54 protein-coding genes and 3 pseudogenes are annotated in these 57,671 nt (G+C 34.4%); 33 read left to right on the top strand and 24 right to left on the bottom strand.

Translation table 11 applies throughout. The features are described 5' to 3' along the window. Positions 1-103 precede the first annotated feature (103 nt). Both Q9B79_RS01205 and Q9B79_RS01210 read right to left on the bottom strand, forming a co-directional pair. Complete coding sequence (locus tag Q9B79_RS01205) at positions 104-1,195, bottom strand: DUF3900 domain-containing protein (RefSeq protein ID WP_306182310.1); 1,092 nt, start codon at positions 1,193-1,195, stop codon at positions 104-106. 116 nt (positions 1,196-1,311) lie between these two features. Then, positions 1,312-1,653 (bottom strand): hypothetical protein, encoded by a 342-nt coding sequence (locus Q9B79_RS01210; protein WP_001997954.1) that lies wholly within the window; start codon positions 1,651-1,653, stop codon positions 1,312-1,314. Positions 1,654-2,006: 353 nt separating this feature from the next. Between Q9B79_RS01210 and Q9B79_RS01215 the strand changes: the two genes are divergently transcribed. Beyond that, the gene (locus Q9B79_RS01215) at positions 2,007-2,918 is read left to right on the top strand and encodes a VanW family protein (RefSeq protein ID WP_306182311.1); all 912 of its coding nucleotides are present in this window, start codon (positions 2,007-2,009) and stop codon (positions 2,916-2,918) included. Positions 2,919-3,092: 174 nt separating this feature from the next. After that, the gene (locus tag Q9B79_RS01220) at positions 3,093-4,001 is read left to right on the top strand and encodes a VOC family protein (RefSeq protein WP_306182312.1); all 909 of its coding nucleotides are present in this window, start codon (positions 3,093-3,095) and stop codon (positions 3,999-4,001) included. A gap of 21 nt (positions 4,002-4,022) precedes the next feature. Here Q9B79_RS01220 and Q9B79_RS01225 read toward each other — a convergent pair. Together Q9B79_RS01225 and Q9B79_RS01230 are read right to left on the bottom strand one after the other, a co-directional pair. After that, positions 4,023-4,136: pseudogene (locus tag Q9B79_RS01225) on the bottom strand (GNAT family acetyltransferase); the annotation flags it as partial. 79 nt (positions 4,137-4,215) lie between these two features. Then, a complete protein-coding gene (locus Q9B79_RS01230) occupies positions 4,216-4,734 on the bottom strand; it encodes a GNAT family N-acetyltransferase (RefSeq protein WP_306182313.1) in 519 nt (172 codons plus the stop codon). 304 nt (positions 4,735-5,038) lie between these two features. On the opposite strand from Q9B79_RS01230, the gene Q9B79_RS01235 reads away from it, so the two are divergent. Both Q9B79_RS01235 and colA read left to right on the top strand, forming a co-directional pair. After that, complete coding sequence (locus Q9B79_RS01235; protein WP_306182314.1) at positions 5,039-5,716, top strand: MgtC/SapB family protein; 678 nt, start codon at positions 5,039-5,041, stop codon at positions 5,714-5,716. Between the two features lie 202 nt (positions 5,717-5,918). Next, positions 5,919-8,834: a collagenase ColA gene (colA, locus tag Q9B79_RS01240; RefSeq protein WP_306182315.1), complete on the top strand. Its 2,916-nt coding sequence runs from the start codon at positions 5,919-5,921 to the stop codon at positions 8,832-8,834. 421 nt (positions 8,835-9,255) lie between these two features. Here the strand turns inward: colA and Q9B79_RS01245 are convergent, their stop codons facing one another. Further along, a complete protein-coding gene (locus Q9B79_RS01245; protein WP_306182316.1) occupies positions 9,256-10,509 on the bottom strand; it encodes an ATP-binding protein in 1,254 nt (417 codons plus the stop codon). Between the two features lie 732 nt (positions 10,510-11,241). Between Q9B79_RS01245 and Q9B79_RS01250 the strand changes: the two genes are divergently transcribed. Continuing rightward, the gene (locus Q9B79_RS01250) at positions 11,242-11,682 is read left to right on the top strand and encodes a hypothetical protein (RefSeq protein WP_306182317.1); all 441 of its coding nucleotides are present in this window, start codon (positions 11,242-11,244) and stop codon (positions 11,680-11,682) included. A gap of 434 nt (positions 11,683-12,116) precedes the next feature. Continuing rightward, positions 12,117-12,410 carry an ArsR/SmtB family transcription factor gene (locus Q9B79_RS01255; protein WP_306182318.1) on the top strand — a complete coding sequence of 98 codons (294 nt, stop codon included), beginning with the start codon at positions 12,117-12,119 and terminating at the stop codon, positions 12,408-12,410. A 323-nt stretch (positions 12,411-12,733) separates the two neighbouring features. Here the strand turns inward: Q9B79_RS01255 and Q9B79_RS01260 are convergent, their stop codons facing one another. Next, positions 12,734-14,212, bottom strand: coding sequence for an Lsa family ABC-F type ribosomal protection protein (locus Q9B79_RS01260; RefSeq protein WP_306182319.1), 1,479 nt, complete (start codon positions 14,210-14,212; stop codon positions 12,734-12,736). Positions 14,213-15,072: 860 nt separating this feature from the next. After that, positions 15,073-15,576 carry a GNAT family N-acetyltransferase gene (locus Q9B79_RS01265; protein WP_306182320.1) on the bottom strand — a complete coding sequence of 168 codons (504 nt, stop codon included), beginning with the start codon at positions 15,574-15,576 and terminating at the stop codon, positions 15,073-15,075. Between the two features lie 408 nt (positions 15,577-15,984). Here Q9B79_RS01265 and Q9B79_RS01270 point away from each other — a divergent pair, with 408 nt between their 5' ends. The 6 genes from Q9B79_RS01270 (at position 15,985) to Q9B79_RS01295 (ending at position 20,555) form a co-directional block, all read left to right on the top strand. After that, positions 15,985-16,383, top strand: coding sequence for a DUF2871 family protein (locus Q9B79_RS01270; RefSeq protein WP_306182321.1), 399 nt, complete (start codon positions 15,985-15,987; stop codon positions 16,381-16,383). 171 nt (positions 16,384-16,554) lie between these two features. Continuing rightward, a complete protein-coding gene (locus tag Q9B79_RS01275; RefSeq protein WP_306182322.1) occupies positions 16,555-17,946 on the top strand; it encodes an FAD-binding oxidoreductase in 1,392 nt (463 codons plus the stop codon). Between the two features lie 4 nt (positions 17,947-17,950). Then, positions 17,951-18,919: a bile acid:sodium symporter family protein gene (locus Q9B79_RS01280; RefSeq protein ID WP_306182323.1), complete on the top strand. Its 969-nt coding sequence runs from the start codon at positions 17,951-17,953 to the stop codon at positions 18,917-18,919. Between the two features lie 12 nt (positions 18,920-18,931). Next, positions 18,932-19,279 carry a DUF4260 domain-containing protein gene (locus tag Q9B79_RS01285; RefSeq protein WP_306182324.1) on the top strand — a complete coding sequence of 116 codons (348 nt, stop codon included), beginning with the start codon at positions 18,932-18,934 and terminating at the stop codon, positions 19,277-19,279. A 99-nt stretch (positions 19,280-19,378) separates the two neighbouring features. Next, a complete protein-coding gene (locus Q9B79_RS01290) occupies positions 19,379-19,822 on the top strand; it encodes a GrpB family protein (protein WP_306182325.1) in 444 nt (147 codons plus the stop codon). A gap of 133 nt (positions 19,823-19,955) precedes the next feature. After that, a complete protein-coding gene (locus tag Q9B79_RS01295; RefSeq protein WP_306182326.1) occupies positions 19,956-20,555 on the top strand; it encodes an FMN-binding negative transcriptional regulator in 600 nt (199 codons plus the stop codon). A gap of 73 nt (positions 20,556-20,628) precedes the next feature. Here the strand turns inward: Q9B79_RS01295 and Q9B79_RS01300 are convergent, their stop codons facing one another. The 5 genes from Q9B79_RS01300 to Q9B79_RS01320 form a co-directional block, all read right to left on the bottom strand. Beyond that, positions 20,629-20,817, bottom strand: a complete 189-nt coding sequence (locus Q9B79_RS01300; RefSeq protein ID WP_000592016.1) for a Phr family secreted Rap phosphatase inhibitor — start codon at positions 20,815-20,817, stop codon at positions 20,629-20,631. Beyond that, positions 20,814-21,908, bottom strand: a complete 1,095-nt coding sequence (locus Q9B79_RS01305) for a response regulator aspartate phosphatase (protein ID WP_098946508.1) — start codon at positions 21,906-21,908, stop codon at positions 20,814-20,816. The genes Q9B79_RS01300 and Q9B79_RS01305 overlap by 4 nt, the downstream gene beginning before the upstream one ends. Positions 21,909-22,162: 254 nt before the next feature. Then, positions 22,163-23,629: a protein adenylyltransferase SelO gene (locus Q9B79_RS01310; RefSeq protein ID WP_306182327.1), complete on the bottom strand. Its 1,467-nt coding sequence runs from the start codon at positions 23,627-23,629 to the stop codon at positions 22,163-22,165. A 177-nt stretch (positions 23,630-23,806) separates the two neighbouring features. After that, the gene (locus tag Q9B79_RS01315; protein WP_306182328.1) at positions 23,807-24,805 is read right to left on the bottom strand and encodes an NADP-dependent oxidoreductase; all 999 of its coding nucleotides are present in this window, start codon (positions 24,803-24,805) and stop codon (positions 23,807-23,809) included. An 18-nt stretch (positions 24,806-24,823) separates the two neighbouring features. After that, positions 24,824-25,168 (bottom strand): ArsR/SmtB family transcription factor, encoded by a 345-nt coding sequence (locus Q9B79_RS01320; RefSeq protein ID WP_306182329.1) that lies wholly within the window; start codon positions 25,166-25,168, stop codon positions 24,824-24,826. Positions 25,169-25,639: 471 nt separating this feature from the next. Here Q9B79_RS01320 and Q9B79_RS01325 point away from each other — a divergent pair, with 471 nt between their 5' ends. Together Q9B79_RS01325 and Q9B79_RS01330 are read left to right on the top strand one after the other, a co-directional pair. Continuing rightward, positions 25,640-27,259, top strand: a complete 1,620-nt coding sequence (locus Q9B79_RS01325) for an FAD-dependent oxidoreductase (RefSeq protein ID WP_306182330.1) — start codon at positions 25,640-25,642, stop codon at positions 27,257-27,259. 380 nt (positions 27,260-27,639) lie between these two features. Next, positions 27,640-28,584: a glycerophosphodiester phosphodiesterase gene (locus Q9B79_RS01330; protein ID WP_306182331.1), complete on the top strand. Its 945-nt coding sequence runs from the start codon at positions 27,640-27,642 to the stop codon at positions 28,582-28,584. Between the two features lie 48 nt (positions 28,585-28,632). Here Q9B79_RS01330 and Q9B79_RS01335 read toward each other — a convergent pair whose 3' ends face one another. From Q9B79_RS01335 to Q9B79_RS01345, 3 genes are all read right to left on the bottom strand, one after another. Continuing rightward, the gene (locus tag Q9B79_RS01335) at positions 28,633-29,310 is read right to left on the bottom strand and encodes a YdcF family protein (protein WP_306182332.1); all 678 of its coding nucleotides are present in this window, start codon (positions 29,308-29,310) and stop codon (positions 28,633-28,635) included. 93 nt (positions 29,311-29,403) lie between these two features. Beyond that, a complete protein-coding gene (locus tag Q9B79_RS01340; RefSeq protein WP_306182333.1) occupies positions 29,404-29,913 on the bottom strand; it encodes a DUF3916 domain-containing protein in 510 nt (169 codons plus the stop codon). 2 nt (positions 29,914-29,915) lie between these two features. Next, positions 29,916-30,758: a LysR family transcriptional regulator gene (locus Q9B79_RS01345; protein ID WP_306182334.1), complete on the bottom strand. Its 843-nt coding sequence runs from the start codon at positions 30,756-30,758 to the stop codon at positions 29,916-29,918. A gap of 85 nt (positions 30,759-30,843) precedes the next feature. On the opposite strand from Q9B79_RS01345, the gene Q9B79_RS01350 reads away from it, so the two are divergent. Next, the gene (locus Q9B79_RS01350; RefSeq protein WP_306182335.1) at positions 30,844-32,076 is read left to right on the top strand and encodes an MFS transporter; all 1,233 of its coding nucleotides are present in this window, start codon (positions 30,844-30,846) and stop codon (positions 32,074-32,076) included. A 109-nt stretch (positions 32,077-32,185) separates the two neighbouring features. Here the strand turns inward: Q9B79_RS01350 and Q9B79_RS01355 are convergent. Beyond that, positions 32,186-32,376, bottom strand: a pseudogene (locus Q9B79_RS01355) (hypothetical protein). Positions 32,377-32,668: 292 nt separating this feature from the next. Here Q9B79_RS01355 and Q9B79_RS01360 point away from each other — a divergent pair. Further along, complete coding sequence (locus Q9B79_RS01360) at positions 32,669-33,802, top strand: serine hydrolase domain-containing protein (RefSeq protein ID WP_306182336.1); 1,134 nt, start codon at positions 32,669-32,671, stop codon at positions 33,800-33,802. Positions 33,803-33,837: 35 nt separating this feature from the next. Here Q9B79_RS01360 and pepF read toward each other — a convergent pair whose 3' ends face one another. Both pepF and Q9B79_RS01370 read right to left on the bottom strand, forming a co-directional pair. Beyond that, entirely contained in the window at positions 33,838-35,625 is a 1,788-nt protein-coding gene (gene pepF / locus Q9B79_RS01365; protein ID WP_306182337.1) for an oligoendopeptidase F, read from the bottom strand. A gap of 117 nt (positions 35,626-35,742) precedes the next feature. Next, positions 35,743-36,534 (bottom strand): arylamine N-acetyltransferase family protein, encoded by a 792-nt coding sequence (locus Q9B79_RS01370; RefSeq protein WP_306182338.1) that lies wholly within the window; start codon positions 36,532-36,534, stop codon positions 35,743-35,745. Between the two features lie 538 nt (positions 36,535-37,072). On the opposite strand from Q9B79_RS01370, the gene Q9B79_RS01375 reads away from it, so the two are divergent. The 4 genes from Q9B79_RS01375 to Q9B79_RS01390 all read left to right on the top strand — a co-directional run bounded on the left by Q9B79_RS01375 (position 37,073) and on the right by Q9B79_RS01390 (position 41,438). Continuing rightward, positions 37,073-38,974 carry an endonuclease MutS2 gene (locus Q9B79_RS01375; RefSeq protein WP_306182339.1) on the top strand — a complete coding sequence of 634 codons (1,902 nt, stop codon included), beginning with the start codon at positions 37,073-37,075 and terminating at the stop codon, positions 38,972-38,974. 6 nt (positions 38,975-38,980) lie between these two features. Further along, positions 38,981-39,505: a GNAT family N-acetyltransferase gene (locus tag Q9B79_RS01380; RefSeq protein WP_306182340.1), complete on the top strand. Its 525-nt coding sequence runs from the start codon at positions 38,981-38,983 to the stop codon at positions 39,503-39,505. A 160-nt stretch (positions 39,506-39,665) separates the two neighbouring features. Continuing rightward, on the top strand, positions 39,666-40,376 hold the full coding sequence (locus Q9B79_RS01385) for a histidine phosphatase family protein (protein WP_306182341.1): 711 nt from the start codon (positions 39,666-39,668) through the stop codon (positions 40,374-40,376). Between the two features lie 279 nt (positions 40,377-40,655). Beyond that, positions 40,656-41,438: a putative protein N(5)-glutamine methyltransferase gene (locus Q9B79_RS01390; protein WP_306182342.1), complete on the top strand. Its 783-nt coding sequence runs from the start codon at positions 40,656-40,658 to the stop codon at positions 41,436-41,438. A gap of 216 nt (positions 41,439-41,654) precedes the next feature. On the opposite strand, the gene Q9B79_RS01395 is transcribed toward Q9B79_RS01390, so the two are convergent. Beyond that, a complete protein-coding gene (locus tag Q9B79_RS01395; protein WP_306182343.1) occupies positions 41,655-42,620 on the bottom strand; it encodes a quinone oxidoreductase family protein in 966 nt (321 codons plus the stop codon). Positions 42,621-42,743: 123 nt separating this feature from the next. On the opposite strand from Q9B79_RS01395, the gene Q9B79_RS01400 reads away from it, so the two are divergent. The 3 genes from Q9B79_RS01400 (at position 42,744) to Q9B79_RS01410 (ending at position 44,945) form a co-directional block, all read left to right on the top strand. Further along, positions 42,744-43,637, top strand: coding sequence for a LysR family transcriptional regulator (locus Q9B79_RS01400; protein ID WP_306182344.1), 894 nt, complete (start codon positions 42,744-42,746; stop codon positions 43,635-43,637). Between the two features lie 301 nt (positions 43,638-43,938). Further along, the gene (locus tag Q9B79_RS01405) at positions 43,939-44,451 is read left to right on the top strand and encodes a DUF2690 domain-containing protein (protein WP_306182345.1); all 513 of its coding nucleotides are present in this window, start codon (positions 43,939-43,941) and stop codon (positions 44,449-44,451) included. 17 nt (positions 44,452-44,468) lie between these two features. Continuing rightward, positions 44,469-44,945, top strand: a complete 477-nt coding sequence (locus tag Q9B79_RS01410) for a DUF2690 domain-containing protein (RefSeq protein WP_306182346.1) — start codon at positions 44,469-44,471, stop codon at positions 44,943-44,945. A 96-nt stretch (positions 44,946-45,041) separates the two neighbouring features. Here Q9B79_RS01410 and Q9B79_RS01415 read toward each other — a convergent pair whose 3' ends face one another. Beyond that, a complete protein-coding gene (locus Q9B79_RS01415) occupies positions 45,042-45,530 on the bottom strand; it encodes a DinB family protein (protein ID WP_306182347.1) in 489 nt (162 codons plus the stop codon). Between the two features lie 184 nt (positions 45,531-45,714). On the opposite strand from Q9B79_RS01415, the gene Q9B79_RS01420 reads away from it, so the two are divergent. Further along, positions 45,715-46,191: a DinB family protein gene (locus tag Q9B79_RS01420; protein WP_306182348.1), complete on the top strand. Its 477-nt coding sequence runs from the start codon at positions 45,715-45,717 to the stop codon at positions 46,189-46,191. Positions 46,192-46,405: 214 nt separating this feature from the next. Next, positions 46,406-47,443, top strand: a complete 1,038-nt coding sequence (locus Q9B79_RS01425; RefSeq protein WP_306182349.1) for a DUF4003 domain-containing protein — start codon at positions 46,406-46,408, stop codon at positions 47,441-47,443. A 123-nt stretch (positions 47,444-47,566) separates the two neighbouring features. Here the strand turns inward: Q9B79_RS01425 and Q9B79_RS01430 are convergent, their stop codons facing one another. Next, positions 47,567-48,331 carry a DUF817 domain-containing protein gene (locus Q9B79_RS01430; protein WP_306182350.1) on the bottom strand — a complete coding sequence of 255 codons (765 nt, stop codon included), beginning with the start codon at positions 48,329-48,331 and terminating at the stop codon, positions 47,567-47,569. Positions 48,332-48,606: 275 nt separating this feature from the next. Here Q9B79_RS01430 and Q9B79_RS01435 point away from each other — a divergent pair, with 275 nt between their 5' ends. From Q9B79_RS01435 to Q9B79_RS01455, 5 genes and pseudogenes are all read left to right on the top strand, one after another. After that, positions 48,607-49,641, top strand: coding sequence for a FecCD family ABC transporter permease (locus Q9B79_RS01435; RefSeq protein ID WP_306182351.1), 1,035 nt, complete (start codon positions 48,607-48,609; stop codon positions 49,639-49,641). Then, entirely contained in the window at positions 49,642-50,658 is a 1,017-nt protein-coding gene (locus Q9B79_RS01440) for a FecCD family ABC transporter permease (protein WP_306182352.1), read from the top strand. Positions 50,659-50,679: 21 nt separating this feature from the next. Then, a complete protein-coding gene (locus Q9B79_RS01445; protein WP_306182353.1) occupies positions 50,680-51,588 on the top strand; it encodes an iron-hydroxamate ABC transporter substrate-binding protein in 909 nt (302 codons plus the stop codon). Between the two features lie 38 nt (positions 51,589-51,626). Further along, positions 51,627-51,736 (top strand): annotated as a pseudogene (locus Q9B79_RS01450) (GNAT family N-acetyltransferase); the annotation flags it as partial. Between the two features lie 99 nt (positions 51,737-51,835). Further along, positions 51,836-52,063, top strand: coding sequence for a coiled-coil domain-containing protein (locus tag Q9B79_RS01455; protein WP_001047523.1), 228 nt, complete (start codon positions 51,836-51,838; stop codon positions 52,061-52,063). A 72-nt stretch (positions 52,064-52,135) separates the two neighbouring features. Here Q9B79_RS01455 and Q9B79_RS01460 read toward each other — a convergent pair whose 3' ends face one another. Further along, complete coding sequence (locus tag Q9B79_RS01460; RefSeq protein ID WP_306182354.1) at positions 52,136-53,461, bottom strand: ArsB/NhaD family transporter; 1,326 nt, start codon at positions 53,459-53,461, stop codon at positions 52,136-52,138. Positions 53,462-53,875: 414 nt separating this feature from the next. Between Q9B79_RS01460 and Q9B79_RS01465 the strand changes: the two genes are divergently transcribed. Both Q9B79_RS01465 and bshB2 read left to right on the top strand, forming a co-directional pair. Then, the gene (locus Q9B79_RS01465; protein WP_000407039.1) at positions 53,876-54,226 is read left to right on the top strand and encodes a YojF family protein; all 351 of its coding nucleotides are present in this window, start codon (positions 53,876-53,878) and stop codon (positions 54,224-54,226) included. A gap of 15 nt (positions 54,227-54,241) precedes the next feature. Continuing rightward, positions 54,242-54,904, top strand: a complete 663-nt coding sequence (bshB2, locus tag Q9B79_RS01470) for a bacillithiol biosynthesis deacetylase BshB2 (RefSeq protein ID WP_097907609.1) — start codon at positions 54,242-54,244, stop codon at positions 54,902-54,904. A 108-nt stretch (positions 54,905-55,012) separates the two neighbouring features. Here bshB2 and Q9B79_RS01475 read toward each other — a convergent pair whose 3' ends face one another. Together Q9B79_RS01475 and Q9B79_RS01480 are read right to left on the bottom strand one after the other, a co-directional pair. After that, a complete protein-coding gene (locus Q9B79_RS01475; RefSeq protein WP_306182355.1) occupies positions 55,013-55,441 on the bottom strand; it encodes a cytidine deaminase in 429 nt (142 codons plus the stop codon). Positions 55,442-55,549: 108 nt separating this feature from the next. After that, positions 55,550-56,101 carry a DUF5823 family protein gene (locus Q9B79_RS01480; RefSeq protein ID WP_306182356.1) on the bottom strand — a complete coding sequence of 184 codons (552 nt, stop codon included), beginning with the start codon at positions 56,099-56,101 and terminating at the stop codon, positions 55,550-55,552. Between the two features lie 361 nt (positions 56,102-56,462). Here Q9B79_RS01480 and Q9B79_RS01485 point away from each other — a divergent pair, with 361 nt between their 5' ends. Further along, positions 56,463-57,662, top strand: a complete 1,200-nt coding sequence (locus Q9B79_RS01485; protein WP_306182357.1) for a multidrug effflux MFS transporter — start codon at positions 56,463-56,465, stop codon at positions 57,660-57,662. Positions 57,663-57,671 lie beyond the last annotated feature (9 nt).

A 57,671-nucleotide genomic window follows, 5' to 3' on the forward strand; every position in this document is an offset into this window, starting at 1 on the left:
ACCGATTCTTAGTAGAATCGGTTTTTAATATAAACATTAACTAAGTTCAAAATAAAAGAGCGCTTATTAAAAGCGCTCAGTAAAAATAGGAATATATAAAGATTTATTCAATCCCGTTCGAATCATAAGAATACTGCTGCTTATTCTCAATCCGCTCAATTACGTCTTGCAATTCGTCTGGCTTCAGAAACTCAATTGGAGAGAAGCCTTTCTCAAATGTAAGTGTATCAGCCTCAATCATTAATACGTATCGGTCATTTACCTTTGCGATATGTATTTGATCCCCGAAATCAGCAAGCAGGGCCTTTACAGAGATATGGTCTGCTTTTAGTTTTAATTCCACTTCAGGAGCATGCTCGACGATTTGAGCGGTAGCTTCCATTACTTCTTCTGTTGAAAATTGTTCCATAATTTCGCGTTTCGGACTGGCAGCCCATACTTCCATCGCTTGGTCGAATTGTTCACGTTCTTCTGTACCTTCTTCAAATACATCTTCAATTTGGTCATATACCATGTCCATTACTTGTGTTTTCATAATTTCAGGCATAGAGCGTTCATACTCGACGAATTTTAAGAAGTCTTCAAAATAACGGGCGTGTGATGCTTGGTGAATTTTTAGTTCGCCGACTTCGACCATACCTTCTTCAGGCATGTACGGATATTGGATAGACTTCATGTTTTTTGTTGTGATGGCCATTTCAACATTACGAATTAATGTGGATTCATCTGAAATAGAAGCAACTTTCGGTTCAAAGTCACATTTCATAACGAAAACGAATGGATCATCAAAGTATTTGCGTAGTTTTGCTTGCGCAATTAAAAATACACCACCGCGTACAGCACTTGTGTCAAGATATGTATAAACGAGAGGTTCACTCATATCTTTGAAGTTTTCCTTCGTTTCTGCAAAGCGGATGCGATTAAATAAGTTGTAATGAGGGTTTGAATCAAGTTCGTGCCCTTCTTCTACAATGAAGCGACCGATTTTTGTCGGAGCTTGTTCTGTTTTCGCATGACGTTCTACTTTTCGCTTTGAAATTTTTAATAATTCACCATTCAAAAATTCTTTCAAGGAGCTATCTTCATACTCTTCAGCGCCTAATGTTTGAAAATGTTTGTAGCGTTTATCAACAGCTTCACCTTTTCCTTCTACTTGTACAACATAAAAGGAAAGATAATTTATTTCGAAATCCATATTTATCACCTTGTTTCATTTCATTAACTCTTATCAGTATAGAGATGGAAAAAACTTTCGTCAATTTATATAAGGAAGGGGGAGCCCCTTCCTTCACATATTTTTTATCTTCAAAATTAAAATCCGTCTTCTAATGCTGAAAATGGAATATTCAGTCTGTTTTCTACTGTACGTAAACGTTGGTTTAAGCGGTTTAATCTACGTGTATGACGCTCAACCGTGTTTTCTAATTGACGTACTCTTTGTTCAAGCTCATTTACTCGTCTTTCTAATTGACGGTTTCCAGCACCAGGAAAAGAGATTGGAAGTTGGAATTGTCGGGTTTGATCATATGGATTAACTTGTTCTACTGGATCTATATATTGTTGGTATTGTGCTTGTAAATCATATTGAGGTTGATAACCAGTTTGGTTATATGGATCGTATGGATTGTAGGGGTACATAAAAACATCCTCCATTTCTTTAAAATAGGTTAATTCACCATAATGTATGTGTAAAAGCGGAGTGTGGCACGGCAAATACCTATTTATGTTCACAGGATGTTTCTTTATTATGTAGTTTTACATTTGTATTCCGTTCGTTTTATGGTATATACTGGATAATGGGGAGAGGTTACATAAAAGTTATAATGCTATCAAACTCAAACTTTTATGTAAATATGTATAGACATTTGGAAAAGAAAAGAGTAATTTATATAGAGTAAAAAATAACTTGTAACAATTTATAAATATATTGTAAAATGATTGTAACAAAACATACATAAAAATGAAATAATACATAAAAGTAGTATTGGGGAAAAGGGGAGAGTATATTGTTCCGTAAGGTAAAGGGTATATTAGTTGGGGTTTTATGTGTAGCTGTAGTGAGTGGCTGTGGTACAAAAGTAAGTGATGTTGCATTAGTAAGTGATATTGGTGGCCACACGGTAGAGGCTAAAGCAGAAGTACAGGATTCTATTAGTTTAGTAGATGGTCGTACAGGTACGGAAGTGAAAAAGCTAGATTTGTCGAGTCTAGGTTATTTTGAAGATGAAGCGAAATTTAAAAAATCAGTTGAGAAGGTTGCTAGGGAAGTTGGGAAAAATGTTGACAAAAAGATGGTCCCTTCACGTCTAGGACCTGATGGAAGTTGGCAAGAAGGAAAACCTTCTTATGAATTAATGGAAAAAGAATTAGTAAATAAATTATTAAACGTAGGTATGTGGGATTCTTCCTATCAATTACCTATTGTTGAGAAAAAACCTACCGCTACATTAAGTGATGCACAAGGAAGTGGCACGGTAATTGGTAGATATGAAACGAATTTAGGTGGCTCAACAGGTGGACGTATTGAAAATATTCGTTTGTCAGCAGCGAGCATAAATGGAGTAGTATTAGCAAAAGGGGACAGTTTCTCTTTTAATGCATTAATTGGTGATACAACGCCGGATAAAGGATATCAATTAGGAAAAGAAATTGTAGATGGTAAGTTAGTAGATGGATATGGCGGTGGTGTTTGTCAAACATCATCAACATTATACAATGCAGCAGATCAAGCTGGTTTGAAAATGATAGAAAGAACAACACATTCTAAAACGGTAGGTTACGTTCCACAAGGAAGAGATGCTACAATTGCGTATCCATACTTAGACTTAGTGTTTGAAAACACGAATGATGCACCTGTGAAACTTTATATGGGCATTCAGGGCGGGAAGTTAGTTGCTGAAGTACATAAAATGAGATAAGAGCTATAAAGTCACCTTTTCTAAAAGCTAGAAGAGGTGACTTTTTTATTACGAAAATAAAAATGTGTATAAATTCTGACTTTTCGTATTTACATAGGTTGATTTTAGTTGTATTCTTCATAGTAACGGTTATATGAAATAGGAAAATATCAGGATAAGGAGATGGAGTTATTCATGGTACAAATTCATCCGAAAACACGTATTGGTCATGTTGAATTTAAAGTGAAAGATTTAGAGCGGCAAATTGCTTTTTATGAGAATGTAGTAGGGTTAGAAGTAATTAAGCAAGAGGAGAATAAAGTATATTTATCAGGAAAAGGTGGAAAGAGCACGTTACTTGTTCTTGAAAAGTTAGAGGACGGAGTGTTGCAAGAGCCACGTACGACTGGTATATATCATGTAGCTTTTTTAGTTCCGACTCGTGAAGTCTTTGCTTCGGCATTATTTGGTGTGATTCGTAATAAGAATGTAATTAATAGTCCGGCTGAGCAAGAAGGACGTTATACATATTCAAATGAAATTTTACCAATTTCAAGGTTTAATAGCGCAAGCGATCATACGTATAGCGAAGCATTTTATTTACAAGACTTAGAGGGAAATGGTATTGAAATTTATGCGGATCGTCCGCGAGATCAATGGGGAGAAGGGCCAGGAGGAAGTACGTCACTTAATTTGAAAGAACTGGCAACACTTGTTGATTATGAGTTTGATGGATTGCCTGTTAATACTGTTGTCGGGCACGTACATTTACGAATAGCTGATGTAGAGAAGTCACACGAGTTTTACGTAGAGACAGTAGGATTTGAAGTGCAACAACGCGAAGATGACTGCTTATTTATTTCTGCAGGAGGATATCATCATCATATCGGTGCAAATACGTGGAATGGTATACATAATCCGCATCCACCAGCACATGCAACTGGACTTAAAGTATATACAATTGTATTACCGCATAAAGAAGCGTTAGAGGAAGTGAAAGAAAGATTAATAGAAAAACAACATGAAATAAATGAGATTTTAAATGGATTTACTGTAGTAGACCCAAGCGGTATTACAGTACAGTTTGAAATAGAAACAGCATAAAAGAAGTCGGAAGGTGTATAATTACCTTCCGACTTCTTTTTGATACGTAATCCAAGTAGCACAAGGATTGAAAGGAAAGGATTTTAATATTTCCATTGCATATGTACTCGTTGAATTGAATTCACCTTGTATAAATTAATAATTCGTTGTACTTCTAGCTCATTACTTCTACTATATTTCTGTATAACAAGATTGTTTTCATTGGATGGCTTCTTCATAACTCAATCCAAAACCGCCTTACTACATTCCCATCTTCTTCAGTGAAATCATCATCACGAAGCCCACCGTTATGTAAAATCGTTTTTTCAGAAGCTGTATTCACTTCGTCACAAACGACAAGTACTTTCTCGATGTTTAATTCCTTCGTTTTTTCTAGCGATAATTCTAATAACTTTGTAGCATAACCTTTTCTTCTTTCGGAAGGGCGAATGCCATAACCGATATGACCGCCAGCGTTAAATAAATGTTCGGTTAAACTATGACGTATATTAACAGCTCCTACAATTCTATTATTATCTGTAACGAGCCAATACGTAGAGTCTGGTACCCATGATTCGGGAATGTTTATTCCGTTATGCGCATCGTGAAGTTCTTGAATCATTGCCGTGAAATTAGAGGGGTCTTTGGAGATAACCCACGGAATCATCGTTTCGCCGCTCTCTTTCCATTCGTTATAAAAATTTAAGTATTCTTCTTGTAAATCGGTAGTAGGTGTAAGTAAAGAGACGTTCATTGTTGGTAATCTCCTTTATTTATGTCGTATTTTAAAAAAAATTACGATACAAAATGAAAGCGTTTTCTAGGCTTTCTCAACCTCATTTTATGCAATCCATATCTCGTTTTTAAATGGAAAGTACAGTTTATGGTTTTTCGTATAAAAAGTAGGTTGAATTTTATTTATGTTAATATTAAAAATATTAACATAAATCACCTAGGATATTAAGTATATTTTAATGAAAAGCTTTTATATCGATAAATCGATGTGTGTGATAATTTTTGTTTTATCTATCTATAATGAAAGAAAGGGGGAAGGGCTCGTGAGTGTAAATATTGATTTAATTATACGAATCGGTGTTGCGGGTTTGTTAGGAGCAATAATCGGTATTGAAAGGGAAATTCGATCAAAAGAGGCGGGATTAAAAACACATTTCCTAGTAGCGGTAGGGAGTGCATTAATAATGGTCGTTTCGAAATATGCTTTTTCAGATATTATGAATGAAGAACATATGGCTCTTGATCCGAGCCGAATTGCAGCGCAAGTTGTTAGTGGAGTAGGGTTTTTAGGTGCAGGTACAATTATTATTCAAAAGCAGGCGGTGAAAGGGTTAACGACAGCGGCTGGTTTATGGGCTACAGCAGGAATTGGATTAGCAATTGGGGCTGGCATGTATGTAGTAGGAATTGGAGCGACGATTCTCGTTTTAATTGGGTTAGAGATTGTGAGTCGTATTTTTAAGGTGCAATTTTTATTTCCGCAAAATATAACGGTGCAAATGTGTATAAATAAACACGAAGCGGTACAACAAATTGTAGAAACACTACAAGTGAAAGGCATTCCAATACTTTCATATGAAGTGGAAGCTTTACAGAAAGGTACAGAAATAGTTTATAAGGTAGGGATGCAGCTGAAAAATATATCGCCAGAAGAAAAGAATGCGTTTATTCAGCATATGCAAACATTACCAGAAGTTACGTTTATAAAGTTAAAATCATAGCGTTAAAAACGAGGATAGATGTAGCAGGAAACTAGCTATTATCTATCCTTTTTGATATAAAATGCACATAAAGTCAAGTGTTAATTTTGCAAAGCATGGATACGTGTGTGAACGTTCCCTTATTTTTTCTCAATACAGAATAAAAAGTAAGAATAGTAAAATAATGGTGCGGGACACTAAAAAATGTAAGGTAGGGGAGAGCATGAAAGGCTATTCGAAAAAAGTGTTAGTAGGGGTAAGTTTTGCTAGTTTCATGTTAGGGAGTTTTCAAGGGAGCGCATGGGCAGAAGATACAAAGGGAGAGCAAGTTTCTTATCGGAACGTTCTTAAAATGGAACCAGTTGGTGTACAACTACCAGTGCAAGAATTAGCCCATTCATCAAAATTGCTAGAAAATAAGTCTTTTGAGAAAAGGCTACAATTTGCTGATTTGTCTCAAAGACCGCCTGAAGTGAAAAAAGAAAGTAAGCAATTAGCTGCAGTGAAAACTTATACAATTGCTGAATTAAATCAACTAAGCAATCAGCAGTTAGTAGATTTACTTGTAACAATTGATTGGGAGCAAATTACGGGGCTATTTCAGTTTAATAAGGATAGTCTTGCATTCTATCAAAATGATAGTAGAATGCAGGCAATTATTGATAAATTGAAGCAGCAAGGACAAGCTTATACGAAAGATGATTCAAAAGGGATTGAGACTTTAGTAGAGGTATTACGATCAGGATTTTATTTAGGATTTTATAATTCAGAATTAAGTAAACTAAATGATAGAAGCTATCATGATAAATGCTTACCTGCATTAAAAATGATTGCGAATAACCCGAATTTCAAACTCGGTACGATAGAACAAAATAGAGTTGTATCATCATACGGAAAATTAATAGGAAATGCTTCGAGTGATGTGGAAACGATAACATCAGCTGCAAAGATCTTTAAACAATATAACGATAATTTCTCTACGTGGGTAGACAATCTATCAGCTGGAAATGCAATTTACGATATTATGCAAGGTGTTGATTACGACATTCAATCATATTTGTACGATACGAGAAAAACACCGAAAGATACAGTATGGTACCAAAAAATTGATAGCTATATTAATGAATTAAGTCGTTTTGCCTTAATTGGAACGGTGACAGAGAAGAATGGATGGTTAATTAACAATGGTATTTATTATACAGGTAGACTTGGTACATTCCATAGTACAGGGACGAAAGGATTGCAAGTTGTAACGGACGCAATGAAAATGTATCCGTATTTAGGAGAGCAATATTTTGTAGCTGCTGAGCAAATTGCGACGAATTATGGCGGGAAAGATGCAAATGGAAATGTTGTGAATTTAGATCAAATACGAGAAGATGGAAAGAAAAAATATTTGCCGAAAACGTATACGTTTGATGATGGGGCAATTGTTTTAAAAGCTGGAGATAAGGTGACAGAAGAAAAAGTAAAACGTCTATATTGGGCGGCAAAAGAAGTGAAGGCACAATTCCATCGTACGGTTGAAAGTGATCAGCCTTTAGAAAAAGGAAATCCTGACGATGTATTAACAATGGTTATTTATAATAGTCCAGCTGAATATCAATTTAACCGTCAATTGTACGGGTATGAAACGAATAATGGCGGTCTTTATATAGAAGGAACAGGTACGTTCTTTACTTATGAACGTACGCCAGAAGAAAGTATTTATAGTTTAGAAGAATTGTTCCGACATGAGTTCACACATTACTTACAAGGTAGATATGAAGTACCGGGACTTTGGGGACAAGGGAAGATGTATGAGAATGAGAGATTATCTTGGTTTGAAGAAGGAAATGCAGAGTTTTTTGCAGGTGCAACGAGAACAGATAATGTTGTACCGAGAAAGAGCATTATAGGAGGAATATCTTCAAATCCGGCAGAACGTTATACAGCAGAGAGAACGTTAAACGCAAAGTATGGAACGTGGGATTTCTATAATTATTCCTTCGCTTTACAATCGTACATGTACATGAAAAGATATGATATGTTTGACAAAATTCATGATCTTATTAGGAAAAATGATGTAACAGCATATGATGCATACCGCTCTGCATTAAGTAAAGATGCGAATTTAAATAAAGAGTATCAAGATTATATGCAAATGTTAGTCGATAACCGTGAGAAATATAATGTTCCATTAGTATCGGATGATTATTTAGCAACGCACGCAGCAAAACCAGTTTCAGATATTGCTGCAGAAATTACAGCGGAAGCAAAATTAAGTAATGTATCGGTTAAGAAAAATAAATCACAGTTCTTTAATACATTTACGTTGCAAGGAACGTATACAGGTACTACTGCAAAAGGGGAATATGAAGACTGGAAAACAATTACACAAAACGTGAATGATACGTTAAAACGTTTAAGTGGGAAAGAATGGACAGGCTATAAAACAGTAACAGCGTACTTTGTAAATTATCGTGTGAATGCATCAGGACAATTTGAATATGATGTTGTATTCCATGGAATTAATACGGAAGAAGGTACTGTGAATAAAGCGCCAGTTGCGGTTATAAATGGACCATATAGCGGAAATGTAAATGAAGCAATTTCGTTTAAAAGCGATGGATCAAAAGATGAAGATGGGAAAATTGTTTCTTATAAATGGGAGTTTGGTGACGGTACTGTAAGTAATGAACAAAATCCGACTCACGTGTATACAAAAGAAGGAACATATACAGCGAAATTAACAGTAACAGATGATAAAGGATTAACGAATACTGTTACAACGAATGTAACGGTTCAAAAGATAGAGGATAACAGTGTAGAAAAAGAGCCAAATAATTCATTCCAAACAGCAAATAAACTGCAATTAAATCAAGTTTTACGCGCAAGTTTAGGAAATGGTGATACGAGTGATTTCTTTGAAATTAATATAGAAACAGCAAAAAACCTTCAAATTAATGTAACGAAGGAAAATAATATCGGAGTAAACTGGGTTCTTTATTCTGAAGCGGATTTAAATAATTATGTTACGTATGCTCAGCAAGAAGGGAATAAGTTAGTAGGAAGTTACTACACGTACCCAGGGAAATATTATTTACATGTATATCAGTATGGTGGGGGAACAGGGAATTATACGGTAGAAGTAAAGTAGAAATTTATGACTGGAAATCAATTTTAGCTTATATTTAGTAATGCAGGTAATAATATCAGTTATAAAGATAAATACTTGAGTATCGTTATGAATATCAAAAAAATTACACTTTAACTGAAAAAATAACTGTAAGTAATGTATCTAATGATAGTAAGAAATCAAGTATCACGAGATTTTATCTTGAAGTTAAGTAGACCTAATTAGTAAATGGGATACAATAGTTGATGAATTATGATTTCATAGAGAAGTGAGTAAAGTAATAAGGACTAGAGTTTATCGGCAAAAACGGATATACTCTGGTCCTTATTACTTTTAATTTATTTAAGAAATGAAGATAATTAATGAATTAAGTAGTGGCATTTTTGAAATTTATTTAATAAGTTAAGTGGAAAGAATTTATCATTCTAATAATCCCGTCATATTAGCAGGGGATACTAATAGAAAAGCGTGTCCCCTTACCTAATTCACTCTCTATCTCTATATCACCATTCAACTCTTTAATAACACTATAAGCAATCATGGTACCAAGGCCAGTCCCTTTTTCTGTTGTTGAATAGAATGGCAAAGCAATCCGCTTTATTTGCTGAGAAGACATTCCAATCCCTGAATCAATAATATCGATTATAATATTCCCTTTTATTTTCTGTATATTTATTTGTAATACTCCACCATTTATCATGGCTTCAATTCCGTTTTGTATGATGTTGTTTAGACAGAGTCTGAATTTTTCGGGGTCACCATTTATATAAAAGGAATCTGTACTATTTTGTTTTATTTCAACTTTGTATGATAGAGCTAGTGGTGAAATAGTGTCTTTCACTTGATTTAAAATATGATTAATATCTATTTTCTCTTTTAGGATGTTCTGTGGTTTTGTTAAAGATAAATAGTTATTAATAGTAGATTGTATTTGCTGCATTTCAATTAACATGATTTCTAAGTACTGATCCTGAGGTAGCTTAGAGGCATGTTTTTCATTTAACAATTGAGTGAATCCATGTACTGTAGTTAGTGGATTGTGGATTTCGTGTGCAATGGACGCCGCTAGTTCGCTAGCTATATAAAATTTTTCAGCCCGTTGCAGTTTTTCTTTCATTTTATATTTCTCAATCATGCCCTCTATTAAATATACTGATAATAATATTGTGAAAATATTAATGATTATATAATTTAATAAAAATTCTATGAGAGTAGAGTCTATTTTACTACCTGTATGTATTTGAGTTACAATACCGCAGATAGAAAGTGAAGTTGTACATACTAAAATAAGGAGCAAGCTCAATAATATCTTTTTTTCTTTAACATATAGAGGTAATAAGTAATGGAAGAGCATTGTTATAACAGCAATGATAGTAAAGATAATAAATGATGGAAGAACGCCATTTCCACCTAAGTAAAATCGATAAGAAAGATATAAAATTCCTATAAAAATAATATTTTTTGTATTTCCATATAGAAAAACTAATATGATAGGAATAAAACGTAAATCATAAATAAATCCAGCATGTAACTGAAAAGGAAAAGTCATACAAAAAATAGTAGCAATAGAGGAAAGGATAGAAATCAATATATTATTACATGTTTTTTTCTCTTTAAATTCTAGCCAAAATACGTGGTAGCTAAGGATACAAATTATTATTATAAAGGTATTTAATAAAAGAGTAGATATTCCCATAGGTTTGCATCTCCGATAGTTTGTATATTGGATTATGTATGAGTTGAACTTAGATGTTAAATTAGCAGTAGACTTTCTATTTAAAAAAGGAAGAGCGCTTGAAAAAGTACTATAATATTACTTTTATCCCGCATTAACGGGCAGTAAGCCCCCCATCTCAAAATTCAGTGGAAGCAAAGAAGTTAGGTGGGGGATGAACAAAATCCCACTGATTAAAATTTCACTTTATTAGAATTGATAAGGAAGTTAGGAAAAATAATAGATAAAAAATCTACTTGGATATTTATAGATATGAAACTAGAAATTGACTTTTGTATAAGTAAAATTGGGATTGAGTTACTAATAAAATAATAGGATTTTAAGTATGAATATGCTATAAAAAATATATTTTATGGATTCTATTTGTAGCCTTCGTTATATTAACACGGAATATACCAAATTATAAAGTGGAAATTTCGAAATTTTTCATTAGTATATTTTATTTAAAATGGAAACGCTATTTATTTGAGTGTGTTGGTACTTAATTGTATGAATTCTCGTTAAAAAATTTTGAAATTTACATGTTTTCTTATGAATCATAATACTCTAGCTTTATCAATGTGAGTGTTTCAGTAACTGTTAAGGTATAAATTTAAAATATATAGGTTTAAAGATATGAATTATTACATAAAAACGTACTTGAAAAAGAATGTATGATGGTAATAGATTACAAACATCAAGGGGGAGCTTAAAATGAAGTTAAATAAACTAGTGCTTAGTTGTGGAGTAATTTCAGCATTAACACTTGGTGTGTTAGGAAATAATACTTATGCTGAAGAAATACACAAAACGAATGATACTATTCATATAGTTGAACATGTTCCTGCAGACTTATTATTAACTCAAACAATGGATTATAGTGGAGAGGCTGTAACTTCTTTTGTATATAATGGGGGTGAAAATTTAAGCTTCTTTATGAAAAATAATGGTCAAAATACAATGGGATATAGTGTGAAAGGTCCAAATATGGAGCTAATTGTTGGTAGTTATATAAAACCTGGAGAACAACAAATTAATGTTACAAATGTACAGAATGCTTTATCTCCATTACCGAGAGGAACATATAAAATTTACGTTTCAAATGATGATGGTTCTAAGGGGCAATTCCAAGTGTCAGTAAGATCTAAGAATTAAATTTAAAACGCTTTGTTTTAAGTTGATTTAATCTTTCCTTATGGTAAAGAAACTAAATTGAATTAAGAATTACCGATCAAAATGAAAACGAGCACCTTATCTAATTTGAGAGGATGCTCGTTTTTGCTATTAAACAAAAAAACAATTACTTCCAAACGCTTATCAATACATTTTGATATTTCCATCGCTAATCTACTAGTTTGTGTCAACGAGAGAATGTCTACTATAAAATAACTTTTTTAAAACAAAATATAGTTTAGCTAAAAATTAGAGGACACCAATTCTATGAACAGTAAAAACTGTTCATAGAATTGGTGTCTTTTTTGATTAAGAACGAGAATACATTTTCTCAACAGGATAAATGGTAAATATATATAAGTACTACTTATAAGGATAATTGGAAAATAGAAATTAAAAATAAAGGGGAATGCGAAATGACAATATTAATATCTAATAGAGATCTAGCTAACATCCGAGAGGAAGATGTAGATGTATTAAAAGTAATGGCACATCCCGTTCGATTGAAGATTGTAAATGAATTAATGCACCATAAATTGTGTAATGTTACACAGTTGACAGAAATATTAGGACTTCCGCAATCTACTGTTTCACAGCATCTATCAAAATTGAGGGGAACCGTGCTCCGTGCAGAAAGACGAGGGTTAGAGATGTATTATTATATCGATAATATTAAGGCTCGCCAGATTGTAGGAATTCTAGGCTTGTAGCTAAAAAGAGCACTTTTCAAAAGTGCTCTTTTTAAGATGTGCATTAGGACTTGATGAAGGAGGCACCAATGCTAATTTCTCAATGGATTGTAGAGAAATTAGGCCTTTTTGGATACTTCATTCAAATACTTTATAGACTAATGGCTTGATTTATCCCACTTTAATGGGCAGTAAGACTCCACCTCAAAATTCAGCGAAAGCAAAGAATTTAGGTGGGGGTCGGGCTGCCCATTAAAGTCCGATTGGTGAGGGCTGATAATTAGTGGGGGATGAAGGAAACCCCCACTAATTAAAGTTTCACTTTATTAATGATTTGAGTGGAGTTACATAGATATAGTTTTCGTTGCAACGGTTTGTTGAAATGCCTTATCATGCTCAACAATAATCATTGTGGGATTAAATTGTTGAATTAGCTCTTCAATTTGCATGCGTGAATAAATATCTATAAAGTTTAATGGTTCATCCCATATATACATATGGGCTTTTTCACATAAACTTTTAGCGATAAGCAGTTTTTTCTTTTGTCCACCAGAATAATGAAATATATCTTTTTCAAATTGAATTCGGTCAAAATCCATCTTTCGTAGGATGGATTTAAATAATGTCTCATCAATCTTGTGCTCTTCAATAAAATTTGATAGCGATCCCTTCAAATGAGAAGTATCTTGTTGGACATAGGAAATGGTGAGTCCTGTACCTAATGTAATTAAACCTGTATGCTGTATCGGATACCCTAGAATTAGTTTTAGGATACTGCTTTTCCCGCTCCCATTCTTGCCATCAAGCACAATTCGGTCACCTTGTTCAACTACGAAGTTAATTGGCTCATTCACGACTTGGTCATCGTACGTAACAGACACGTCAGCCAAAGTAACGAATTCATTTGACTTGAACTTTAATGCTTCTAATTTTAATGACTCAGTTTTCTCCACATTTTTTAGTAATTTTGACTTTTCTTCAATAGCTTTTTGTTGCCTTGATTCTAGATTTTTTGCCCTTTTCATCATCTTGGCTGCTTTATGTCCTACAAATCCCTTATCCAACTTAGAACCTGAATTCCTTGTTCCATTTTTTGAAGCTTCTACATCATGAGACCAACTTGCTGAACGCTTGGAAGACTGTTTTAATCTTCCTATGTCTTTTTGTAGACGATCATTTGTAGCCTCTTCATGCTCTTGCTGTCTATCGAAATTTAATTTCCAAGAAGAATAGTTCCCGCTTTGAACTTCAATATTTGCTCTATTTATAGATAAGATATGGTCAACGCATCCATCTAAAAAGATTCTGTCATGTGAAATTAAAATAAACCCTTTCTTCTTCCTTAGATAATCAGAGACTATTTTTCGTGCATCCGTGTCTAGGTGGTTTGTTGGTTCGTCAATTAATAGAAATTGGCCCTCATTTAAAAACAGTGCAGCAAGCAACACCTTTGTTTGTTCTCCATTTGATAAAGTTTTAAACGGTCTGTACATGACCTCGGCATCAACATTTAAATAGGATATTTCACGTAGAAATTCCCAATCTTCTGCTTGGGGACAAATTTCTTCAAGGATTTCATGAGTGAATTTGTTCTTATCTGCAACAGGATAGGGGAAGTAATTGAATTCTACAGAAGCAAGGATTTTTCCGCTATACTCGTAATTTCCTAATAATAAATTAAAGAATGTCGATTTACCTCGTCCGTTTCTACCGATAAATCCTAGTTTCCAATCTGTATCTATTTGAAAGTTTACACCTTCAAAAATATTATCAAAGCTACCTGGGTATGAAAAAGTTAAGTCTTGAACTTTTATCATTGACATAATAATTCCTCCTTTATATATCGAAACGTTTCATATAAAGTCGGAACATCCATCCATTTTTTAATTCCTCTATATAAGTTTGATGGATATTAACGACTTATATAGAGCATTACATGTGTAACAATAGTATCTGAATTAGCCATTTTTTTCGCTCCTTTATTTGTTAAGTAAATTTAGCGATTAATAAATTTTAACTTACATAAAAGGGAATAAAAAAATCCCCCAATTTTTAATCGGAAGGAGTAGTCTGTCGCTTATACTTAAGTAAGTACTTATTAATCATTTGAATTATGACAAATAAAGTATGAAATGAATTATAAAAATGGATAGACTAACCCTATATTTTGTAGTTTGAAGTTATAAAATTCAACTTAAAATATAAATTAGTTAATCATTATTCATCCATCATTCCTTTCATCATTCTATTTTTAGAGTAACATTCTTTTTTGGGAGATGCAATATCAGAATCTCCTTTACTTAATCCTAGATTATTTATAATTTTTTGAGTAAGAAAATAAAGTTGAAATGAATTTTAATGTGTATAAGCAAGTGATAAGTAAATTAAATAAACAAAGGCCCTGTAAAAAATACAGGGCCGGATACAGGGTTAAGGGAACGCATAGTTTCTTATTAATATGTTAGCATAAACTTTTCATGTAGCTACATAAGAGTTTTGACAACTTTAAGAATAAAATAGAGTGTTTTTAAGAATAAATACAGTACTGAAAATCAGAATTGTGATTTAATTAGTGTGGTTATAATGTTAAAAAACAGATGAGTATTTTAATCATAATAACTTTTAGGAATGTATATGTAAGCAATATTTTTTGATTAGATTAAAAGGGAACTCTGACAATTTATTATATGTTATACCCAAATAACTTTAAATTTTCTCCAGAGTCTGAAATTATCTTTTCAAACTGAAATCCTATTTTTTCTAAAAGCTTTCCTGAATTGATGTTATCAATAGTAGTAATTGCTACAATTCGTTTTAGTCCTAGTTTTTGTACTCCGTATTCGATTACAGCAGAAGCGGATTCAAAGCCATATCCCTTTGAACGGAACTTCTCTAAAAAGGCAAAGCCGATATCAACATCTTCTAATGAATCTCTTTTAATAAGACCGCACATACCAAGTGGAGTGAGATCTTCTTTTCGCTCTACTAAGTAAAGACCAAAGCCCAATTTATTATACATATCAACGGGTCCGTTTAAGATGTATTTTTTTGCATCGTCCAAGTTTTTAATCCTTTTATTACCAATAAACTGAATCCATGCAGGATCGTTTACTAATTCTAGAATAAATGGAGCGTATTTTATATCAAGCCAGCGAAGAACGAGTCGTTCAGTTTCAAGAACTATCAATCTAGTGCACCACCTTTAACATTTATTCCGCGTTAACGGACAGTCAAACTCCCACCTCAAAATTCAGTTGGGGCAAAGAAGTTAGGAAGGAGTCGGGCTATCCGTAAACGTCCGATTGGTGAGAGCTGATAATCAGTGGGAGATGAACAAAACCCCCACTGATTAAAGTTTCACTTTATAATAATTAGTATGGATTGCGTAATACGAAATCGCAACATATTTTAAAAGAATTTTGCTTGTTCACATAAAGTTCGTTTGTTTTGTATAAAGGGATATTTTATAATTAGAATTGATTGTAAAGAGTGAGATGCTTATACAATGACTCCTAGGTAACTAGGAGTTTTTACTATATAACTATCATTATTACTAAATATGACACACTACACATTCTACTCAAGGAGGTACATAATGAAAAAATTATATAATGCATCGTTTACGTATTTGATTATCGGTTTATTATCAGGAATTTTCGCTAGGGAGTATGGAAAGTATAAGGGGATTTTAGGATCTACTTTGTTAAATCTTCTGCATACACATACACTTGTACTAGGATTTTTCTTCTTTTTAATTGCTTTAGGATTAGCAAAAGTATTCGCGTTTCATGAAGCGAAAAGTTTTAATAAGTGGTTTGTTGTACATAATATCGCATTAACTTTAATGTTAGGTTCGCTAGCAGCGAGAGGGCTTCTTCAGCTAAATGGAGCGGACTTTAAAGGGTTAACTTATATTGTAGGGTTTTCCCATTCGTTAATGGCAGTTACTTTAATTTGGTTTATGTTGTTAATAAAGAAGTCATTTAAAATATAGTTTTATAGAAAAGAACTTGCAGCAATTGTTGCAAGTTCTTTTTGTTTATTCGACAGTATGAAACGAGTTTCATATGTATAAAACTTGAATTATTTAATTTTTCGGATTATTATGTATAAAATAGTTAACATATTTTGTAATTCGAATTTATAGTAGGTAGGAGAGTGTATGATGGAAATAACGGTAGAGCGTTTAGTAAATGAATTGAAGGGGGTACTTCCCGAAGATCGAGTAGTTGTAAATACGACAGTAAGAGAGTTACATAGTAAAGATGAATCTTATCATACTAGTAGTTTACCTGATGTAGTAGTTTTTCCGAAAACGACTGAAGAGGTTAGTAAATTAATGAAAGTAGCGAGTGAGCATAAAAAACCTGTCGTTCCTTTTGGGGTAGGTTCTAGTTTAGAAGGTCACGTTATTCCATATGAAAAAGGAATTACAGTGGACTTTTCGCTTATGAATAAAATACTCGAAATAAGAGAGAAAGACTTTCTTGTGAGAGTACAGCCGGGAGTGACTCGCTCTCAGCTTAATAAAGAATTGAAAAAGTATGGATTGTTTTTTAGTGTAGACCCAGGTGCAGATGCGACGTTAGGTGGAATGGCTGCCACAAATGCGAGCGGAACGACAGCGGTTAAGTATGGGGTAATGCGTGATCAAGTTCGTGATTTAGAAGTCGTTCTTGCTGATGGGAAAGTCATACATACTGGAAATTTAGCCGCGAAGTCGTCATCAGGTTACCATTTAAATGGTGTTTTCGTAGGATCAGAAGGTACGCTTGGATGCTTTACAGAGTTAACATTAAAAGTATACGGCATACCAGAACATGTTATGGCTGCTAGAGTATCGTTTCCAACTATAAATGATGCAGTAGAAGCTGTTATTCATATACTGCAAGCGGGTATCCCAATTGCGAGAATTGAACTTGTAGATGAATTATCTATGAAACAAGTAAATCATTATAATGAAACAAGTTATAGAGAAGAGCCTACACTGTTTTTAGAGTTTCACGGTAATGAAGCAGGTCTTAAGCAAGATATTGAATTTACGAAGGAAATTGTTCTTGATCATAAATGTAAAGAAGTTGCTTTTGAAACAGAAACTGCGGCCAGAAATAAATTATGGGATGCACGGCATAATCTAGCATATTCTTACGTTCATAGCTATCCTGGTAAAAAGCTTATGAGTACAGACGTATGTGTACCAATTTCAGAATTAGCTGGCGCAATCCAACATGCGAAAGAGACGTTGGATAAGATTGGACTTGTCGGCGGTATTCTTGGCCATGTAGGAGACGGAAATTTCCATGTGCTTTTAATGGTTGATCCAAACGATAAAGAAGAAGTGGAAAAGGCGGACGAAATAAATGAAAGTATCGTTTTATATGCTCTTAAACGAGGTGGAACGTGTACGGGAGAACATGGCGTTGGAATCGGAAAACGGAAGTATCAAGAAGAAGAACATGGGGCGGCATTACTCGTAATGGAAAAAATAAAGAAAGCTCTTGACCCGCAAAATATTTTGAATCCGAATAAAGTTTTTCAGTTGAAGGATAGGGGATGATGGGGTGAAAGTACTAGAAGCGATAAGTAATATAGCTGGAAAGTATTTTGCATTTTGGGTTATTTGTATTGCAGCAATTTCATATTTCATTCCCGGACCATTTCTCGGGTTAACTAGTTACATCACAATTTTACTTGGAGTTGTAATGTTTGGGATGGGATTAACATTAAAGGCTGTTGATTTTAAGATCATTGCTACAAAACCATTGCCAGTTATTATCGGTGTATGTGCTCAGTTTATTATTATGCCACTTGTCGCATACGTACTAGCCTACGTTATGAATCTGCCAGCTGAATTAGCAGCAGGATTAGTGTTGCTCGGTTCAGTACCGGGTGGCACTGCATCAAATGTTATGGTTTATTTAGCAAAAGGGAACTTAGCATTGTCTATTGCAATGACGTCATTATCAACGTTACTAGCACCGATTGCTACACCTCTTATTTTATTATTACTCGCGGGACAATGGATGCCAGTGAATGCTATGTCTATGTTTCTTTCTATCGTACAAGTTATTATCATACCTATTATTTTAGGATTAGTAGTGAAGAAGTTTTTCCCTACAACTGTTACGAAAGGGATGACTGTTATTCCGTTAATATCAGTTTTAGCAATTATCATTATTGTTTCAGCAGTTGTTTCAGCGAATGTAAGTAGCATTACTTCTTCAGGCCTGCTTATCTTTATTGCAGTGATGCTTCATAATGCATTTGGCTTTTTACTTGGATATATAACAGCGTTCGTACTTAGACTAGACGAAGGGACAAGAAGAGCTATTTCAATAGAAGTAGGAATGCAAAACTCAGGATTAGGTGTTGCGCTGGCAACAGCACATTTTGGACCAGCAGCTGCACTTCCAAGTGTATTAGCAGCAGTATGGCATAACATTGCGGGACCGATTTTAGCAACTATCTGGTCAAAAAATGCAAAGGATACTTTTGGTAATGAAAAATTATCGGTAAATATAGAAAAATAGGAATGATGAAAAATGCAAAAAAGCATTGTACATTTTGAAGGGTTAGTTGTATTCTTGGCCGCGATTTATACGTATTCATTATATGAATTTAGTTGGATTATCTTTTGGGTATTCTTATTAGCGCCGGATTTATCAATGTTAGCTTATGGGATAAATAATCAAGTTGGTGCTAACATTTATAATTTATTTCACACATATATTATATCGATATTAATTGTTATCATAGGTGTTTATTTTAAGATAGATTTCGTTATTATTATTGGTTTAATATGGACAGCACATATTGGAATGGATCGAATGTTTGGATATGGATTGAAATATGAGACAGATTTTAAGGATACTCATATTCAGAGGTTATAATTGCTTTTGAGGAGAGGGATACTTTGAAACAGAGAATAAGAGTATAACATCAAATGGGAAAGCGAATTTAATAAGCTACACACTTTCATTAACGATGTAATGGAAGACCGCATTTTAGCCATTGAACATGTTGGGAGTACATCTATTAAAGGACTTGCAGCAAAACCAATATTAGATATTGATATCGTAATACAAGATTATGAAATCTTTCCTGAAGTAGTAACAAAGCTTGAAGCGATAGGATACTATCATCAGGCAGAATGGAGTTACAAAGGGAGAGAGGCGTTTGGCAGAAAGGACGCTTTCGTTCCATGGGACGGACAAAGTACAGATTGGATGGAACATCATTTGTATGTGTGTGATAAAGAAAGTGAAGAGTTAAGAAGACATATAGCGTTTCGTGATTACCTTCGTGAACATGACGGTGTTGCTGTTGAATATGGACATTTAAAGGAAGAGTTAGCAAGAGAGTCAAAAAGTAGAACGAGCTATAGTGAAGGTAAGACGAAATTTATTACAAATATATTAGAAGAAATAAACTAAGGCGGCATGGAATACATGCTGCCTATTCTTTTGAAATAGAACGCTGCCATTATAAAACAAATATAAACTGGCTCTGTTGAATGCTACGAGACTTAATATAATGAGAAATAAAAGACCGGAAAAGAGGGAGCGTATGTACATACCAAAATATTTCACAATACATGATGAAGAAATGAAGTACAAAATAATTGAACAAAATAGCTTTGCAACGTTATTTTCTCAACATAACGGGGAACCATATGCAACGCATTTACCGTTGTTATTAAATAGGGAGGCCCTTACTTTACATGGTCACTTTGCACGTCCGAATGAACAGTGGAAAGATGGCGGGAATCAGCAAGTACTAGCTATATTTCAAGGGCCACATAGTTACATTTCGCCGTCATGGTATGAAACAAACAATGCAGTGCCAACATGGAATTATGTTGCAGTACATGTATACGGTGAATTAGAAATTGTTGAGGAGGAACAGGAATTAATAGACTCTCTTCAAGATTTAGTACATACATATGAAAATCCACAGAGTACCTATTCACTTAATGATGTAGATCCGAATTATATGGAAGGATTAAGTAAAGGGATAGTTGGTTTTAAAATTAAGATAAATAAAATAGAAGGAAAAGCGAAGTTAAGTCAAAATCATTCTGTGGAAAGAAGAAAATTAGTTGTGGAGGAACTTGAGAAAGTTGGTAGTGAGGGGAGTAGGGGGATTGCAGGGTTGATGAGAAAATAGAGTTTACTTGAAAGGGAAACATACTAAATAAGCGTATTTAAAAAGACCTTCTTAATGGAAGGTCTTCCGTTTTTTAAAGTGCTTTTTCAGTTGTTGTTGAGTTGTAGTCTTTACTTACGTCAACGGATTGAACAAGGTCAGGTCTTTGTGGTGCAGGAAGATCAGCATGACCCGCTTGGTATGTAAATGAACTATGAATGCCAGTAGCCAAAATACCGAAAACAGATAGTCCTAAAAAAACAGAGCTAATTTTTTTAATCATTTCAATGCCCCTTTCTCAAACGTTTTTTCTTTTGCTTGTAACGCTTTATGAAAATATTCACTTGCCTTAATGTGATTATTTTCACTATAAAATTTAACAGCTAATTTTTCTGAGTATTCTTGAGTGTAGTTATATAATAATTCTTTGTCGAAAAACGTAATTCCTTTAAGGATAATTGTTTCTAATTCTTCAGAACCAACATTATTATTTAGTTCGTTTAGAATTTTAAAATGATATATATATTCTTCATTATTTAATTCCGTACAAATTTTTAACCCTTTTTGGATTAATCCTTCAGCGATACTTGTTTCATCTAGTTTAGAGTGTTCTCTTGCTTGCAAGAAGAGAGCCTTGAAATGTGTAGGTTTCTTTTCGGTCACTTCTGATAGGTGACGGATTGCAAGTGTGGAGAGGTTTTGACTGGCATACAACCAACCCAAATTATTACGTACACTTAAAATTAATTCTTTTTCATCAGATTTCTGTAAAAGGTGTATTGCTGAATTATATTGCTCTTCCGCTTGTTCATATTGTTTTAAATAGACAAATGAGGCACCTAATGTATTTTTACATAATCCAACTTTAACTTCAAAGCCAGTTTGTTTATCGAAAATCTCTTTAGCCTTAGTTGCATATTCAATAGATTCAATTGGTTGGTAAAAGTGATAATGGAAAATCGCCATTCGATAATAAAATTCAGCATGCTCTAGATTATCAGTGTTATTTACTAATAATAACTTAGCCTGTTCATAATGTTCGCTAGCTAAGTTATAGTCTGTGGTTAAAGTTGCATAAATGCCTTTAAAGAAATGATAGTAGTAAGACAGTGGATGATTGGATGAGATTACGTAAGAATCTATTTTATCAAAGCTATCTTTTGAAATACTTAAACTATCTGTCAAAACTTTATGTCGAAACTCTAGTAAGGAATGATATAATGCTAAATTTTCATCTTCCTCGAAGTTTAGTTCCTTTTCCTCAATTTCATGCTTTAAGTTTGTCGCTTGGGACACATCTTGTTTTAGCATAGCCAAATACCAGTCATTAAATAATTTTGTAATTTGTTCATTACCTTGTAGTTGAACGTTCATGAAATCCCCTCACTTTTTTGAATATTCTTATAAAATATAGTATCAAAAATAAAAATATTTAGAAATGATGTTTTATATTTCTCAATATTTGTTTAACAAGATTTTCAGTAAACCGATTGAAATAGTGTTAATTTTGTTTTGGAGTAAAGAAAGGGAATCGGGGGGCATTTTAAAGTTCTAGTTTAGAGGGGAGAATATAAAAAGGGTGTGTTCACACAATTTGTATGAACACACCCTTTTTACATATTAAACAATCAAGTCCCACAAAAAGTACGATAAGGACGATTCGTCGGTGCAGGTGGAACGCAGTATTCTTCTTGATCTGTAGCATACGCATAAGGATTTGATAGAGCTTCAAGAAGTTTTTCCATTACGCTATAGTCACTATTTTCCACAGCTGCTTCTAGTGCTTCTTCTACGCGATGGTTTCTTGGGATGATCGATGGGTTATTATTTTTCATCATCTCGTAGGCATTGTCTTTCGATTCTTCTTGTCTTTCTAATCGAGATTGCCATAGTTTGTACCATTCTTTAAATTCAGGACTTTCAAATAGAGCTGTATTTTCGATCGTATTAAGAGTTAATGAACGGAATGTATTTGTGTAATCTGCTTTATGTTTTTCCATCATTTTTAAAAGTTGCTCAATAAGTGATTGATCTTGTTCTTCGTTGCTAAATAGTCCTAATTTCTTTTTCATTCCAATGAACCACTGGTTTTCATATTGTATGCTAAATTTTGAAATTTCGTCTTGAGCAATTTTTAATGCCTCTTCTTCATCTTCGTGCAGAATCGGTATTAAAGATTCTGCTAGTCGCGCGAGGTCCCATGCGGCCATATATGGTTGATTTCCATATGCGTAGCGACCTTGTGTATCAATAGAGCTAAATACGGTTCCTTGGTCGTAATTGTCCATAAATGCACAAGGGCCGTAATCAATCGTTTCTCCACTAATCGTTATATTGTCAGTGTTCATTACGCCATGGATAAATCCAATAAGTTGCCATTTAGCGATGAGGCTTGCTTGTTTTTTGATGACTTCTTGTAGTAATGCAGTATATCGGTTTTCATGAGCTTCAATTTCTGGATAATGCCTTTTTATCGTATAGTCAGCTAGTGATTGAAGATCCTCGATAGAACCACGAGCTGCAGCATATTGAAATGTGCCAACACGTATATGACTGCTAGCGACTCTAGTTAAGATTGCTCCAGGTAACTTTGTTTCACGATATGTTGGTTCACCAGTTGTGACAACTGCTAAACTGCGAGTAGTCGGAATATCAAGTGCATACATTGCTTCACTAATAATATACTCACGTAGCATCGGACCGAGTGCAGCGCGACCATCACCGCGGCGTGAATATGGGGTAGGGCCAGAACCTTTCAGTTGAATGTCAAAACGTTTACCTGAAGGGGTAATTTGTTCGCCTATTAAAAGCGCACGACCGTCGCCTAACATATTAAAATGTCCGAATTGATGACCAGCATATGCTTGTGCTAATGGACGAGCTCCTTCTGGGAGTGCATTACCAGCAAAAACAGCAATTTCAACTTCTTTTTTCAATTCTTCAGGATTAAAGCCAAGAGATATTGCTAATGAATGGTTTAGTTTAACTAACTCCGGTGAACTTACGGGAGTAGGGGGGATTTCTGTATAAAATGATTGTGGCAAAGTAGCATAACTATGATCTAAATTCCAACCTGCTTCATTATTTTTCGTCATTTTATCTCCTCCTTGTTTATTTTTTTATTATGTATTTGTACGTATGTATTCTTTGTAAAATTAGCTAAAAGTATAATATGATATTTCCCCTTGCAATCTATTGTAAGGACTTCACTGCACTATGTCTATTTAACAGTAATAATAAAAACTCCATTTTTAAAAATGGAGTTTTTATTATTACTTAATTTTTACGATTATTTTTCCTTTTGCCCTTCCAGCTTCTGAATATTCCATTGCTTTTTGTGCATCTTCAAAAGGGAAAACTCGATCGATTACCGGTTTGATTTCACCATCTTCAATATAGTTTGCGATAGTACGTAATTGATCTCCGCTTGGCTTCATAAATAAAAATGAATATTGCGCATTATGCTTCTTCTCAAGTGCAGTAAGATTTCTACTTGCTAATGAAAATAAGAATGTTTTAAAAAATCCGGAACCAAATTCTTTACCAAAACGAGCATTTGGCATTCCTGAAACGGAAACAATGTTGCCGCCGCTTTTTATAATATCGAATGATTTTTCAAGTGTTGTACCACCGATTGTATCAAATACTGCATCATAATCTTTTAGTATTTCTTCAAATTTTTCTGTTTTGTAATTAATAATTTCATCTGCGCCAAGAGACTTTACTAAATCAGAACCGGCTTCACTAGCAGTTGTTGTAACGATAGCGCCCATTATTTTTGCTAACTGAATTGCGAAAGTGCCAACCCCGCCAGATCCAGCGTGAATTAAAATCTTTTGTCCTTTTTGTAAATGCATAATGTCATGTAGTGCTTGATATGATGTTAAGCCAACGAGTGGAATCGATGCCGCTTCCTCAAAACTTAAATTTTTAGGTTTTAAAGCTATATCATCCTCATGAATGGCTATATATTCGGCGAAAGTACCTATCTTATTCTTTCTTGGACGAGCATATATTTCATCACCGACTTTAAAACGAGTTACTTTTGATCCAACCTTTACGATAACACCGGAAAAGTCATTACCAAGGATTAGGGGCATTTCATATTTAAGTAACATCTTTACTTTTCCATCGCGTATTTTAAAGTCAATAGGGTTAATACTAGCTGCATGAATTTCTGCGAGCACTTCATGCTCATTTATTTCAGGAGTAGGTACCTCTGCCATTCGCATTGGGACTTTCCCATATTTATCAATTATCATCGCTTTCATTTCTTATACCTCCAAATTTTAATAAAAGTTGTGCAGTAGCTTTTCAATATCTAATACAAGGTTTTTTAATAAACTTAATTTTGTACGTATATCAATATAATAAAAGTTTTTTGTACCTTCTTTTCGCATTAAAATAATACCGGCTTCTCGTAAAATTCTAAGGTGATGTGATACGGCTGGTCGAGAAAGGTGTGTTTGCTTCGTAATTTCTCCTACACGTAATCCTGTTTGACATTCCGTTTCCATGAGAACTAACAAAATAGCTTGACGTGTTTCATCGCCAATTGCCAATAATACTTTTTGAGAATCAATAAAATCTTTTTTTATAACATTTAATTGTTCTTGTTTATTCATTCCAATCACTTTACCTCCTGCTAATTAGTCGAAAGGTTTAAGATGATGAACCATTACATCGATATGGTAATGCTACATGATTGTTGAATGAGCTGCAATATTGGGAAAGAAAATCGAGACGAATGAAATTTTATGAGTTGAAAATGGTAGGGGATAGAAAAGGCTTTAATGATATGTTGTTTACAGATGAGAAAGGATAAGGATTTAAAAAAATAAGCGGTCGTACCCTGAATAACTTATAGGGTTACGACCGCTTATCATGTTTTTATTATGTTAGTGTCTACTAAAGTGAAATGTTTCGTTTTACTCTTTCATACCCGCATAATTCAAGCAGATTATAGATGTATGAGAAAGTAAAATTAATTTGGGGCGTAATCTATCTATATAATAATTCAAAATGAAATATAAGTCTATATCTTTGTTGTTTTTTTGATTATATTTATATCACTGAGCTCAGAATAGTGATGGGAGGGTAAATATATGAAATCGAATTACGTACGAGTTTTAATTATTGGAGGAGGATTATCAGGGTTAGCATCTGCGCTATTCCTTGCAAAACATAACGTTGATTATTTATTGGTTGAAAGGCACCCGTCTACTGCAATTCATCCAAAAGCAGGTGGAATCACTTTTCGTACGATGGAGTTATTTCGAGAATTGGGTTTAGAACAAAGAATTAGATCAGCGGGTAAAGCGTTAGAAAATTGCCGCGGAAGAATAGCAGTTCATACAATAGCTGAGGCGAATAAGGAAGAATTGGCAAAAATGCGGGCGACTCAGTATGGAAACGATGAGAAGTTACTTCGAAAAATAGAAGAGATTAGTCCATCAAAACAAACGGCTTGTTATCAAATTATTTTAGAAGAGATCATGTTACAAGAAGCGAGAACATTAGGCGGAGAATTATCTTTTTATCATGAATTAGTTTCTTATAAACAAAATGAGCAAGGAGTAATCGCAACGATTTGGAATCGCGAAACGGAAGAAGAAAGTATTATTCATTGTGATTATGTAATTGCAGCAGATGGAGCGAAAAGTAAAATACGTAAGCAGCTAGGGATAGGTACTGAGGGACGAGGTACAATCGGTGGCTATTATATGAATATTTATTTTGAAGCGGATTTAAGTGAGTTTATGCAAGGAGATGCATTTGGTTTTACTATGGTACTTCATCCGGAAGTTCTTGGTGCGCTTATTCCAGTTGATAACGAAAGAAGATGGATTTACCATGTATCCTACGATCCATTAAAAGGAGAGCGACCAGAGGATTTCACTATAGAACGTTGTAAACAAATCATTCAAACAGCAATTGGAAGCACAAATGTTAAGTCGGAAATAGTAAGTGTTTTACCGTGGGAAGCGACTGAAAGTACTGCTACAAAATTTCAAGATAATCGCGTTTTTTTAGTTGGCGATTCTGCACATATTATGCCGCCAACTGGAGGATTTGGTTCGAATACAGGAATACAAGATGCGCATAACTTAGCCTGGAAATTAGCGGCTGTTATAAAAGGAAAAGCAAACCCGAAATTGTTAGAAACATATCATGAAGAGAGACACTCTGTTGCAAAATTAACGACAGCTTATGCAAGTAGTTTACTGTTTCGTGCTGCAAATAGAGAGGAAGGCAGTTTGAATAATATGGATGGTTTAGCTGTAACTGTTGGGTATCAGTATAGTTCAGATGCAATAATAGATGACTCAGCCACCCCGCATAGAATGGATATAGTACAGTTGAACGGAAGACCTGGAACGCGAGCACCACATTTTATTGGAATGTATGAGGGGAAAGAAGTCTCTGTCCTTGATTTATTAGGTAACGATTTTGTTTTATTTACTGGTGCAGAAAATGATTCTTGGGCTGAATCAGCACATACTGTTTCAGCTAAATTAGGAGTAAATATAAAAGTATATCGCGTTGGTCTAAGTGGAGATTTTATTGCTCAAGAAAATGTTTTTAGCGAATTATATGGTTTAGATGATGGAGGAGCTGTATTAATTAGACCAGATGGCTTTATAGGATGGCGTTCTGCAAAAGCAGTGGTAAATCCAGATGTAATGCTGGAAGAGATGATGAGAAATGTATTATGTGATTTTTAAGTAACTACGGAAATACTTTCTTAAATGTCTCACTTTACTGAAAAATAATATTCACAAATATTAATAGGTTTGGTATGATTAATTTCGACAAGTTAATCGAGGCCGGAGATATTTGAGATAAGCCATAAATTTATTTAGGGATACAGAAGTGTCCTCTAAATAATTTATGGCTTTTTTTATTGAATGAACTGTAAACAATAGGCAGTTATATGTGAATAGGAGGGATATGGAAAATAAATAGTATAGTAATAACATAGGGGAATTGTATGTATAAGATTGGAATTTTCATATAAGCTTATAAAAATAATGAAAGTGTATCTTCTATTTCGTGTAAATCTCATTAACTTGTTGAAATTTGCAACGTAGGAAGGGTTAGAAGGATGAGAAAAATTATTAGCGTGTTAGTTATTTTCTTTATGACGGGGAGTATCTTTGCTGGGGGAGCTGTTCATGCGAAAGCAGAGGGGCAGCATGAATGGAATACGAATAAGTTTTTAAATATTGCACATCGCGGAGCAAGTGGACATGCACCTGAGCATACTTTTGCTTCTTATGATTTAGTGAAAAAAATGAAAGCGGATTATTTGGAGTTAGATATTCAATTAACTAAGGATGGTCAATTAATTGCAATGCATGATACAGCAGTTGACCGCACTACAAATGGAACAGGTGAAGTACGAGATAAAACATTAAGTGAAATAAAAAGCTTAGATGCAGGATCTTGGTTCAATAAAGCTTATCCAGAAAAAGCTAAGCAAGAGTATGTTGGGCAAAAAGTTCCGACTCTTGAAGAAATCTTCCAAAAGTACGGAAGAAGCATGAAGTACTACATTGAAACAAAATCACCAGATGTGTATCCAGGAATGGAAGAGAAATTATTAGCTTTATTAAAAAAATATAATTTAGTAGGTCAAAACATGTCTTCTAGCCGTGTTATGATTCAATCATTTAGTAAAGATAGTTTAACAAAGATTCATAGTATGAATAAAAATATTCCGTTAGTTCAACTGCTTTGGTATTATCCAAATGAAAATAATGAGATTGTTGAATGGTCTAGTATTACACATGAACCGAAAAGTGTAACGAATGATGATTTTCAAGAAATTAAAAAGTATGCAGTTGGTATTGGACCGAACTTACGTAATGATAACGGAGAACTAATTATTGATGAGTTATATATGAAAATGGCTAGAAATAATGGGCTGTTAATTCACCCTTATACAATTAATGAGAAACCAGATATGAGATTGTTAATTAAATGGGGTGCTACAGGAATGTTTACAAATTATCCTGATCGATTACATAGTGTACTAAAAGAAAAGTAAGTGAGATAGGATAAAAGGTATACCGACGTTTTGGTATACCTTTTCCTATTATGCTAGATGATAGTAGTAGGATACATATTCTTCTAAGCCTTGAATTTCTTTTTCAGGTGGCTCAATACCGCCTTTTTTACCGTAGCAAATATTTCTCAAGTATTCTCCGAAAATCATAGAGCGACTCTTCTCATTTTCCATCCAATTATATCTATTAATGATAAACTCATCATCGAAACTTGTATCAAATGTATATGGAATACAAGTAACAGTGTTAGGTAGATGTTTTTTTAATACTCTATATTGTCGACCAGCTCCTAAACTTTTGCAAACAAAGAGTAACCGATTAATCTTTGTGAAATCAAAAATCTTTTTTGCTTCCATTATATTAGCGATAGAATGAAGGGAGTTTGTCTCGAATATGATAGCGTCTCTTGGTATGCCATTTTCAATTAATTTATGTACAATTACTTCTGCTTCTGATAAATCCCCGTAATTCCAGCTCGGATGTTTCATGCCATGCAAACTAGTACCGCCTGTAACGATAATTTGGCTTCCTAAACCTTGTTGATAAGCTTTTAGAGGAGCTTGCCAATTGCCAGGATGGGAACCGCCAAACACGAAAATTGCATCACATTTTTGTGGTGTAATGTTTTTTAGAAAAGTGATTTCTGTAATTTGAACAATTTGTTTTTTCATAAGAGTAGGAACATCAGGATATTTAGGGATTACCATGTAAAAACCTCCTATATAGTAAAATGACAAATTCATTATATAGCGATTTTATTAAGTGAAAAAAGGGAAGATTTTCATTTGAAAGTACCCCTTTTAAGTTAATTCTCCAACAAACCAAATTTCTTTTTCATAGCATTCACCTTCATCATAAATGACTTCTTGGAAGTGTAACATTTGGGCAATAGGCCAAATTGAAATTCCCCAGGTTTTCCAAAAATCAGATTCATTTGCAAGAGGAATCCACTTTTGGAGTTCACTATTTCTATTAAAGAAATTATGAAAGTACCCCTCATTTTTAAATATAATGATTTGCGAATCCCACAATCTTTCTATAGAAATGAAAACAACAACTCGATATGTATGTGTATCGCTCGGTTTTATTTTTATTAAATGCTGCGCTTGATTTAATAAGGTTTGTATACACAATCGTTTTACTTTTCTAGGTGTTTTATGAGACTCGATAAAAGCTTGTGAAACTGGTAAAGGCATATACCAATATTCATCGTTATAGAAAGTAGAAGGGAACGTTTTTGTATGTTCTTCAATTCGCTTTATCATCGTGTTTGTTTTACGCTTCACCCCACGTATTTTCTTTTCACGCATTGTCAAATCATCTCCATAAATTTTTGTAGTGCAGCTGAGCGATATATATCTTTTCTAGTAATAAAAGTAGTAGGAACTTTTTTAAATCTATTAGGTAAAGGATTGAATGATAAATTATGTTCATGCCCCTTTAAAATTGATTTCATCATAATCGCTACGCCCATACTTGATTTTACACATGCAAGTATCGCTTCGATTGTCCCGAATTCCAAAACTCGTTTAGGTGAGATGTCTTCTTCTTGAAGCCAGTCTTCTAATAAATTTCTATAATAGCAACCGTGACTAAAGGCGAGTAAATTCATATCTCCTATGTCTTTAATAGAGGATAAAGTTTTTTTACTAATGAGAACTAATTCCTCTTCACGAAATACATTTGTATGAAGTTCAGTATGCTGAGTAGATCCTGCTATGAACGCTCCGTCTAGTTTTCGTTCTAACACAAGCCTAATTAGTTGTTCGGTCGTATTTGTTTCTAAAATCAATTCGACTTCTCGGTATTTTTCATAATAGGCCGTTAATATAGATGGCAACCTTACCGCGGTTGTAGATTCTGTACATCCGATTTTTAAAGTGCCTTTTGGTTCGGTTCCATTACTTTGAACAGCTTTTATAGATTGATCCATTAAGTGGATAATTTGTTTGGCGTATGCTAATAAAATCTCACCGTTAGAAGTTAAAGTTACCCCTTTTCCGTTACGATAAAATAAAGGCACGCCTAATTCATTTTCTAGTTGTTTCATACGCATTGTTACGCCTGATTGTACATAGTTCAAATTTTTCGCCGCATGAGAAATATTACTTTCCTTTGCCACTTCGTAAAATATAGTTAAATCTTTTATGTCCACGTATCATCCCTCCGAAAAGGTATCAATTTTTTTGATGGGTTATATGATGAATCTTTATTTTATATGATATCAGAACTTTCATACAATGGAAGAGGATGGGGGGATTATTGTGTTAATGGAAGAAAGGATGAATCGTACTTATAAGTGGGTTATGTTATTGTTTGCGACGATTACTCAAACAACAGCGACACTTATAACATATGGTGTTGGAGCTTTCGCTTTATTTTGGAAAGAAGAATATGCGCTTACGAATATGGAAAGTGGATTGTTAGTAAGTGTTGTAAATGTTGGACCATTATTTTGCATGCTTTTTGTCGGCCGGTTACTGGATCAATATAATGAAAAATTATTAATTTCTATCAGTTCATTTTTATTAGGAGGTTCGTTTTTACTAACTAATATAGTAAGTGGATTGAATGGTCTGTTATTTGTACTTTTATTCGTAGGGATGTTTTATAGTGTTTCCCAGCCAGGAGGAAGTAAAGTGATTTTGAAATGGTTTTCAAAAGAAAATCGTGGATTAGCGATGGGAATAAGGCAAGCTGGTATACCGATTGGCGGCGCATTAGCGGGAGTGCTAATCCCATTTCTTACGATACAATATAATGTGACTTACGCGATAAATAGTATGGCATGCATTTGTATAATTGGAGGATTATTATTTTTTATGTTTTATAAAGAACCATATGTTCAAGTGGATGCAAGGAAAGGATATATTAAAATTTCTTTTTGGACGCAGCTAAAAGTAGTGATACGTAAAAAAGAGTTGTATCCAATATATATAACGGGTATTTGCATGATTTCATTACAAATGGTGTTAGTTGGACACTTCATGAAATTTTTAGTAAGAGAACAATCTATTACATCTATTGTAGCTGGAACAGTATTTTCAGTGATGTTCTTTTCTGGAATGATTGGCCGTGTTGTATTAGCAGCTAGTAGTGATTTGTTTTATAAGGGAAATCGGCGCACGCCATTATTTATAGCTGTCTGTGCTTCTATCGGCTTGATTCTATTGTTAGTCATGGGCATACATACAGTAACGACTGGTGTATTGTATGGTGTAAGTGCATTGTTAGGGTTCTTTTCGATTGGATGGTTTAGTCTTTTTATCGTCGAAGTTGCTGAATTGGCGAGTGAAGATTCTGTTGGGATAACAGTTAGTTTGGCACTTACATTCAATCAAATTGCTATTATTGTTGCACCTGTTTTATTTGGTTATATTGTAGATGAGAAAGGGTATACGTATGCGTGGTTGTGTATAGTGGTATTATTATGTATCTCAGCAGTGAGTTTATATAGTAAAAACAAAAAATAAAAGAAAGTTAGCAATGTAAATTTTTTATGAAAAAGTCTAAAGAAATGCCGAATGAGCGACATTTCTTTTTTTATATGTTGTATAATCAAAATGTAAATGAGATTCGTTTTCAATCGGATTCATTGCTTCTCTTGAAATTTCCTGTTACTTTAGCTATAATGAGTCTTTTTCTATATCGTTATGTGCATGATTTATTTTGTTTGAAAATTTTTCAGTATTATTTTAATTTAATATTATAATCTATATTACGTAATATTAAATTAAAACTATGTTTTTTATTATTCTGCAATAGAACATCATATCTTCTAATCGATTGCGTCTATCAGTATTTTCATGTTTATAACTACTTTTTGACAATGTGTAACAAATGTTACATAAGTCATTGAAATTGTAGTAGGGTGTATCCGATTGTAAGGTGGAAATTTTGCAAGAAAGAAATACAATAGAGAGTAGTCAAAAACTGAATGTGAGAAAAGGGAATCTAGTTCATTTAGGTGAATAATAGGTAGTATTATAAAATGTTTGAAAATTAAAAGATATAGAATAGGATGGATGTACGTTAAGTGAAACTAGATAAAAGAGGGTTCCTATTATGTTAAAGAAATGGTTAATTGTTTTCTTTATTTTTGCTATTTTTTGTGGGAGTGTTGTTGCACTACTGCATGAAAATAAAGGTAAGAAATATGATATAAAGGCATTTTCTAATATAAATAGTAAACAAAAGGATGATATGCAAGAAATTGATGCAAATGAGAAAAAGCGCTATGAAGTTGTTGCTGGAAAACTAGATCAATATTTAAAAGATAAAGGATTTAATGGGAGCGTTCTTGTAGCCAGTAAAGACCATGTGATTCTACGAAAAGGTTATGGGTATGCGAATGTGGAAGATAAAGTAGCGACAACACCAAGAACGAAATATCGTATTGGCTCTATTACGAAAACAGTCGTTGCAATATCTATTATGCAGCTAAAGGAAAAAGGGAAATTAAATATTGAAGACAATGTAAATAAGTATATTCCATCGTTTCCAGCAGATAAAAACATTACGTTACGAAATTTGTTAACACACACGTCCGGGTTACCAGATCAAGGACAAGGTAGGGTGAATGCAGCGTCACGATTAAAGTTAGTAACGTGGATTGGAGCGCAAAAATTGCAATTTCCTGCAGGGACAGGATGGAAATATACAGACTATAATTATATGGTACTTGCGTATATTGTAGAAAAGATAGCAAATAAACCGCTCGCTGAATATGTGAAAGAAAATATTTTTACTCCTGTTGAAATGCATGAATCTGGAATGGGTGCAACTCTCCCTGAAGATATTTTTTTAGCAGAAGGTTATACGAGAAAAGATAATGAGTTAATAGCTACACCCCGTTTGAAAATGAACTGGTTGTATGGGTGTGGTGAAATGTATACGACTGTTGAAGATATGAAAAGGTTAGATGAGGCTATTATGGATGGAAAACTGCTCTCTAAACAAAGTGTATTAGATATGTTTACTGCATCACCTGCAAGAAAATATGGATTTAGTTTCTATACGTATCCAGATTATTATCATAACCACGGCGTATTAGCAGGTTGGAATACATTTAATAATTTTAACTGGGATAAAAAAACGTTTGTCATATTATTTTCTAACGTCCAAAATGGTATGAACGACTCATTTAATCAAGAGTTTAGGAAAATGGCGAATGATTTAATAGAAGGAAACGGAACATGAAAGAGAAAGAGCCTCTAGCGAGAGGCTTTTCTTTTTTATAGAGCTGAAAACTCTTCAATAAGTGAGCTAAAACGATTTAATGCACTTTCAATTGGTTCTGGCGTAGTTAAATCAACACCAGCTTTTTTCAGTAAGTTTAATGGATAGTCAGAACTTCCGCCTTTAAGGAATTCAATATAATGTTTTTGAGCATTTGGATCACCGCTCAATAACTTATCTGCAATTTGGATTGCAGAAGCGAATCCAGTTGCGTATTTGTATACGTAAAATGGACGATAGAAATGCGGTATTCTAGCCCAGCCGTATTTTACTTCTTCGTCAAATACAAGAGAGTCGCCATTATACTCTCTAAACAAGTTTTCATAAACCTCGCTAAAGACTTGGGCATTTAATGGTTTACCTTGCTGCGCCATTTCATGTGTGATTTTTTCAAACTCAGCGAACATGATTTGTGTAAAGAAAGTGCCTTTAAATTTATCGATGAAGTGATTTACTAAATGATTACGTACATTAGCATCTTTTGCTTCTTTTAATAAATGATGAATTAATAGCACTTCATTCACTGTAGAAGCGACTTCTGCGACAAAAATAGTATAGTGTGCAGAAATTCTTGGTTGGTATCCGTGTGAGTAATGCGTATGCATACCGTGTCCACATTCATGAGTTAGAGTGAAAAGGCTATTTAAATCATCGTGATGATTTAAAAGAATGAAAGGATGAACACCGTATACACCAAAGTTATAAGCGCCAGAACGTTTTCCAGGCGTTTCTCTCACGTCAATATAGCGTTTATCTTTAAAGCTTTTTAATGTTTCGATATATTCTTCACCTAATGGAGCGAGTGATTCGATCATGATGTCAAACGCTTTATCATATGGAATGTCTTGTTTTACACCAGTTACTAAATCAACGCTCAAATCGTACTGGCGTAGTTCATCTGCATGTAATTTTTCTTTTCGAAGTTCATTATAAGTATGTAGTGATTGAATATTTTTTTTCGTAGTCTCAATTAAATTTTCATATACTTTTTTCGGAACCATGTCGCCAAATAATGATTTTTCTAAAGCTGATGGATAGTTTCTTAGCTTTGAAATAGTAACATTATTTTTAATAGCAGCAGATAAAGTAGAAGCGATAGAATTTTTTAATTGAACGTATGGTTTGTAATAAGCTTTATAGGCTTCTTTACGTTTCTCGCGATTCTCATCTTCTATTAACTTTGCATACATGCCGCGCGTTAAAGTAACTTTTTCTCCTTCATCAGTTGTCACTTCACCAAATAGTATATCTGCATTATTTAACATGCCGTATGTATGCTGAGGAGAGGAAAGTGCTTCGCCCATTTGGGATAAAATCTCTTCTTGGTCTTTATTTAATACGTGTTTTTTATAACGGTATAATTCAAATAAGTCTTCTTTATAATATTGTAAGCCTTCTGCTTCTTCTATGTATGAATGTAATGTGTCTTCATCTATGCTAAGTAAGAATGGAGAAAAGAAAGATTTAGCCGCACTTACTTTTACGTGTAATTGTGACACTTTATCGACAAGTGATTGGGCGTCAGTATCGCGTGTATCAAGATCAGATTGTAATCGTGCATAAGCAAACATTAAAGATATTATGCTAGATATTTCTTCGCTCTTTGTTAAATAAGCTAATAAGCTATTACCGTTGTGAATATTGCCATTAAATTCGTGTAATTCTTTCGTTAACATTTCAATTTTATGAAAATCGCTTTCCCAATCTTCAATCGTATGGTATATATCCGTTAAATCCCATTTTTCTTTCTCATCTACTTGTAGTCGCTCTTTAAGTTCAGTCATAATCGTTTCCTTTCTAAATATGTAGTTATATTCCTATATAACTATGAAATACAACAAATTGCAAAAAATCCCTGCTGAAAATTGAAAAGCCTTGCTAAAATGGCAAGGCTTGAAAAATTATAATGTAATTCCGAATTTTGAATGTAAAAGATTTTTATATTGCACATTTGTAACGTTTTCTTTCGTTTTTTTACCGTTTTTCGCTATTGTGAGACTTTCCTTTGTTAAAGATGCATGCCCATCTTCAGTTAGTTTTACAATAAGAGGTACTTTATTAAATGGTGAGTCTTCATGTTCAACGATAATTTTTTGTGCTGCATTTGCTTTTTCTTCAGTGACTTCTTCTAAATAAAATGCATAGCCTAACGTCCAATTATCAGCAGAGGATTGATCCAAAAACTCATTATTTTTACGCATCTCTAACATGTAGTTTCCCTTTTGGGTCATTTCTTTACGAATACGATAATCTCCTGTAACGGAGTGAATGACTTCACCTGAGAAAGGGACAGGTGCAAGAGGTAAGTATGATCCGAATCCTACTTCAATTAAATAAAGTTCATTACGATGTGTTAAAACAGTTGCGATATGTCCAGAATCAACAGCCCATATAGAATTTGCTGCATTGTACACTGTTCCTGAAACGAGATGAACATCAAATCCGGCGTCTTTAAGGAAGTAGTACATAGTAGGATTGAGTTCATAACAAAGACCGCCACGGTTGTTTACTAAAATTTTTTCTTTTAGGTTTTCTTTTGATATTTCTGTAAAGTTGTTTTCGAGAATATTTAAGTTTTCAAAAGGGACAGTTTGTGCCATCGCGTACATAATGTTAGGTAAATCTTCAAATGAAACTTTGTTTTTTTCTTCTATATGTAATCGCGCAAAAAATTGTTTTTGAAAGTCTGTCATAGAAATCCCTCCGTTAAACGATTTGTATATATATTGTATCTAATATTGAATGGGAAAACATCCGCAAATGTGCGTACGACTAAAGCATGACACCTTTACTTATTGCTACACATATAGTATGATGATTCCAGTGAATTAGATTTCAATGACTATAATATAAATTAATGAGAGGTGCTTTTTGTGAGTGCGGTAGGTACTAAATAGGAAAAATTTAATGAAATAAATCGGATAAGAACAGGGGATTTTTATGTATACCATACCCCTAATTTTGTCATGGATTTATTTCGATACCTATGAAGATACCTACAATACTTTATAAAGCGTGTAATAAGGGGATTGCCATCTGTTTTTTATGGCTTATTTCCTCATATGTTATTACACATGCCTTGTAAATGTAAAAGCTGCGGTATCCCCGCAGCTTTTTTGTATATATTTTTAATGTATAAAAATGGTAATCGAATAATGTAGAGCTCATTGGAATCTAATGAGTAGGTATCTTCATTTATGATATAAATTAATCATAGTGAGGAGAAACAAAATGAATACAATGACTTTTGAAAAGTTACAATATAACGAATTAAAGGATATAGTGAAATCTTATTGTGTAAGTGGATTAGGAAAAGAATTAATAAATAAATTAGAGCCGAGTACAAGTATAAAAGTAGTAAGGAATCGATTAAATGAAACAACCGAAGCGCGAGCTATATTAGATGCAGAAGGGCATGTTCCTTTTTTCGGTATTTCAAATATCGCAAGTACGATTCAAAAATTAGAAAAAGGGATGATTTTAGATCCTGAAGAGTTAGTAAGTGTTTCAGATTTTTTACGTGGCTGTAGGAAGATTAAAAAGTTTATGTTAGATAAAGAATTTTTTGCGCCAGTATTAGCTTCTTATGCAAATTCAATGACTGAATTTAAAAGTATTGAAGAAGAAATTAATTTTTCAATAAAAGGAAATAGCATTGATTCTGCCGCTAGTAAAGAGTTAAAACGAATTCGAAATAATATCGATTCTGTAGACGGAAAAATAAAAGAGCGTTTAACGAAGTTTTTAAATAGTAGTGCAAATAAGAAGTATATTCAAGAATTCTTTATTAGTAAGAAGGATGATAGGTATACGATTCCAATTAAATCTTCTTATAAAAATCAAGTTGCGGGGAGTATAATTGAAGCATCTGCTAAAGGTTCTACTGTATTTATAGAACCACACACGGTTACAAAGTTAAATATGGAACTCGCAAGTTTGAAAGCAGAAGAAGCGATGGAAGAGTATCAAATTTTAGCGACTTTAGCAGGAATGGTGTTAGAAAACATTTATAGTATAAAGATTAACATGGAGTTAATTAGTCAATATGATATGGTATTTGCGAAAGCGAAGTTTAGTAAATCAATCGATGGAATAGAGCCGAAATTAAATGATCACGGCTACATGCATTTAGTAAATTGTAAGCATCCGCTTTTAAGTGGAAAAGTAGTACCGTTACACTTTGAAATCGGTCAAAATTACCGTAGTTTAATTATTACAGGACCAAATGCAGGCGGGAAGACAATCGTTTTAAAAACAATTGGTTTGTTAACATTAGCGACAATGTCAGGCTTGCACATTGCCGGAGATAAAGAAACAGAAATTGCTATTTTCGAAAATGTATTTGTAGATATTGGTGATAATCAAAGTATCGAAAATGCACTCAGTACATTTTCATCTCATATGAAAAATCTATCTGAAATTATGAGGATGTCAAACAATAATACGCTGTTATTATTTGATGAAATAGGAAGTGGGACCGAGCCGAACGAAGGGGCAGCACTTGCAATCTCTATTTTAGAGGAGTTTTATCTGGCGGGATGTATTACAGTGGCGAGTACGCATTACGGTGAAATTAAACGATTCTCAGAAATGCACGATGATTTTATGAATGCAGCGATGCAATTTAATAGTGAGACACTAGAACCACTTTATAAATTAGTAATCGGTAAATCAGGTGAAAGTAATGCACTTTGGATTGCGAATAAAATGAACGTACGAGAGCGTGTACTGCAAAGAGCGAAGGCCTATATGGAAAATAAAGAGTACACTCTAGAAAAAGTGAATGAAAGTAAAATTAGAAAACCGAAATTTGTGCAAGAAAAAAGAGAAAACCATTACGAGTACAAAATCGGCGATCGTGTAAACTTATTGGATTATGATGATTTTGGTATTATCTATAAGGAAATAGATAATTTCTATAACGTCGTTGTATATTATAACGGTGAATTTGTTGAAGTAAATATAAAACGTATTACGTTAGAGGTAGCAGCAAAGGAATTATACCCAGAGGGATACGATTTAAATACACTATTTGTCGATTATAAAGAAAGAAAAATGCAGCATGATATTGAGCGCGGATCGAAAAAAGCGCTTCGTAAAATCCAAAAAGAAATAAGAAGGAATAGAGGATAAGTTAAAATGATAGTGATTAGACAAGAGCAACAAAACGATTATAGAAAAACAGAAGAAGTGGTACAGCAAGCATTTTTACATGAAGAATGTAGCGATAAAACAGAACATGAACTTGTGAATCGTATTAGAAAATGTGAAGCATTTATTCCTGAATTATCAATCGTTGCAGTAGATGAGGAAATCGTTGGTCACATTATGTTATCCAAAATTACGATAGAACAGGATGGAACTTCTGTAGAATCATTAGCACTTGCACCGGTTTCAGTTGTTAGGGAGCATCAGAAAAAAGGAATTGGTGGAAAACTTATTGTAGCTGCTTTAGAAAAAGCGAAAGAACTCGGATACGGATCAGTTGTAGTATTAGGACATCCAGAATACTATCCGAAATTCGGTTTTAAAAAAGCAAGTGAGTGGAATATAAAAGCACCATTTGAAGTGCCAGATGAAACATTTATGGTGGTTGAGTTAAGTGAGAACGCTCTGCAAGGTATAGAAGGAGTTGTGCAATATTCGAGTGCTTTTGCTGAGTAAGAGTATCGGTTGAAAAATATAATCATAAAAGATGCTATCTTTTTGTAGGGGATATACAGAAAGATAGCTTTTTTATTAAACAAATGTACTTACGTATATTTTGCTCAATGAATAATTAAGGTGGTAAAATTGATATAGAAATGTAAAGGGAGAGAATTGAATGAAGAAGCGAGAAACAGATAGCAATGAGAATATAGTTACGTTATATGTTACAAGACACGGTAAAACAATATTAAATACGAATCATCGTGCGCAAGGTTGGGCAGACTCTCCGTTAGTAGAAAAAGGTGTGGAAGTTGCCTCTAATTTAGGAACAGGATTAAAAGATGTTCATTTTGCGAAGGCGTATAGTAGTGATAGCGGCCGAGCGATTGAAACTGCTAATTTAGTATTAAAATATAGTGAGCAATCAAAATTGAAACTAGAGCAAAGAAAAAAATTACGAGAATTAAATTTTGGTATTTTTGAAGGTGAAAAACTTGAAAATATGTGGGATGTGGTTGGAAAAGCTGCGGGCGTTGCATCACCAGAAGAACTTATGAAGTTTTCTATTCAAGAAGTGATTAATCTTATTAGAGCAGCGGACCCTACAAAACAGGCGGAAGATTGGGAATTATTTTCTACTCGTATAAAAGCAGAGATTGATAAAATTAGTGAAGAATCTGCTGCAAATGGAGGCGGTAATGTTTTAGTTGTCGTTCATGGGCTTTTGATTACTGCATTAATTGAAATGCTAGACAGTAGCAAAACAAAACTTGGAGTAGAAAATGCTAGTGTGACGAAGATTGTATATCAAGATGGAACATATACAGTCGAGTCGGTTGGGGATATGAGTTACGTTGCAAAAGGGAAAGAAAGTGTTGAAATATAATACTATCTTAAATAGATATAAGAAAAGGAAGTTAGTAAAATCTAGCTTCCTTTTTATTTTTTAGTGCATCATTTATAAGGTTATATTGGGATATTATAATGAAACTTTCTATTGTGTAGAACGTTTCTTTGTTCAACAATCAGGTCATTTAATTGAATAAGGGCGTATTTTTTTGAATAGGACCACTTTGTTAAAAAGGATACATCCAATTTTTAGCGAATACAGGGTTATAAATAAGAAAAAGTGGTGAGATAAATAGGAAAAGAATGTAATTCCTTTTTGGACAATAAAACGGAAAAATGTATCATTAACAGGCTTCAGAGCGCGGGGTGTGTTTTCGCAGAAGATGAAACCCGGTTACTTATGTCAGAGGCACAAACACCAGAGGATCTAAAGGAAATGGTGGAAATGCGGGCCCATGGTTTGCCACTTGAATATGTGGTTGGTTACGCAGCATTCTGTGGATTGCGGATAGAAGTGGACCGAGGGGTTTTCGTGCCTCGTCAACGTACAGAGTTTCTTGTTCACCAGGCAACAGCTTTGACATGTTTTGATGATATCGTCGTTGATTTATGTTGCGGGTCAGGCGCTGTGGGTGTAGCTTTGGTGAAAGCTTTAGGACGAGTTGAATTGTATTCTGTTGATATTGACCCTGTCGCAGTACGATGTGCAAGCCGCAACGTAACAAATTTTGGTGGACATGTTTTTGAAGGTGACTTGTATAAAGTCCTGCCTCATTCACTTAAAGGTCGTGTGAACACCTTAGTTGCAAACGTACCATATGTTCCTACCAAGGCAATAAAGCTGCTCCCACAGGAAGCGCGTCTACATGAACCAAAGAGAGCGCTTGACGGGGGAGAGGATGGACTTCACATTCAGCGAAGAGTAGCAAATGAAGCATCTCTCTGGTTAGCACCAGGAGGACACCTTTTAATAGAGACGAGCGAAATGCAGGCAACGCATACCTTTGAAATTTTTGCTGATGCTGGGCTTAATCCGAAAGTGGCTAGAGACGAGGAAATAGACGCTACTGTTGTTATAGGAGTGAATTCTCGTTTTTAGCATAAATTAGTACGTAGTCTTATTTACAAATAAAAAATTAATATTCACTTAAAGAGCGTTTTAATTGAGCAATGAGCACAAATTTATTCCAAATTTACACGGGCTCGTTATTTGAAGAAGAAAGGACATAACATATGTTATGTCCTTTCATTTATTAACTGTTTCAATTTAGGTCTTGATAAAATCGAATCTAGCTTCTTTTTTTAATAGGAACGATTAAGGAATTAATAAAATCTTCCCTGCACTTTTTCGGCTCTCTAATAATTCATGAGCACGGGCACCGTCTTGTAAAGAGAATGTAGTAGGACTTGCAATCTTTAATTTTTCGGTCGCAATCCATTGGAATAATTGAGAGGAGCGTTCTTTTCTCTCTTCATAAGATGTAAGCACGTTCCAAAGGTCTCCGCCAGTTAAAGTTTTCGAAGTATCCATAAGCATACGCGGATCAACAGGCGCAGGATTACCACCGGCCATTCCGTAAAATGCGACAGTGCCACCAGTTTTAGTAACGCTAAAACTTTCCTCTAATGTAGAACCTACTGATTCATATACAACATTTACTCCATCACCGTTTGTTATTTCAAGTACTTTCGCAGGCCATGCTTCCGTATATAAAGATACGTGATCAGCACCAGCTAATGTAGCTATTTGTGCTTTTTCTTTTGATGACGTGAGACCGATTACTTTTCCGCCTAGTAGTTTAATTATTTGAACGAGAAGTTGCCCAACCCCACCAGCTGCGGCATGTACTAAAGCTATATCACCTTGTTTTATTTCATAGCTATCTTTCGTTAAATAATGTGCTGTTAGGCCTTGCAATAAGACAGAAGCGGCTGTTTCAAAAGAAATCGAATCTGGAAGTATAATTGCTTTCTCGGATGGAACGGCAACTAGTTCTGCATTTGCAAATGGTACGTCAGCAAATGCGATACGGTCTCCAGGATTAATATTCGTAACGTCAGCTCCTACTTGTTCAACAATGCCAGCTCCTTCATAGCCTAATATATACGGTGGGTTGCCAGCAAGATGATAATCGCCGCGGCGTCTATAAATATCAGCAAAGTTTAGTCCGATTGCTTTCGTACGGATAAGAATTTCATTTGGATTTATGATTGGATCATTTAGTTCTTTATATTGTAGTACATCCGGATTTCCAAACTGTTCGAAACAAAGTGCTTTCATATGGAATCCCTCCATCTTTATTGTTTGTCGATGCTCTTTATCATACAATACAAATATCGATAGACGAAGAGGATTATTTCGATGAAAACAATCGGAAATATCGATTGAAAAGAGGGATGATAAATGGAGATAAAACAATTAATTACATTTAAAGTAGCGGCGGATACTTTGAATTTTACGCAAACTGCGAAGAAATTAAACTTTGCTCAATCGAGCGTAACAGCGCAAATTAAAACGTTAGAAGCTGAGCTAGGTACGCCGTTATTTGAAAGATTAGGAAAACGCCTTTTCTTAACTGAAGCAGGCAGGAAGTTTCAACTATATGCCGACAAGATGATCGCACTCAGCAACGAAGCGAAAATGGCTGTGAAAGATGATGAAGAAATATCAGGTACGTTAATAATTGGTGCACAGGAAAGTCAATGTACATATAGACTGCCTTCTATATTAAAGAGGTTTAAAGCACAATTTCCTCAAATAAAGCTTATATTTAAACCGGCGCATTCCAATAAAGATGCGAAGGAACAATTGATGGAGGGAAAAGTTGATCTTGCTTTTATTTTGGATGAATGTAAAACAGAAGATGCTTTACATGTGGAGCCGCTTATGAAAGAAGAATTAAAAATAGTAGCTGCTTCAGGACATCATTTACTCGAGCAAACTTCTGTTTCTATAAAAGATTTAGAAAGTGAGACACTGTTGCTAACAGAGCTAGGGTGCTCGTACCGAACTTTATTTGAAGAGCTATTTCGTACAGAAGATGTGTATCCAGCAAATAAAATTGAGTTCGTTAGTGTAGAGGCAATTAAACAATGTGTTATTGCAGATTTAGGTATAGCGGTTTTACCAGCTATAGTAGTAGAAAAAGATATCCGAGAGGGGACGATAAAAGAGTTACATCTAGAAAAAACTATCAATCCAATTTTTACACAAATTGCTTGGCATAAAGATAAATGGATGACAGCGCCACTACAGCAATTTATTGATGTAACGAGGGAGTTTTTTACAACGGATTAAGTGGAGAAATATTTATTTTATATAATAGTAAAAATGGCAATTTTGTATAAAGAACCGATACTTGCATGAAACGAGTATCGGTTCTTTTATGTTTTAAATAAAGAATGCTATAAAATGTGTATTTCTCAACTTTTTTTCTTAGACGGATACGTAAATTTCTTCGTATATTCCAATAATCATAAGGGAATTTACAACATTTATTCGTTTCTGTAAGATGCTCTAGGAAGCATGAAAGGAGGAGCATACATAGGGGATAGATTGTCTTAATTATAAGTACTTATTTTGAGGGAGGGAATTGAAAATGTTTAAAAAGCTAATGAAAGTATGTGTGTTAAGTGTAGCTAGTGTAGGTGTATTATTTAGTTTTCAAGAAAGTACATTTGCAGCTACTGATTTAAGTAGTTATTATGACGGAAAAAATCCAGCAACAACAAAGGTATACGGGGGAAGTACAACGTGTGATGCTGATGGATTTAATGCAAAGACTACAGCGGTGTACGAAGGTAGTAAAAAAGTAGGAACAGTCTATTTACGTTACAGTAATAAATGTCATGCAGCATGGTCTAAGCTTGTTTTAGATCAACCAGCACCTTCTGTTTCTGGAGGAGTATATGCTTACGCTGTTATTAATAAATATAAAAACGGTGTATTTCAAAAATCAGTAGATTCTAATAGTGGTAATGGAGCAATAAAAACAGGTCAAACGAGTACGTATACAGGAATGGTATTTGATTTAACTGCTGATTTTGGTTATACGGCTGATGCCGAAGCGGTGACGATTAATAATGGTTACGGGAAAACTGGACGTTATTAATAAGGGAGCGGAGTGCTATGAAACTTTTAAAAAAGCTGAGCGCATGTTTTTTTCTATCTTTGCTCGTTTTAACTACTATGTTTAGTACGACCGATAATGATAAAGCATATGCAGAAGACCATTCGTATGATGGGAAAAGTCCGTATTACAATAGTTGTGATCAATCAGCAGTAACGAAAGAAAAGAAGTGGATTGATTCAAATTCTTATGTGGAATTAAAATTTAGCACGACGTGTAAGACAGCATGGGCAAAAGTTACTGTAACTCGCCCAGCAGTTTATAATAATGAAGCTGATGCAAGAATTGTAAGAAAAACAGATGGAAAGGCATATACTTGCGGGAGTGCTGGAGGAAATGGTGTTGTGAATAAAGGGCAAACATCATGCTATACGCCAATGGTATATGATTTAGATCCAAGAAAGGCGCAAGCGCAGGGGAAACATGCCATTCCAAATAGTGATGCATATAATTATGCGGAGACTATTTGGTATTGATGAGGATATGGAGATTGTAAGGTAGAATATTTTAAGAGCATGTTTTGATTGGTTTTCAAAACATGCTCGATTTTTTGGGAGTTTAGAAAAATCGAATTAACTAAGATCTGTATCAGGAGGATTGTACCCAAGGTGACGAGTCATTGATACAATTTGTCCTTTATGGTGAAACTCATGAGTCTCCGTATGAGTTAAAAGCCATAGCGGTGTTGTGCTCCAAGGTTCTTTTTGCCATTTTACTTCATTTGCTATATTTTCGAGCCAGCGGTCATTGTATTCATCTAAAAAACGTTGTACAGTCTCATCTACTAACTTAAATCTAGCACGGACTTTCTCTACATCTGCATGCTCAATTTCATCATCACTAGCAAATGAAAAATCTGCTCGCTTTTGCTTAAATGCAAATGATCCAAGCCAGTATCGATAGCAATCGGCTACATGAATATGTGTCTTTATAATGCTACCGCTCCCGAAATTTGGAACAGTGCTATGTAATTTTTCTAATGGGATTTCTTCCAAAAACGAAAATAGAGTTTCTCTTGTAGAGCTAATAAGATTATATTGTTGTTTTAAAACATGTAACATGTAATTGACACTCCTCTATTATTTACTAAACTAACTGTGTAGTAAGTAATTCTATATTTATTAGGGGTGAACCTTTTAAATGTTTTTACAAAGCATATTAGATGTATTTCTTCATTGTTTCTGATAGATTAAACAAGGTGAAACTTTAATAAGTTGAACATTCTTAGTTCATAATAAATGGTACATGAAGAAGGAGAGCGATCAAATGAATAGATTAGTTGGTTTAAAACAATTTGAAATAACGCGCGGGGAATTGCTTAAATTTATGGATACGCTAGACGATAAAACTGTAGATACACAGCCAGAGGGTTTTAACAATACAATTCGCTGGCATATCGGTCATGTGTTAACGGCAGCAGAAGTTTTCATGTTTGGAAAAGAATTTAAACAATTACCAACTGAATATCCAGGTATGTTTGGGTATGGATCAAAACCATCTAAATGGAAAACAGAGGGGCCGTCATTGGAAGTGTTAGCGGCTCAATTAAAAGAACAAGCAAAACGTATTAACGAAATTCCAGCAGAAGCATTTGAAAATAAACTGCCAGAGCCATTCTTAGGACTAGAAACATTAGGAGAGCTTTACGGTATGATGCTTTATCATGAAGCTGATCATATTGGGCAAATGAAGGCGATGGAACGTATTATTAAAGCTCTTTAGTCTTAATTGCATATAACAAGCAATACAGGTGTAATGTTAAATAATATATACAAAAAAGGTAGATAAATTATTATCTACCTTTTTTGTATAACTTCTTGAAGGATTAGGGATTAGCATCGTGATGCTGATGAAAAAAGGTAAGAAAACAATATATAGAGATAAGAGAATTTTATAATTTTTTATGTTGTGATTATTAATTATAGTATTCCTAAATATGGAATATACGTATAATAATAGAGAAGAACTAGAAATAGGGGTGAATACTATGATTACATTAGAACAAAAGCTGGAGCGATATATACATACATATTCACAGTTAAAGGGAGAACTAAAATGGAAAACGAGTGATTCTCGCACAGGTATGATGATTGCTGCTATGTATGCAGGTAGTGATACATTATTTGATCTCGGACGTTTTTTAGAAATTAGTAGTTATATTAAAAATCAGGTAGGGATGTTTTCGTACTTAAAGTCTTATCATCGCTTTGTGGTGGCCGCAACATTACATATTCACTTTACAGATTACAAGGAAGCTTTTCGGAGGTTTTTAGATTTATATGAACAACTGGTTGCTGGTGGTTTTAGCCGGAGTATATTTACGTATCTCGCTGCAACTGTGCTTTTAACAGAAGAAAATGAACAGCATGGCGCGCACATTCAGCGTTCGATGCAAGTATATAAACGAATGAAAGAGGATCATCTTTTTCTTACAGGTACAAATGATTATCCGCTCGCGGTTTTACTAGCAGGACAAGCAGAGAATGTAGAAACACTTATGGACCGAGTGGAACGTCTTTATCAGAAACTAGCGAAAGCTGGCTTACGTAAAGGGAATGATCTTCAATTTTTAAGTCATATTCTTTCATTAAAGAAGGATGTCCGTGAAGAAATATTAGTTGCAACATGCACAAACATATGGAATTTATTAAAGCAAGAAAAGGTAAAAGTGAAACAGATGCATTACCCAGCTATCGGGCTACTAGCATTACTTGAGGATGGAGAAAAAGAGATTCATTCTATTAAAGCGTTCATTGAAAAATTGCAGGGAGAGAAATTGTTCCGTTGGCATACAGAGACGAACATTCTTATTGCTATTCAACTGTTCGTAAGTCAGAAAGGTGAAGAAAGTAAAGCTACCAACACAGGCTTACAAACAATGATAGAAGTCCTCATACAAGCACAACAGGCAGCTATGATGGCAACGATTGCCGCTTCATCTGCAGCAACCTCTTCTGCTAGTAGTAGTTCATAATGTGCAAATGCTTATGCTCTTGTAAATTATGATGAATTTATAACGAACGGTTTAAAAAATATTAATAAAAAAGCCCATTACCCTCTAATGAGTGATGGGCTATCTGTTTTTACATAATCAGCGTTATTTTTTCGACGCCTTCAAATGTTTAAGTTGTGTAACAATCATAATGCTAATAACAACGAGTAAAAACCATGAGCTAATTTTGCTTAAGTGAACGAGATTCCATACTTCTCGTTGATTTGGATATTGCCATGCTCCGAAAAATGTTGCGATGTTTTCGGCAATCCAAATAAAGAATCCGATAAGGAAAAAGGAGAGAACGAGTGGCATTTTATATGTAACGCCTCGTAATGAAAATTCCACAAATGTCCGAAAGAAAACGATGAATAAAAGGACAGTTAATACCCATCTAAAGTCATATAGAAAATGATGTGTGAAAAAATTAAAGTAAATCATTGCTCCTAGCGGTATGGCAAAAATAGCCCTCGGCCAATGATGCATTTGCAAATGCAACCTTCTCCAAGCTTGGCATATGTAACTTGCAACACTTGCATACATAAAACCACTGTATAGCGGAACTCCAAAAACCTTCGCATATGCCTCTTCAGGATAACTCCATGAACCGAAATGTACTTTATATATTTCTAGTAGCAGCCCGATAAAGTGAAAAACAGTAATTACTTTTAGTTCGTCTTTCGTCTCAAGTCCAGTCTTGTACATAATCAACTGCATAAGAAGACATACGATAAGTATGAAATCATAGCGGTATACCCCTGGGATAGAAATGATTTTTGATAGGGCTAGTGTTAAGAAAATAACGACAGGGAATAAACAGGATAATGCTTGCTCATAAGTGAAGTGTAGTAGTTGTTTTATATAGAACATTGTGTCACCTTCGATGTTTTTGTTAGAAAACTTAAAATAATGACTAAGTATACTACAATTTTAAAAATAATCCAGTAGTCTATTTTGCATGTATTTGTAAGTTTTAGAAAGGAATTGTAATAAGCATTTTAATATTTAAAGAAGTAAAAAAATAGTTTGCTATTTAAAAAAAGTGGGGATATAATATCTAAATGAAAATGATAATTATTATCAATAATAATTATAAATTAAAAATAATTATAAAAATCAACTGAATATAAAGGATGAAATGAAACATGTTACATAAGTTTGCTGTACATGCTGGCAATAATCGTTGGATACATATTAAGTTCATATGTTTCATGAGCTTAACAATGTTATGTTTAATCGGATCTATATTTTTAGCTATTGCATTCGGTGCAAAGGATATCCATTTGCAAACTGTATGGACAGCGGTTTTTGATTACAATCCAAAATTAACGCAGCATCAAATCATTTACGAATTAAGGCTCCCAAGGGTAATTGGCGCAGCAGTTGTAGGAGCGGCTTTTGCGGTCGCTGGGGCTGTTATGCAAGGAGTAACACGAAATCCTTTAGCTGATGCAGGTGTGCTTGGCATAAATGCAGGTGCAATGTTTGTAGTAGCACTTAGTTTTGCCTTTTTTCCGCATATGCCATATTCCTATTTAATGATTGTCTCTTTTATTGGAGCGGTTTTAAGTACAGTACTCATTTTTATTATCGGATCGGCCACATCAGGCGGATTAACACCGATGAGATTAACGATTGCAGGGGCAGTTATGGCCGCGTTATTGCATTCGTTGAGTTCAGGTATCGCGATTTATTATGACTTAAGTCAAGATTTAGCGTTTTGGTACGCTGGTGGTGTTGCAGGGGTTAAGTGGGAACATTTGAAGTTTTTAGTTCCTATTATTCTTATAACGATTCTTTTTGCGATAGTGATAGGGCGATCTATTTCACTCATATCAATGGGGGATGACGTCGCTACGAATTTAGGAGTAAAAACGAACCGAACGAGAATACTAGGGATGATTATAGTAGTCATTCTTGCAGGTGTATCTGTTTCAGCTGTTGGTTCTATCGGATTTGTAGGACTCGTTATCCCGCATATTGCTAGAAAAATAGTTGGTGTGAATTATCGACTCATTATTCCTATGTCAGCATTATTAGGTGCTATGTTATTAGTTTTAGCGGACCTAGGGGCAAGAACAGTAAACCCTCCTAAAGAACTCGCGATAGGAATTATGGTGGCTCTTGTTGGAGTTCCATTCTTCCTCTATATAGCACGTAAAGTTGGGAGGGAGCTATAAGTGAAGGATCTTTTGAACACAGATAAAAAGAGAGCTATTACTGTAACTACAATTTTGGGTTGTATTAGTATCGCTGTCATTTTAATTAGTTTAAATACAGGGACACTGAGCATAGCGCCACTTAAAGTAATTCAAACACTTTTCGGTTATGGTGATTTTGAGAGCGCAACAGTGCTATACGATTATCGTATGCCAAGAATTATAATCACCATGTTAGCTGGTATTGGCCTTGGGATTTCCGGTGCGATTTTGCAAGGATTATCACGTAATGCACTTGCGGACCCTGGTATTTTAGGATTACATGCAGGTGCATCTTTCGGGCTAATTATATTCGTTACTTTCTTTCATTCTATTAATGAAAATGCATCGATTTTAATACCGTTATTTACATTTTGCGGGGGAATACTAGCTGCATTTTTAATTATTATACTTGCGAATGATCGGTCACAAGGTCTACTTCCTATTAGACTTATTCTCGTTGGTATTGCTATTTCAGCTGGATTTAGTGCGATTTCGTTATTTTTCTCTCTCAAGTTAAATGATGAGACATATACATTCGCTTCCAGATGGTTAGTTGGTAACGTGTGGGGAAGGGATTGGATTCATGTCCTTGCATTATTACCTTGGATTTTCATACTAACTCCGTATGCATGGCTAAAATCTAAAACGTTAAATGCATTGTCACTAGGTGATAGTGTGGCAGCAGGACTTGGTGTTTCTGTTCAAAAAGAACGGTTACTCCTTTTAGCTACAGCGGTAGGATTATCTTGCGCGAGTGTATCAATGGCAGGAGGGATTGGTTTTATCGGTTTAGTTGCTCCGCATATTGCAAGAAAGTTAGTAGGTACTACCTATCAACATTTCCTTCCACTAGCTGGCATTATCGGAATGATTATTTTAGTACTAGCAGATACGATAGGTCGTTCTATATTCGAGCCAAATTCTATTCCAGCTGGTGTAGTAGTGGCAGCTTTAGGAGCACCGTATTTTCTTTATTTACTTACAAAAACAAAATAAATACTTCAAAGAGGAGAACATATGAAAAAGAAACTTACTATTTTATTTAGCATGATGTGTATTTTAGTATTAGCAGCATGTGGTCAAACGAATTCTAATGAAGAGGCAACGAAAAAAACTGAAAAAAGTAATGATCCGAAAATCGCTTCTATGTCCATTCACTTAACGAATAATTTACTGGCATTAGGAATTACACCTGTAGGCTCTGTTATTGGTGGAGATTTAAAAGATTTCTTACCACATGCAAAAGAGCAGTTGAAAGATACGAAGAAACTTGGTGTTGTAACGGATCCGAATATGGAAGCATTACTTCAATTGAAGCCAACTGACATTTATGTGGATGAAAAATACGCGGGCAAAGATTTAGCGAAATACGAAAAAATTGCAAAAACACATTCTTTCAATTTAGATGAGGGTACGTGGAGAGACCATTTAAAACAAGTTAGTAAACTTGTAAACCGTCAGGAAGAGGCGGATACATATATTCAAGATTACGAAGAGCAATCAAAACGAGTAAAAAGTTTAATAGATAAAGAATTAGGTAATAACGAAAAAGTAATGGCAATTCGTGTTACTGCAAAAGAATTACGTGTATTTAGTACGAAAAGACCGATGGGACCAATTTTATTCCAAGATTTAGGATTACAACCTGCAAATGGTGTAGAGAAAATTGATGGAAACCGTCCTTTCGAAGTCGTTTCACAAGAAGTATTACCTGACTTTGATGCAGATGCTATTTTCGTTGTTGTAAATAGAGACGATAAGGCAAAAGCTGCATTTAAACAACTTCAAGAAACACCAATTTGGAAAGACTTAAAAGCTGTTAAAGGCAAGCACGTATACATTATTAATGACCAACCATGGCTTGACTATTCTGCTTTAGGTAACAAAATGGCAATGGATGAAGCGGAGAAAATGTTTACGAAATAAGAAGGATTCGAGAAAGCCCCACTCTAACGTTAGAGTGGGGCTTTCTGATAGAAATGTTTATAAGAGAAGCAGTTCAAAGGGACGGGAAGTGTTTCAATCGCATCATTATGGGATATTGCGGGATGAATGGATAGAGCTGCAAGGTTAGAAATTACATTCAAAATTATATATGTAGTATGCAGGAGATATAATGATAATTGGCGAATTTTTACAATGTACTGATTGAACTTATAAGGAGTCATGAAAAATGAATTTAGAAAAAAGTAAACCAGTAAATGAAGAGGTCGCTGAATTAAAGGAACTAATTAAAGAATTACACGGAAGTGTACATCAACTGCAAAGTGAAGTGCAGCAATTAAGGCACGAAAGACCGGTTGTTGAAGTGAGAAAAGGTGTTCAATTATCGCCAGCAATCGTTGGACAAATTGGTGGTATGATATTAGGTGGACTAGCAATTATCGGTATATTTTGGTGATGAAAAAAAGGTTTGCAGCATAGTGCTGCAAACCTTTTGTATTTGACGATATAATTTCATGCAATATAACTTTTACATTAAATAACGTAAATATATGTAAGCATGTGATAATAGTAATGCAATGATTGTTAACGGTAAACCAATCTTTAAGAAGTCCATATACGAGAAAGCATGTCCTTCACGTTTTGCAATACCAGCAACGACTACGTTTGCGGATGCTCCAATTAATGTTCCGTTTCCTCCTAAGCAAGCTCCAAGTGATAACGCCCACCATAGTACTTCGATTTGTGGAGAGTCTACAGATAGTCCGAGTCCTGTAGCTAAATCTTGAATAAGCGGAATCATCGTTGCGACAAAGGGGATATTATCAATTGTCGCAGATGCGATGCCTGATACCCATAATATAAGTACGGCAGCGAAACCGATATCACCGTTTGTTACGTCGAGTACTTCTTTTGCGAGTGAAGAAATAAGGCCGATATCAATTAATCCGCCAACAAGAACGAATAGTCCAGCGAAGAAGAAAATAGTTACCCATTCAACGTGGGCAAATACATCTTCAATATCATGTTCTTTCACGCCGATTAGCATAAGAAGTGTAGCGCCTGTCATCGCGATAACGGCAGCGTCTACATGAATAATCGAATGAAGTACAAAGCCTAAAATAGTTAGTCCCAAAATCGTGATCGATTTTAAAAGGAGGCTTTGATCTTTAATATAATCTTTTTCGTTCAATGCCATTAATATTTTAATTTGCTCAGTTGTTGTTTTTAGTTTGTTGCGATACATGAAGTAAATAATGCCAAGTGTAACGATAGAAATAATAATTACGATTGGAGCTAAGTTTAGTAAAAAGGCATTAAAATCTAAATGCTTGTTTGCTGATCCAATCATAATGTTCGGTGGGTCACCGATTAATGTTGCTGTTCCGCCTATATTTGAAAATAGCACTTCTGAAATCAAATAAGGGACAGGGTTTACTTTTAAAATACGTGTAATGGACAGTGTAACAGGTACGATTAATAAAACGGTTGTTACGTTGTCCAAAAATGCTGATCCGACAGCAGTTAATAGGGATAGCAATAATAAAATGCGGATTGGTTTTCCGCCAGCTGCTTTTGCCGCTTTAATGGCTACAAATTCAAATACGCCTGATTGACTCGTAATATGTACGAGAATCATCATCCCAATTAAAAGGGTGATCGTTTCCCATTGAATATGTGATGTGAAAGCGGTATGTAAATCTACAATTCCAAAAATAATCATAATAGCAGCACCGAATAGTGCGATTACAGCACGATTCAATTTCTCGGAAATAATAAATCCGTACGTGATTAAAAATACGGCAATTGCAAAATAATATTGCCAATTTGCTACTTCATGTGCTGACTGTTCCAATCGTGTCACCTTCTTTAAAGTATGTATTCAATTGTCAAAATGTATCTCGCTGTATTCATACGGGATAAAATATATTGTAGCAAATTCAAAAAAGAAAGAAAACTATTTAACAAAGTGAAGGAAAAAATGATGATTTTACATATGATATAAAGTGAAACTTTAATCAGTGGGGTTTTTGTTCATCCCCACTGATTATCAGCCCTCACCAATCGGGCATTTAGGGATAGTTAATTTCCCACATAGCTGACGTGCATTTGCTGGATTTTAAGGTGGAAATCTTACTATCCGTTAATGTGGGGTGAAAAAATAAAGAAACACAGTGCAAATTATTAGGAAAAGTGGGCGCTGTCCTCTAATATAGAGATAGCAATTTACATTATTTTTGCGTAAAATGGTTTAAAGAGGTGAATTCCGATGGAAATAGTAAAAGATAGTTCTCTTATTCAAAATGAAATTGAACGTTTTGTAAATAAAGATGTATATATTCATTTAGAAACAACGAACGGAGCGTATGCGTCACACTTTAACGAAAAGATGATGACGGTTGGTGCATTCATTCGAAATGCAATTATTCGCTTTGAGCGCGGGAAGATTACTGGAACGAATCCATACCGAGTTGGTTTGAAAATGGATCACGGCTGGGTATATGCAGAAGGTATTACGCACTGGGAAGTAGACGATAAAGAGCGTTTATTACTTGCAGGGCACGATAATCAAGGCCGCTTAGCAGTTGCGCTTGAGTTAAGCTTAACGCCATTTAAGTAAGAAGGAGGGAAACTTATGGAGAGACATGTACTTGTTGTATTTCCGCATCCAGATGATGAAGCATTTGCTGCGGGAGGAACAATTCGCTTATTAACAGATCAAGGAGTACCTGTAACGTATGCATGTGGTACTTTAGGACAAATGGGACGTAACATGGGGAAAAACGTATTTGCTAACCGTGAAACGATTCCAAATATACGTGAAAAAGAATTAAAAGATGCATGTGAAGCGATGGGAATTCAAGATTTAAGAATGCTTGGTTTCCATGATAAAACGTTAGAATTTGAAGATGTTGATTTCGTTGCAGATAAAATTGAAGCAATCATTCAAGAAGTAAATCCATCTCGAATTATTACATTTTATCCAGAGCACGGCGTACATCCAGATCATGATGCATTTGGTCGCGCTGTCGTTCGCGCTGTATCACGTATGCCAAAAGAAGAACGTCCAGTCATTCATGCAGTTGCAATTACGAAAAATCGCGAAGCTGTATTAGGTGAGCCGGATGTTGTAAATAATATTAGTGAAGTATTCGAGCATAAATTAGCTGCACTAGGTGCGCATCGTTCCCAAACAGAAGCGATGTTAGAAGAAACACACGTAAAAATCAAAAACAAAGATGCAGCAACATTAAAATGGCTGCAACTTGAACAATTTTGGACTTATAAATGGGAGTAGGCTAGAAGGGAACCTTCTAGTAGCTCTTACATAGAAAAAGCACCGTCATTTGTGACGGTGCTTTTTTTAATAGTTTTTATTCCCCGCCAATTGCGAGCAACCTTTCCTTTATCGTGTACTCCATTCTTTTGTAAATTCATCATGATATGCTTCGCTCCAATGGTATGGCTGCAATTCTTTTAACGGTTTGAAAATAATATCTTGTTTCGAATTTGTAATGGCGCATAGTACTTCCGGTCCCCAATAAAATAAACGTTCTTGGCATACACCACAAGGTGATAACACTTTTAACTCAGAATGCTTATTTTCCCTTGCAAGACAAATAGAATGTGTAACTTTCTTATGAAATTTATGCGCCTCTAAAATAGCACCTGTTTCCATACAAAGTTCTGTTGAAGCATTTATTACATCAGGGGCCACACTTGTATAAATGGACCCATCTTCTACACGAATTGCTGCAGCTCCGCCCCAACCATGTGGGTATCTTTGGTCAATTAAACGTTTCACTGCATCATATAATTGTTGTTCAATGCTCAATTGTAGTTCCTCATTTCTACGTAATTTTCGATTCAATGACTATATTATTTTTATAGTAATACCGTTAAAAAAGAATAGACATCCAATTTCACACTATGTATGTAAGAATTACTCTTCATCTGCATACTTTTCGTCTAAAGAAATTAATAGAGCAATTAACCCGAGTACTATAATAATTAAAGTAGTTATAAAAGATTTAGAAAGAGAAAAGGAACCTGCAATGAAAGGTGATAAAAACTTGAATGACAGTATACTAGCTAGTAAGGAAACTACTAAAGTGGTAAAAAGAGCTATATTTTTATTATTAATAGATGTTAGTAAAAAGTCTTTAATAAAGCCAATAGAGACAAATATAGTTAGTATGATAAGAGAAATAAAATAATGTGTTACATTTGTCATACTAATAGTAGGATCGTCTATTATGTAGGCAAGTAACTTAGATATTAACATACCGCCAAACAATAGAATGATAAAAGCGAGTAATTCTGTTGACATATAGGTGCTGAAATTGACTTTCTTTTTAAAGAGCTTATAGCTGAGAGTAGCCTGGATTATTTGCATGATAAATAAAGCGATAATCCACACATAATATACAATTGGTAATTCTCCTGAGAATAGAGAAATTAGGAAATTTACTATTGTCTTTAAAATTTCAATCATTACGAAAGGCCTCCTGTTTGTGAGCTTTACGACATTAAAAAGTGCTAGTCTACCGTTTAATGGAACTGTTAATTCAAACTATTTCTAATTATTCCATAAAAAGGTGGTAGCTTCAAGTTATCTTTTTAACAAATCCTCCAAGGCTCAACACTAGAAAAAGAAACGCAATATGTAATATAATTGAAAAAGTATATTTAAAAAATCAATGTTAATATTACCCTCCTATAAGTATTAACATACGTAATTGAGGTGTTTTCTTTGTTGTTTTATGATCGAATTTCTATAATGGCCCCTCCTGTTCCGTAGCTTAGGAAAGTCTTTTTATTTCTGAGATTTTCAAAGTTATAGGAGGGTATGAAAAATGAAAAAAGTCTCAGTACCATCACTTTTGTTAATGATCATTCTTGTCGCATTTCCGCAAATTAGTGAAACGATTTACACACCGTCTTTACCTGACATCTCAAAGGCACTACATGTAAGTAATAATGAGGTACAGTTAACACTAAGTGTGTATTTTGCTGGATTTGCTTTAGGTGTATTTTTTATTGGGTGGTTATCGGATATAATTGGCCGTCGCCCGGCAATGTTATTTGGAATTGTCGTATATGGCGCTGGGAGTTTCTTATGCTTTATTGCAAATTCCATTGAAGTTTTATTGGTAAGTCGTTTTATTCAAGCATTTGGAGCAAGTGCAGGATCAGTTGTGACGCAAACAATTCTTCGTGAAAGTGTAGAAGGACATAAAAGGCATGTTATGTTTGCTCAAATTTCGGCAGTCATTGCCTTTACACCAGCGATAGGACCATTAATTGGTGGCTTTCTTGATCAAATGTTTGGATTTAAAATTGTATTTTTAAGTTTAGTAGTTATGAGTGTCGGGATTTTTCTGTATACGTTTGTTTCTCTTCCCGAAACAAAAACGGACTCAGTAACGAATAAAATAAATGTGTTTTCAGTCTTGAAGAGATTAATTACAAATCCGAAAGTAGTAACATATGGGTTATTAATTGGAGGAGCGAATGGTGTTTTATTTAGTTATTATGCAGAAGCACCATTTATCTTTATTGAATACTTTCAATTATCGCCTAGTATGTATGGATTTTTAGGGATTGTTGTTGCTTCTGCTTCTATTATTGGAGCAAAAGTTTCAAAACAATTGCTTACCACATATAAACCAGAGAAGATTATATATATCGGTTGTCTCGTAATGACAGGAGGAGCTATCTTTTTATCTGTTATTACGTTTGTTGGAACAAATCCTAATATAATATATATGATTGGATTTTTAGTAGCGATGTTTATATTGCTATTAGGAATTGGAGTAGCGTTACCTAACTGCTTAAGTTTAGCATTAGTAGATTTTCAAGATGTTATTGGTACAGCCGGAGCATTGTTTAGCTTAGGCTACTATGTAATTGTAACGATGACAATTTTGGGAATGAGTCAGCTGCATACGGGCTCGTTACTCGTGATGCCACTTTATTTTCTAGCTATAGTCGTTATCATGATGGTGTTTACTAAAGTGTTTATTTTAGGTAAAGAAACTTCAAAAATGAGTTAAATATGAAAT

The organism is Bacillus sp. MHSD_36 (genome assembly GCF_030757775.1).
In the GTDB taxonomy this organism is placed as follows: domain Bacteria; phylum Bacillota; class Bacilli; order Bacillales; family Bacillaceae_G; genus Bacillus_A.

What these genes read in the sequence shown, in the direction of transcription:
- Q9B79_RS01205 (WP_306182310.1), bottom strand. Translation starts at nt 1,195, where the DNA reads ATGGATTTCGAAATAAATTATCTTTCCTTTTATGTTGTACAAGTAGAA.
- Q9B79_RS01210 (WP_001997954.1), bottom strand. Translation starts at nt 1,653, where the DNA reads ATGGAGGATGTTTTTATGTACCCCTACAATCCATACGATCCATATAAC.
- Q9B79_RS01220 (WP_306182312.1), top strand. Translation starts at nt 3,093, where the DNA reads ATGGTACAAATTCATCCGAAAACACGTATTGGTCATGTTGAATTTAAA.
- Q9B79_RS01230 (WP_306182313.1), bottom strand. Translation starts at nt 4,734, where the DNA reads ATGAACGTCTCTTTACTTACACCTACTACCGATTTACAAGAAGAATAC.
- colA (WP_306182315.1), top strand. Translation starts at nt 5,919, where the DNA reads ATGAAAGGCTATTCGAAAAAAGTGTTAGTAGGGGTAAGTTTTGCTAGT.
- Q9B79_RS01245 (WP_306182316.1), bottom strand. Translation starts at nt 10,509, where the DNA reads ATGGGAATATCTACTCTTTTATTAAATACCTTTATAATAATAATTTGT.
- Q9B79_RS01250 (WP_306182317.1), top strand. Translation starts at nt 11,242, where the DNA reads ATGAAGTTAAATAAACTAGTGCTTAGTTGTGGAGTAATTTCAGCATTA.
- Q9B79_RS01255 (WP_306182318.1), top strand. Translation starts at nt 12,117, where the DNA reads ATGACAATATTAATATCTAATAGAGATCTAGCTAACATCCGAGAGGAA.
- Q9B79_RS01260 (WP_306182319.1), bottom strand. Translation starts at nt 14,212, where the DNA reads ATGTCAATGATAAAAGTTCAAGACTTAACTTTTTCATACCCAGGTAGC.
- Q9B79_RS01270 (WP_306182321.1), top strand. Translation starts at nt 15,985, where the DNA reads ATGAAAAAATTATATAATGCATCGTTTACGTATTTGATTATCGGTTTA.
- Q9B79_RS01275 (WP_306182322.1), top strand. Translation starts at nt 16,555, where the DNA reads ATGGAAATAACGGTAGAGCGTTTAGTAAATGAATTGAAGGGGGTACTT.
- Q9B79_RS01285 (WP_306182324.1), top strand. Translation starts at nt 18,932, where the DNA reads ATGCAAAAAAGCATTGTACATTTTGAAGGGTTAGTTGTATTCTTGGCC.
- Q9B79_RS01290 (WP_306182325.1), top strand. Translation starts at nt 19,379, where the DNA reads ATGGAAGACCGCATTTTAGCCATTGAACATGTTGGGAGTACATCTATT.
- Q9B79_RS01295 (WP_306182326.1), top strand. Translation starts at nt 19,956, where the DNA reads ATGTACATACCAAAATATTTCACAATACATGATGAAGAAATGAAGTAC.
- Q9B79_RS01300 (WP_000592016.1), bottom strand. Translation starts at nt 20,817, where the DNA reads ATGATTAAAAAAATTAGCTCTGTTTTTTTAGGACTATCTGTTTTCGGT.
- Q9B79_RS01305 (WP_098946508.1), bottom strand. Translation starts at nt 21,908, where the DNA reads ATGAACGTTCAACTACAAGGTAATGAACAAATTACAAAATTATTTAAT.
- Q9B79_RS01310 (WP_306182327.1), bottom strand. Translation starts at nt 23,629, where the DNA reads ATGACGAAAAATAATGAAGCAGGTTGGAATTTAGATCATAGTTATGCT.
- Q9B79_RS01315 (WP_306182328.1), bottom strand. Translation starts at nt 24,805, where the DNA reads ATGAAAGCGATGATAATTGATAAATATGGGAAAGTCCCAATGCGAATG.
- Q9B79_RS01325 (WP_306182330.1), top strand. Translation starts at nt 25,640, where the DNA reads ATGAAATCGAATTACGTACGAGTTTTAATTATTGGAGGAGGATTATCA.
- Q9B79_RS01330 (WP_306182331.1), top strand. Translation starts at nt 27,640, where the DNA reads ATGAGAAAAATTATTAGCGTGTTAGTTATTTTCTTTATGACGGGGAGT.
- Q9B79_RS01335 (WP_306182332.1), bottom strand. Translation starts at nt 29,310, where the DNA reads ATGGTAATCCCTAAATATCCTGATGTTCCTACTCTTATGAAAAAACAA.
- Q9B79_RS01340 (WP_306182333.1), bottom strand. Translation starts at nt 29,913, where the DNA reads ATGCGTGAAAAGAAAATACGTGGGGTGAAGCGTAAAACAAACACGATG.
- Q9B79_RS01350 (WP_306182335.1), top strand. Translation starts at nt 30,844, where the DNA reads ATGGAAGAGGATGGGGGGATTATTGTGTTAATGGAAGAAAGGATGAAT.
- Q9B79_RS01360 (WP_306182336.1), top strand. Translation starts at nt 32,669, where the DNA reads ATGTTAAAGAAATGGTTAATTGTTTTCTTTATTTTTGCTATTTTTTGT.
- pepF (WP_306182337.1), bottom strand. Translation starts at nt 35,625, where the DNA reads ATGACTGAACTTAAAGAGCGACTACAAGTAGATGAGAAAGAAAAATGG.
- Q9B79_RS01370 (WP_306182338.1), bottom strand. Translation starts at nt 36,534, where the DNA reads ATGACAGACTTTCAAAAACAATTTTTTGCGCGATTACATATAGAAGAA.
- Q9B79_RS01375 (WP_306182339.1), top strand. Translation starts at nt 37,073, where the DNA reads ATGAATACAATGACTTTTGAAAAGTTACAATATAACGAATTAAAGGAT.
- Q9B79_RS01380 (WP_306182340.1), top strand. Translation starts at nt 38,981, where the DNA reads ATGATAGTGATTAGACAAGAGCAACAAAACGATTATAGAAAAACAGAA.
- Q9B79_RS01385 (WP_306182341.1), top strand. Translation starts at nt 39,666, where the DNA reads ATGAAGAAGCGAGAAACAGATAGCAATGAGAATATAGTTACGTTATAT.
- Q9B79_RS01395 (WP_306182343.1), bottom strand. Translation starts at nt 42,620, where the DNA reads ATGAAAGCACTTTGTTTCGAACAGTTTGGAAATCCGGATGTACTACAA.
- Q9B79_RS01400 (WP_306182344.1), top strand. Translation starts at nt 42,744, where the DNA reads ATGGAGATAAAACAATTAATTACATTTAAAGTAGCGGCGGATACTTTG.
- Q9B79_RS01405 (WP_306182345.1), top strand. Translation starts at nt 43,939, where the DNA reads ATGTTTAAAAAGCTAATGAAAGTATGTGTGTTAAGTGTAGCTAGTGTA.
- Q9B79_RS01410 (WP_306182346.1), top strand. Translation starts at nt 44,469, where the DNA reads ATGAAACTTTTAAAAAAGCTGAGCGCATGTTTTTTTCTATCTTTGCTC.
- Q9B79_RS01415 (WP_306182347.1), bottom strand. Translation starts at nt 45,530, where the DNA reads ATGTTACATGTTTTAAAACAACAATATAATCTTATTAGCTCTACAAGA.
- Q9B79_RS01420 (WP_306182348.1), top strand. Translation starts at nt 45,715, where the DNA reads ATGAAGAAGGAGAGCGATCAAATGAATAGATTAGTTGGTTTAAAACAA.
- Q9B79_RS01425 (WP_306182349.1), top strand. Translation starts at nt 46,406, where the DNA reads ATGGAATATACGTATAATAATAGAGAAGAACTAGAAATAGGGGTGAAT.
- Q9B79_RS01430 (WP_306182350.1), bottom strand. Translation starts at nt 48,331, where the DNA reads ATGTTCTATATAAAACAACTACTACACTTCACTTATGAGCAAGCATTA.
- Q9B79_RS01435 (WP_306182351.1), top strand. Translation starts at nt 48,607, where the DNA reads ATGTTACATAAGTTTGCTGTACATGCTGGCAATAATCGTTGGATACAT.
- Q9B79_RS01445 (WP_306182353.1), top strand. Translation starts at nt 50,680, where the DNA reads ATGAAAAAGAAACTTACTATTTTATTTAGCATGATGTGTATTTTAGTA.
- Q9B79_RS01455 (WP_001047523.1), top strand. Translation starts at nt 51,836, where the DNA reads ATGAATTTAGAAAAAAGTAAACCAGTAAATGAAGAGGTCGCTGAATTA.
- Q9B79_RS01465 (WP_000407039.1), top strand. Translation starts at nt 53,876, where the DNA reads ATGGAAATAGTAAAAGATAGTTCTCTTATTCAAAATGAAATTGAACGT.
- bshB2 (WP_097907609.1), top strand. Translation starts at nt 54,242, where the DNA reads ATGGAGAGACATGTACTTGTTGTATTTCCGCATCCAGATGATGAAGCA.
- Q9B79_RS01480 (WP_306182356.1), bottom strand. Translation starts at nt 56,101, where the DNA reads ATGATTGAAATTTTAAAGACAATAGTAAATTTCCTAATTTCTCTATTC.
- Q9B79_RS01485 (WP_306182357.1), top strand. Translation starts at nt 56,463, where the DNA reads ATGAAAAAAGTCTCAGTACCATCACTTTTGTTAATGATCATTCTTGTC.